Annotated in this window: 48 protein-coding genes, 1 tRNA gene and 1 riboswitch (1 of these 50 running past the window's edge); of the genes, 34 read left to right on the forward strand and 15 right to left on the reverse strand. The window is 72.1% G+C overall.

Annotation, left to right across the window (positions count from 1 at the left end; translation table 11 throughout):
* The first annotated feature begins 154 nt into the window (after positions 1-154).
* Complete coding sequence (locus tag AB0Q96_RS02755) at positions 155-1,570, forward strand: NAD-dependent malic enzyme (protein WP_365321225.1); 1,416 nt, start codon at positions 155-157, stop codon at positions 1,568-1,570.
* A 312-nt stretch (positions 1,571-1,882) separates the two neighbouring features.
* A complete protein-coding gene (locus tag AB0Q96_RS02760; RefSeq protein WP_017237029.1) occupies positions 1,883-2,164 on the forward strand; it encodes an HU family DNA-binding protein in 282 nt (93 codons plus the stop codon).
* A 144-nt stretch (positions 2,165-2,308) separates the two neighbouring features.
* Here the strand turns inward: AB0Q96_RS02760 and murA are convergent, their stop codons facing one another.
* Entirely contained in the window at positions 2,309-3,655 is a 1,347-nt protein-coding gene (murA, locus tag AB0Q96_RS02765; RefSeq protein WP_046911450.1) for a UDP-N-acetylglucosamine 1-carboxyvinyltransferase, read from the reverse strand.
* A gap of 274 nt (positions 3,656-3,929) precedes the next feature.
* On the opposite strand from murA, the gene AB0Q96_RS02770 reads away from it, so the two are divergent.
* From AB0Q96_RS02770 to AB0Q96_RS02840, 15 genes are all read left to right on the forward strand, one after another.
* Positions 3,930-4,490 carry a YqgE/AlgH family protein gene (locus AB0Q96_RS02770; protein WP_365321226.1) on the forward strand — a complete coding sequence of 187 codons (561 nt, stop codon included), beginning with the start codon at positions 3,930-3,932 and terminating at the stop codon, positions 4,488-4,490.
* Between the two features lie 40 nt (positions 4,491-4,530).
* Positions 4,531-4,821: a DUF3039 domain-containing protein gene (locus tag AB0Q96_RS02775; protein ID WP_361179587.1), complete on the forward strand. Its 291-nt coding sequence runs from the start codon at positions 4,531-4,533 to the stop codon at positions 4,819-4,821.
* Between the two features lie 209 nt (positions 4,822-5,030).
* The gene (locus AB0Q96_RS02780; RefSeq protein ID WP_365321227.1) at positions 5,031-6,329 is read left to right on the forward strand and encodes an extracellular solute-binding protein; all 1,299 of its coding nucleotides are present in this window, start codon (positions 5,031-5,033) and stop codon (positions 6,327-6,329) included.
* A 16-nt stretch (positions 6,330-6,345) separates the two neighbouring features.
* Positions 6,346-7,326: a sugar ABC transporter permease gene (locus AB0Q96_RS02785; protein WP_365321228.1), complete on the forward strand. Its 981-nt coding sequence runs from the start codon at positions 6,346-6,348 to the stop codon at positions 7,324-7,326.
* Positions 7,323-8,207, forward strand: coding sequence for a carbohydrate ABC transporter permease (locus AB0Q96_RS02790; protein WP_365321229.1), 885 nt, complete (start codon positions 7,323-7,325; stop codon positions 8,205-8,207). Before AB0Q96_RS02785 ends, AB0Q96_RS02790 begins: the two co-directional genes overlap by 4 nt.
* A 10-nt stretch (positions 8,208-8,217) precedes the next feature.
* The gene (locus tag AB0Q96_RS02795; RefSeq protein ID WP_365321230.1) at positions 8,218-10,161 is read left to right on the forward strand and encodes a beta-N-acetylhexosaminidase; all 1,944 of its coding nucleotides are present in this window, start codon (positions 8,218-8,220) and stop codon (positions 10,159-10,161) included.
* 232 nt (positions 10,162-10,393) lie between these two features.
* A complete protein-coding gene (locus tag AB0Q96_RS02800; protein ID WP_365321231.1) occupies positions 10,394-11,281 on the forward strand; it encodes an FAD binding domain-containing protein in 888 nt (295 codons plus the stop codon).
* On the forward strand, positions 11,278-12,888 hold the full coding sequence (locus AB0Q96_RS02805; protein WP_365321232.1) for a 2Fe-2S iron-sulfur cluster-binding protein: 1,611 nt from the start codon (positions 11,278-11,280) through the stop codon (positions 12,886-12,888). The genes AB0Q96_RS02800 and AB0Q96_RS02805 overlap by 4 nt, the downstream gene beginning before the upstream one ends.
* Positions 12,885-15,179 (forward strand): molybdopterin cofactor-binding domain-containing protein, encoded by a 2,295-nt coding sequence (locus AB0Q96_RS02810; RefSeq protein ID WP_365321233.1) that lies wholly within the window; start codon positions 12,885-12,887, stop codon positions 15,177-15,179. Before AB0Q96_RS02805 ends, AB0Q96_RS02810 begins: the two co-directional genes overlap by 4 nt.
* A gap of 94 nt (positions 15,180-15,273) precedes the next feature.
* On the forward strand, positions 15,274-15,807 hold the full coding sequence (locus AB0Q96_RS02815) for a hypothetical protein (protein ID WP_365321234.1): 534 nt from the start codon (positions 15,274-15,276) through the stop codon (positions 15,805-15,807).
* An 81-nt stretch (positions 15,808-15,888) separates the two neighbouring features.
* The gene (locus AB0Q96_RS02820; RefSeq protein WP_365321235.1) at positions 15,889-17,397 is read left to right on the forward strand and encodes a hypothetical protein; all 1,509 of its coding nucleotides are present in this window, start codon (positions 15,889-15,891) and stop codon (positions 17,395-17,397) included.
* 30 nt (positions 17,398-17,427) lie between these two features.
* The gene (gene mycP, locus AB0Q96_RS02825) at positions 17,428-18,801 is read left to right on the forward strand and encodes a type VII secretion-associated serine protease mycosin (protein ID WP_365321236.1); all 1,374 of its coding nucleotides are present in this window, start codon (positions 17,428-17,430) and stop codon (positions 18,799-18,801) included.
* 399 nt (positions 18,802-19,200) lie between these two features.
* Positions 19,201-19,617, forward strand: coding sequence for a hypothetical protein (locus tag AB0Q96_RS02830; protein WP_365321238.1), 417 nt, complete (start codon positions 19,201-19,203; stop codon positions 19,615-19,617).
* A gap of 14 nt (positions 19,618-19,631) precedes the next feature.
* On the forward strand, positions 19,632-21,953 hold the full coding sequence (locus AB0Q96_RS02835) for a DUF6571 family protein (RefSeq protein ID WP_365321239.1): 2,322 nt from the start codon (positions 19,632-19,634) through the stop codon (positions 21,951-21,953).
* Complete coding sequence (locus AB0Q96_RS02840) at positions 21,950-22,618, forward strand: hypothetical protein (protein WP_365321241.1); 669 nt, start codon at positions 21,950-21,952, stop codon at positions 22,616-22,618. Before AB0Q96_RS02835 ends, AB0Q96_RS02840 begins: the two co-directional genes overlap by 4 nt.
* A gap of 125 nt (positions 22,619-22,743) precedes the next feature.
* Here the strand turns inward: AB0Q96_RS02840 and AB0Q96_RS02845 are convergent, their stop codons facing one another.
* From AB0Q96_RS02845 to AB0Q96_RS02860, 4 genes are all read right to left on the reverse strand, one after another.
* A complete protein-coding gene (locus tag AB0Q96_RS02845) occupies positions 22,744-24,819 on the reverse strand; it encodes a serine/threonine-protein kinase (protein WP_365321242.1) in 2,076 nt (691 codons plus the stop codon).
* 100 nt (positions 24,820-24,919) lie between these two features.
* Positions 24,920-27,124, reverse strand: a complete 2,205-nt coding sequence (locus AB0Q96_RS02850) for a PQQ-binding-like beta-propeller repeat protein (RefSeq protein WP_365321243.1) — start codon at positions 27,122-27,124, stop codon at positions 24,920-24,922.
* Positions 27,125-27,126: 2 nt separating this feature from the next.
* Positions 27,127-28,131: a serine/threonine protein kinase gene (locus AB0Q96_RS02855; RefSeq protein ID WP_365321244.1), complete on the reverse strand. Its 1,005-nt coding sequence runs from the start codon at positions 28,129-28,131 to the stop codon at positions 27,127-27,129.
* A 110-nt stretch (positions 28,132-28,241) separates the two neighbouring features.
* Positions 28,242-28,313, reverse strand: a tRNA-Cys gene (locus AB0Q96_RS02860).
* 179 nt (positions 28,314-28,492) lie between these two features.
* Between AB0Q96_RS02860 and AB0Q96_RS02865 the strand changes: the two genes are divergently transcribed.
* The 4 genes from AB0Q96_RS02865 (at position 28,493) to AB0Q96_RS02880 (ending at position 34,055) form a co-directional block, all read left to right on the forward strand.
* A complete protein-coding gene (locus AB0Q96_RS02865) occupies positions 28,493-29,974 on the forward strand; it encodes an MFS transporter (RefSeq protein ID WP_365321245.1) in 1,482 nt (493 codons plus the stop codon).
* A 293-nt stretch (positions 29,975-30,267) separates the two neighbouring features.
* On the forward strand, positions 30,268-32,058 hold the full coding sequence (locus AB0Q96_RS02870) for a DEAD/DEAH box helicase (protein WP_365321246.1): 1,791 nt from the start codon (positions 30,268-30,270) through the stop codon (positions 32,056-32,058).
* Positions 32,059-32,528: 470 nt separating this feature from the next.
* Complete coding sequence (locus tag AB0Q96_RS02875; RefSeq protein WP_365321247.1) at positions 32,529-33,170, forward strand: helix-turn-helix domain-containing protein; 642 nt, start codon at positions 32,529-32,531, stop codon at positions 33,168-33,170.
* A 90-nt stretch (positions 33,171-33,260) separates the two neighbouring features.
* Positions 33,261-34,055, forward strand: coding sequence for a S16 family serine protease (locus AB0Q96_RS02880; RefSeq protein WP_365321248.1), 795 nt, complete (start codon positions 33,261-33,263; stop codon positions 34,053-34,055).
* Here the strand turns inward: AB0Q96_RS02880 and AB0Q96_RS02885 are convergent.
* From AB0Q96_RS02885 to AB0Q96_RS02900, 4 genes are all read right to left on the reverse strand, one after another.
* Positions 33,988-35,292, reverse strand: a complete 1,305-nt coding sequence (locus tag AB0Q96_RS02885; protein WP_365321249.1) for an MFS transporter — start codon at positions 35,290-35,292, stop codon at positions 33,988-33,990. The genes AB0Q96_RS02880 and AB0Q96_RS02885 overlap by 68 nt on opposite strands.
* A 42-nt stretch (positions 35,293-35,334) precedes the next feature.
* A complete protein-coding gene (locus AB0Q96_RS02890) occupies positions 35,335-35,526 on the reverse strand; it encodes a hypothetical protein (protein ID WP_365321250.1) in 192 nt (63 codons plus the stop codon).
* A 38-nt stretch (positions 35,527-35,564) separates the two neighbouring features.
* On the reverse strand, positions 35,565-36,191 hold the full coding sequence (locus AB0Q96_RS02895) for a winged helix-turn-helix domain-containing protein (RefSeq protein WP_365321251.1): 627 nt from the start codon (positions 36,189-36,191) through the stop codon (positions 35,565-35,567).
* 140 nt (positions 36,192-36,331) lie between these two features.
* The gene (locus tag AB0Q96_RS02900; RefSeq protein WP_365321252.1) at positions 36,332-36,811 is read right to left on the reverse strand and encodes an Lrp/AsnC family transcriptional regulator; all 480 of its coding nucleotides are present in this window, start codon (positions 36,809-36,811) and stop codon (positions 36,332-36,334) included.
* 121 nt (positions 36,812-36,932) lie between these two features.
* Here AB0Q96_RS02900 and hppD point away from each other — a divergent pair, with 121 nt between their 5' ends.
* Positions 36,933-38,078 (forward strand): 4-hydroxyphenylpyruvate dioxygenase, encoded by a 1,146-nt coding sequence (gene hppD / locus AB0Q96_RS02905; RefSeq protein WP_365321253.1) that lies wholly within the window; start codon positions 36,933-36,935, stop codon positions 38,076-38,078.
* Between the two features lie 158 nt (positions 38,079-38,236).
* Here hppD and AB0Q96_RS02910 read toward each other — a convergent pair whose 3' ends face one another.
* Positions 38,237-39,637: a tetratricopeptide repeat protein gene (locus AB0Q96_RS02910; protein WP_365321254.1), complete on the reverse strand. Its 1,401-nt coding sequence runs from the start codon at positions 39,635-39,637 to the stop codon at positions 38,237-38,239.
* A 97-nt stretch (positions 39,638-39,734) separates the two neighbouring features.
* Between AB0Q96_RS02910 and AB0Q96_RS02915 the strand changes: the two genes are divergently transcribed.
* On the forward strand, positions 39,735-41,129 hold the full coding sequence (locus AB0Q96_RS02915) for an FAD-linked oxidase C-terminal domain-containing protein (RefSeq protein WP_365321255.1): 1,395 nt from the start codon (positions 39,735-39,737) through the stop codon (positions 41,127-41,129).
* Positions 41,130-41,146: 17 nt separating this feature from the next.
* Here the strand turns inward: AB0Q96_RS02915 and AB0Q96_RS02920 are convergent, their stop codons facing one another.
* Complete coding sequence (locus AB0Q96_RS02920) at positions 41,147-41,641, reverse strand: SsgA family sporulation/cell division regulator (RefSeq protein WP_365321256.1); 495 nt, start codon at positions 41,639-41,641, stop codon at positions 41,147-41,149.
* A gap of 332 nt (positions 41,642-41,973) precedes the next feature.
* Here AB0Q96_RS02920 and AB0Q96_RS02925 point away from each other — a divergent pair, with 332 nt between their 5' ends.
* A complete protein-coding gene (locus tag AB0Q96_RS02925) occupies positions 41,974-43,590 on the forward strand; it encodes an RDD family protein (RefSeq protein ID WP_365321257.1) in 1,617 nt (538 codons plus the stop codon).
* Between the two features lie 46 nt (positions 43,591-43,636).
* On the opposite strand, the gene AB0Q96_RS02930 is transcribed toward AB0Q96_RS02925, so the two are convergent.
* On the reverse strand, positions 43,637-44,632 hold the full coding sequence (locus AB0Q96_RS02930; RefSeq protein ID WP_365321258.1) for a S1C family serine protease: 996 nt from the start codon (positions 44,630-44,632) through the stop codon (positions 43,637-43,639).
* Positions 44,633-44,904: 272 nt separating this feature from the next.
* On the opposite strand from AB0Q96_RS02930, the gene AB0Q96_RS02935 reads away from it, so the two are divergent.
* Entirely contained in the window at positions 44,905-45,654 is a 750-nt protein-coding gene (locus AB0Q96_RS02935; protein ID WP_365321259.1) for an RDD family protein, read from the forward strand.
* Positions 45,655-45,675: 21 nt separating this feature from the next.
* On the opposite strand, the gene AB0Q96_RS02940 is transcribed toward AB0Q96_RS02935, so the two are convergent.
* The gene (locus AB0Q96_RS02940) at positions 45,676-45,954 is read right to left on the reverse strand and encodes a hypothetical protein (protein WP_365321260.1); all 279 of its coding nucleotides are present in this window, start codon (positions 45,952-45,954) and stop codon (positions 45,676-45,678) included.
* 337 nt (positions 45,955-46,291) lie between these two features.
* Here AB0Q96_RS02940 and AB0Q96_RS02945 point away from each other — a divergent pair, with 337 nt between their 5' ends.
* Positions 46,292-48,709 (forward strand): immune inhibitor A domain-containing protein, encoded by a 2,418-nt coding sequence (locus AB0Q96_RS02945; protein ID WP_365321261.1) that lies wholly within the window; start codon positions 46,292-46,294, stop codon positions 48,707-48,709.
* Positions 48,710-48,853: 144 nt separating this feature from the next.
* Entirely contained in the window at positions 48,854-49,150 is a 297-nt protein-coding gene (locus AB0Q96_RS02950) for a hypothetical protein (RefSeq protein ID WP_046912208.1), read from the forward strand.
* 26 nt (positions 49,151-49,176) lie between these two features.
* On the opposite strand, the gene AB0Q96_RS02955 is transcribed toward AB0Q96_RS02950, so the two are convergent.
* Both AB0Q96_RS02955 and AB0Q96_RS02960 read right to left on the reverse strand, forming a co-directional pair.
* Complete coding sequence (locus tag AB0Q96_RS02955; RefSeq protein ID WP_365321262.1) at positions 49,177-49,767, reverse strand: isochorismatase family protein; 591 nt, start codon at positions 49,765-49,767, stop codon at positions 49,177-49,179.
* Between the two features lie 127 nt (positions 49,768-49,894).
* On the reverse strand, positions 49,895-51,223 hold the full coding sequence (locus AB0Q96_RS02960) for a nicotinate phosphoribosyltransferase (RefSeq protein ID WP_365321263.1): 1,329 nt from the start codon (positions 51,221-51,223) through the stop codon (positions 49,895-49,897).
* Between the two features lie 100 nt (positions 51,224-51,323).
* Here AB0Q96_RS02960 and clpS point away from each other — a divergent pair, with 100 nt between their 5' ends.
* The 7 genes from clpS to AB0Q96_RS02995 all read left to right on the forward strand — a co-directional run.
* Positions 51,324-51,629, forward strand: a complete 306-nt coding sequence (gene clpS, locus AB0Q96_RS02965; RefSeq protein WP_030222252.1) for an ATP-dependent Clp protease adapter ClpS — start codon at positions 51,324-51,326, stop codon at positions 51,627-51,629.
* Entirely contained in the window at positions 51,629-52,213 is a 585-nt protein-coding gene (locus AB0Q96_RS02970; protein WP_365321264.1) for a DUF2017 domain-containing protein, read from the forward strand. The genes clpS and AB0Q96_RS02970 overlap by 1 nt, the downstream gene beginning before the upstream one ends.
* 321 nt (positions 52,214-52,534) lie before the next feature.
* A complete protein-coding gene (locus AB0Q96_RS02975; protein ID WP_365321265.1) occupies positions 52,535-53,992 on the forward strand; it encodes an amino acid permease in 1,458 nt (485 codons plus the stop codon).
* 76 nt (positions 53,993-54,068) lie between these two features.
* Positions 54,069-54,494: a M67 family metallopeptidase gene (locus tag AB0Q96_RS02980; protein WP_365321266.1), complete on the forward strand. Its 426-nt coding sequence runs from the start codon at positions 54,069-54,071 to the stop codon at positions 54,492-54,494.
* Between the two features lie 88 nt (positions 54,495-54,582).
* A riboswitch (cobalamin riboswitch) is annotated at positions 54,583-54,657 on the forward strand.
* 58 nt (positions 54,658-54,715) lie between these two features.
* Positions 54,716-55,687: an ABC transporter substrate-binding protein gene (locus tag AB0Q96_RS02985; protein ID WP_365321267.1), complete on the forward strand. Its 972-nt coding sequence runs from the start codon at positions 54,716-54,718 to the stop codon at positions 55,685-55,687.
* Positions 55,684-56,712, forward strand: a complete 1,029-nt coding sequence (locus tag AB0Q96_RS02990; RefSeq protein WP_365321268.1) for an iron ABC transporter permease — start codon at positions 55,684-55,686, stop codon at positions 56,710-56,712. Before AB0Q96_RS02985 ends, AB0Q96_RS02990 begins: the two co-directional genes overlap by 4 nt.
* Before the next feature lie 74 nt (positions 56,713-56,786).
* Positions 56,787-56,986, forward strand: the start of a protein-coding gene (locus tag AB0Q96_RS02995; RefSeq protein ID WP_365321656.1) for an ABC transporter ATP-binding protein. It continues 544 nt past the right edge of the window; the window shows 200 of its 744 coding nt (coding positions 1-200); the start codon lies at positions 56,787-56,789; the stop codon falls past the right edge of the window.

A 56,986-nucleotide genomic window follows, 5' to 3' on the forward strand; every position in this document is an offset into this window, starting at 1 on the left:
GGCGCGTCTCTCGTATGGTGGAAACTACTTTCCGAAAACGAAACGACCGTATTACCTGCTACCCGCAGGTAGGTGCGACGATCGGAGGGCGTCGCCGGGCGAACCAGCCGGTGCGGCGTAGCAACGAAGTCAGTGAAAGCAGAGGAAAACGGACATGGCAACGGCGCCCAGCGTCTCGTACTCGATGACGGTCCGGCTCGAGGTGCCCGCGAGCGGCACCGCGGTCTCCCAGCTCACCACCGCCGTCGAGACCCACGGCGGTTCGGTCACCGGCCTCGACGTGACCGCCTCCGGCCACGAGAAGCTGCGGATCGACGTCACCATCGCCGCCACCTCCACCGCGCACGCCGACGAGATCGTCCAGCAGCTGCGCGGCATCGAGGGCGTCGTGCTCGGCAAGGTCTCCGACCGTACGTTCCTGATGCACCTCGGCGGCAAGATCGAGATGGCGTCCAAGCACCCCATCCGCAACCGTGACGACCTCTCGATGATCTACACCCCGGGCGTCGCCCGCGTGTGCATGGCGATCGCCGAGAACCCCGAGGACGCCCGCCGCCTCACCATCAAGCGCAACTCCGTCGCAGTCGTGACGGACGGCTCCGCGGTCCTCGGCCTCGGCAACATCGGCCCCATGGCCGCCCTGCCCGTGATGGAGGGCAAGGCGGCCCTCTTCAAGCGCTTCGCCGGCATCGACGCGTGGCCGATCTGCCTGGACACCCAGGACCCGGACGCGATCGTGGAGGTCGTCAAGGCCATCGCCCCCGGCTTCGCGGGCATCAACCTGGAGGACATCTCGGCGCCGCGCTGCTTCGAGATCGAGGCCCGGCTGCGCGAGGCCCTGGACATCCCGGTCTTCCACGACGACCAGCACGGCACCGCGATCGTCGTGCTCGCCTCGCTGACCAACGCCCTGCGCGTGGTCGGCAAGGGCATCGGCGACGTACGGGTCGTCATGTCCGGTGCGGGCGCGGCCGGTACGGCCATCCTGAAGCTGCTCATCGCCGCCGGCGTGAAGCACGCGGTCGTCGCCGACATCCACGGCGTCGTGCACGCGGGCCGCGAGGACCTGGTGGACGCCGAGCCGGACTCGCCGCTGCGCTGGATCGCCGACAACACCAACCCGGAGGGCGTCACCGGCACCCTCAAGGAGGCCGTGGTCGGCGCGGACGTCTTCATCGGCGTCTCGGCCCCCAACGTCCTCGGCGCGGCCGACGTGGCCGCCATGGCGGAGGGCGCGATCGTGTTCGCGCTCGCGAACCCGGACCCCGAGGTGGACCCGGCGATCGCCCGTCAGACGGCCGCCGTCGTGGCCACCGGCCGCTCGGACTTCCCCAACCAGATCAACAACGTGCTGGTCTTCCCCGGCGTCTTCCGCGGCCTCCTGGACGCCCAGTCCCGGACGGTCAACACGGAGATGATGCTGGCCGCCGCCAGCGCCCTCGCGGACGTCGTCACCGAGGACGAGCTGAACCCGAACTACATCATCCCGTCGGTCTTCAACGACAAGGTCGCCGGCGCGGTGGCCGGAGCGGTGCGCAACGCGGCGAAGGCGGCCGGTGCGGGCGCCTGAGCCCCTCCGGAGCGGCGGCTGCGTGTCGCGGTCGCCGCTTCCCAAACCCGCCTTTAGGGTGGTAGTTCGGCTCCGCACGGTCCGCGCGGAGTCGACGCTACGTCACCACCAGGGAACTCCGGCGTTTTTCGTGTGACCCATGAGGGTGCCGGAGGGGTGCCGGATTGGCGTTCCCGCCGCTGGTGGGGGCAGGATGCGTGTTTGGGCGCGAGGGTCTGTCAGCAGACCCGGGTCCGGGGACTGTCCGAGGGCCCTGGCAGCATCGGCTTCGATCTCACGCCTCACAGGCAAGAAAGACACGGGAGTAACAACATGAACCGCAGTGAGCTGGTGGCCGCCCTGGCCGACCGTGCCGAGGTGACCCGCAAGGACGCCGACGCCGTTCTGGCCGCGCTCGCCGAGACCGTCGGCGAGGTCGTCGCCAAGGGTGACGAGAAGGTCACCATCCCCGGCTTCCTGACCTTCGAGCGCACCCACCGTGCCGCTCGCACCGCTCGTAACCCGCAGACCGGCGACCCGATCAACATCCCGGCCGGCTACAGCGTGAAGGTCTCCGCGGGCTCGAAGCTCAAGGAAGCCGCCAAGGGCAAGTAAGGCAAGCGGCCTCCGGGCAGCTTGGTCCCAGGCCGCTGAAGCGGCCTGAGGCAGCGAAAAGGGCGGCCACCCTGTCAGGGGGTGGCCGCCCTCTCGTTTGCCCTTCAGAAGGCGTTGCAGGCGCTTACGGGCGCCCGCGACGGTCTAGACGAGCGCGCTGCCCGGGAGCTCGACCTTGGCGCCGAGCTCGACCAGCTTCTCCATGAAGTTCTCGTAGCCGCGGTTGATCAGCTCGATGCCGTGCACCCGCGAGGTGCCCTGGGCGGCGAGCGCCGCGATCAGGTACGAGAAGCCGCCGCGCAGGTCGGGGATGACCAGGTCGGCGCCCTGGAGCTTGGTGGGGCCGCTGACGACCGCCGAGTGCAGGAAGTTGCGCTGGCCGAAGCGGCAGTCCGAGCCGCCCAGGCACTCGCGGTACAGCTGGATGTGCGCGCCCATCTGGTTCAGCGCCGAGGTGAAGCCGAGCCGCGACTCGTACACCGTCTCGTGCACGATGGACAGGCCCGAGGCCTGCGTCAGGGCGACGACCAGCGGCTGCTGCCAGTCGGTCTGGAAGCCGGGGTGGACGTCGGTCTCCAGGGCGATCGCGTTGAGCGAGCCGCCCGGGTGCCAGAAGCGGATGCCCTCGTCGTCGATCTCGAAGGCGCCGCCGACCTTCCGGTACGTGTTGAGGAAGGTCATCATCGAGCGCTGCTGCGCGCCGCGCACGTAGATGTCGCCCTCGGTGGCCAGCGCCGCCGACGCCCAGGAAGCCGCCTCCAGGCGGTCCGAGAGGGCGTGGTGGTTGTAGCCGCCCAGCTTGTCCACACCGGTGATCCGGATGGTCCGGTCGGTGTCCATGGCGATGATCGCGCCCATCTTCTGCAGTACGCAGATGAGGTCCTCGATCTCCGGCTCCACGGCCGCGTTGGACAGCTCGGTGACGCCCTCCGCGAGGACCGCGGTCAGCAGCACCTGCTCGGTCGCGCCGACCGAGGGGTAGGGCAGGGCGATCTTGGTGCCGCGCAGCCGCTGCGGGGCCTCCAGGTACTGGCCGTCCGCCCGCTTCTCGATGGTCGCGCCGAACTTGCGGAGCACGTCGAAGTGGAAGTCGATCGGCCGGCCGCCGATGTCGCAGCCGCCCAGGCCCGGGATGAAGGCGTGGCCGAGGCGGTGCAGCAGCGGGCCGCAGAAGAGGATCGGGATCCGCGAGGAGCCGGCGTGCGCGTCGATGTCGGCCACGTTGGCCGACTCCACGTGCGTCGGGTCCATGATCAGCTCACCCGGCTCCTCGCCGGGGCGGACCGTCACACCGTGCAGCTGGAGCAGTCCGCGGACCACGCGGACGTCTCGGATGTCGGGCACGTTGCGCAGTCGGCTCGGCTCACTGCCGAGCAGGGCGGCGACCATCGCCTTGGGCACGAGGTTCTTCGCGCCGCGGACGCGGATCTCGCCCTCCAGCGGGGTGCCACCATGGACAAGCAGTACGTCATGGCTGTCTGTGCCGGTCATGAATCTCGCGTTCCGGGTCGTCGGTCGGGTGGCCAGAGAAAAGGGTAAGGGGCCATGGGACCCCAGGTGTGTGGCTGAGGGGGCCCCACGAACGTAATGAATTCGGCACAACACCCTCCGTCCCCGTGATCTTGCGGAGCGTCACCGTCCGCTTGGCCCGGCGCCGGACCGGCCGGGCCTCCCACGCGCCCCGCTGACCTGCGGTGCCGCCCGCCTGCCCCGGATCCCCCCGGACAACCCCCCGGAACGCCGAAGATGCGAGATCATGTGTCGCATGACCGAGGTGTCCTCGCTCACAGGACGGCTGCTCGTGGCCACCCCCGCGCTGGCGGATCCCAACTTCGACCGCGCGGTCGTCCTGTTGCTCGACCACGACGACGAGGGTTCCCTCGGCGTGGTTCTCAACCGGCCGACCCCGATAACGGTCGGCGACATCCTCGCGCCCTGGGCCGAACTGGCCGGTGAGCCGGGCGTCGTCTTCCAGGGCGGCCCGGTCTCCCTCGACGCGGCCCTCGGCATCGCGGTCATCCCCGGCGACGAGGGCCCGCTCGGCTGGCGGCGGGTGTTCGGGGCGATCGGCCTGGTCGACCTGGAGACCCCGCCCGAGCTGCTCGGCCCGGCCATCGGCGCCCTGCGGATCTTCGCCGGTTACGCGGGCTGGGGCCCCGGCCAGCTGGAGTCCGAGCTCGGCGACGGCGCCTGGTACGTGGTGGAGTCCGAACCCGGCGACGTCTCCTCGCCGCACCCCGAGAGCCTCTGGCGGCAGGTCCTGCGCCGCCAGCGCGGCGAGCTCGCGATGGTGGCCACGTATCCGGACGATCCGTCGCTGAACTGAGGGACGATCCGCCGCCGGACTTTCAGTACCCTTGGGTCCCATGAGCACTCTCGAGCCCGAGCGCGGGGCAGGTACGGGAACCCTCGTGGAGCCGACGCCGCAGGTGTCCCACGGTGACGGCGACCACGAGCGCTACGCGCACTACGTCCAGAAGGACAAGATCATGGCGAGTGCCCTCGACGGCACTCCCGTGGTGGCACTGTGCGGCAAGGTCTGGGTACCGGGGCGCGACCCCAAGAAGTACCCGGTCTGCCCGATGTGCAAGGAGATCTACGAGTCCATGGGCTCCGGCGGGGACAAGGACAAGGACAAGGGCGGCAAGGACAAGTAGTCCGGACCGCCGGCAGTCGGGAACGGCCCCCGGCGCGCGCACTTCGGTGCGCGCGCCGGGGGCCGTTCGCGTTGCACAGGGTGCTTCGGCCGGTCACAGAGTGGTGGAGACCTCTTGTCGCGGCGTTGGTCCGCCCATAACCTCACGGCTGTTGTGCAGTGCGAAACGCCCGTTGCATATAGTGCAACGACTGTGTGGAGGGGACCGCCGTGAAGACTCCTGCCCGAATCGCCGTACCCATCGCTCTCCTGGCCCTGGCCGCCTGTGCCCCGCAGACCTCGGGCGGCGCGGCAGGCACCGACGACAAGAGCGGCACCCTGCGCGTCTGGCTCTTCCAGGAAGTCGCCAACAAGCCCAAGGAACAGGTCGTCGACCAGGCCGTCGCCGCCTTCGAGAAGCGCCACAAGGGCGCCAGGGTCGAGGTCGAGTACATCCCCGTCGAGAGCCGCGCCCAGCGCGTCAAGGCCGCCTTCAACGACCCGAAGTCCGCACCCGACCTCATCGAGTACGGCAACACCGACACCGCCGGCTACGTCAAGGACGGCGGACTCGCCGACATCACCGCCGAGTTCGGCGCCTGGGACGAGGCCAAGGACACCGACCCCACCGCCCGGTCCTCCGTCACCGTCGGCGGCAAGGTCTACGGCGCCCCGCTCTTCGTCGGCGTCCGCGCGCTCTACTACCGGACCGACGTCCTCGCCGGACTCGGCCTGAGCGCCCCCAAGACCCAGGCCGAACTCATCAGCACCGCCAAGAAGATCCGCAAGGCCAGGCCCGAGCTCTACGGCATGGCCGTCGGCGGCGCCTACACCTACGGCGCCATGCCCTTCATCTGGGCCAACGGCGGCGAACTCGCCACCGGCACCGGCACCTCGGGCGACCCGTACAAGGCCGCCGTCAACAGCGAGGCCGCCCGCAAGGGCATCGCCTCCTACGCCTCGCTCTTCGGCGACGACAACTGCCCCGCCGCCAAGTGCGCCCAGATGGGCGGCAACGCCACCGTCACCGCCTTCGCCTCCGGCAAGGCCGCCATGGCCATCGGCGGCGACTTCAGCCACGCCGCCGTCGAGGCCGGCACCGTCAAGGGCAAGTACGCCGTCGTGCCGCTGCCCGGCACCACCCCCGGCTCCCTCGCCCCCGCCTTCGCCGGCGGCAACAACATCGGCGTCCTCAAGAGCACCTCCCACCGCACCCTCGCCGTCGACCTCATGAAGTCGCTCACCGGCAAGGAGACCCAGGGCCGCCTCTTCGACGCCATGGGCTTCCTCCCCACCTACACCGACGTCCGGCAGCAGGCCGCGGCCCGCGAACCCTTCGTGAAGCCCTTCATCGACGCCCTCGGCGCCGGCGCCAAGTTCGTCCCCGCCTCGGCCGGCTGGGGCCAGATCGACGCCTCGCTCGTCCTCCCCACGATGTTCCAGGAGGTCGTCAGCGGCCGGAAGGACGTCCCCGCGGCCTCTGACGACGCCGCGAAGAAGATGGACGCGGCCTTCGCGGCGGCGGGCTGAGGCCGGGACCCGAACCATGACCACGGCACCCCGCACCGAGAAAGCCGCGCCCGCACCCGCCGGCGCGCGGCTTCCCGGACCCCGCGCCCCCCGCCCGCCCCGGCGGACCCCCCGCCGCCACGGCGGCTCCGCCTGGACCCCCTGGCTCTACCTGCTCCCCGCCCTCGTCGTCCTCGGCGGCCTGCTGCTCTACCCGATCTACCAGCTCGGCCTGATCTCCTTCCTGGAGTACACCCAGGCCCAGGTCAGCGGGGGACAGCCGACCACCTTCCAGGGCCTCGGCAACTACGCCACGCTCTTCTCCGACCCCCAGTTCCGGCAGGTCCTCCTCGCCACCGTCCTCTTCGCCGCCGCCTGCGTCGTCGCCACCCTCGCCGTCGGCTGCGCCCTCGCCGTCCTGCTCACCCGGATCCGCGCCCTGCCCCGGCTCGCCCTGATGCTGGCCGCGCTCGGCGCCTGGGCCACCCCCGCCGTCACCGGCTCCACCGTCTGGGTCTTCCTCTTCGACCCGGACTACGGGCCGGTCAACCGGGTCCTCGGGCTCGGCGACCTCTCCTGGACCTACGGCCGGTACAGCGCCTTCGCCCTGGTCCTCTTCGAGGTCGTCTGGTGCTCGTTCCCCTTCGTGATGGTCACCGTCTACGCCGGCATCAAGGCCATCCCGTCCGAGGTCCTGGAGGCCGCCGCCCTCGACGGCGCCTCGCAGTGGCGCATCTGGCGCTCCGTCACGGCACCCATGCTGCGGCCCATCCTGGTCGTCGTCACGATCCAGTCGATCATCTGGGACTTCAAGGTCTTCACCCAGATCTACGTGATGACGGGCGGCGGCGGCATCGCCGGACAGAACCTCGTCCTCAACGTGTACGCCTACCAGAAGGCCTTCGCGTCCTCCCAGTACAGCCTGGGCTCCGCCATCGGCGTGGTCATGCTGCTCATCCTGCTGACCGTGACGCTGGTCTACCTGCGCCTGCTGCGCCGACAGGGGGAAGAACTGTGAGCTCCGCCGGACTCCGCACCTCCGGGTTCCGTATCCGTTTCCGTGCCGGTCTCCGCGTCCGCCGCCCCGGGCGGCTCGCCGCCGAGGCCGCGGCCCTGCTGGTCGCCGCCGCCGTGGCCTTCCCGCTGTACTGGATGGTCCTGTCGGCCTTCAAGCCGGCCGGCGAGGTCCAGTCCACCGCACCCCGGCCGTGGACGCTCTCCCCGTCCCTGGACTCCTTCCGGCGCGTCTTCGAACAGCAGGAGTTCGGGCGCTACTTCCTCAACTCGCTGATCGTCGCGGGCACGGTCGTGCTCGCCTCCGCCGTCATCGCCTTCCTCGCGGCCACCGCCGTCACCCGGTTCCGGTTCCGCTTCCGCACCACCCTGCTGATCATGTTCCTGGTCGCGCAGATGGTCCCGATCGAGGCGCTGACGATCCCGCTGTTCTTCCTCATGCGGGACTTCGGGCAGCTCAACACCCTGGGCTCGCTGATCCTGCCGCACATCGCCTTCTCGCTGCCGTTCGCGATCTGGATGCTCCGCGGCTTCGTCAAGGCGGTGCCGGAGGCGCTGGAGGAGCAGGCGATGATCGACGGCGCGAGCCGCACCCGCTTCCTGTGGCAGATCCTCTTCCCGCTGGTCTTCCCCGGGCTCGTCGCCACCAGCGTCTTCTCGTTCATCTCGACCTGGAACGACTTCCTCTTCGCCAAGTCCTTCCTGATCAGCGACACCTCGCAGTCGACCCTCCCGATGGCGCTGCTCGTCTTCTTCAAGCCCGACGAGAACGACTGGGGAGGGATCATGGCCGGGTCGACCGTGATGACCCTCCCGGTGCTCGTCTTCTTCGTACTCGTACAGCGCCGCCTGGTCTCGGGACTGGGCGGGGCGGTGAAGGACTAGGGACCACCAGATGACCGACGAGAACCCGGCGGAAGAGAACATGACCGACGAGAACCTGACGGACGAGGGGCTGACGGACGGGGGGCCGACGGACGGGGGCGTGGTGGACGAGGGCCTGGTGCGCGAGGGCCTGACGGGCGGGGGCCTGGTGCACGAAGGGCTCGGGCACGGTCGCGGACCCGTCCACGCGCGCGGCCACGAGCTCGTTCCCGCGCCGGTGACGGTGCTGGGCCTCACGGGCGCCGGTGCCGACGGCGGCTTCGTCCTGGGCCCGGCGACCGTCGTCGACGCCGGACCCGGCACCGAGGGCGCCGCCCGGTGGCTGCGCGCCACGGTCGGCGCGGCGACCGGCCTGGACCTCGCGCCGGGCACGCCGGGCACGCCGGGCACGCCGGGCACGCCGGCGGCGCCCCCCGCGCCGGGCGCACCCCCCGCGCCGGGCGCACCCCCCGCGCCGGGCGCACCCTCCGCGCCGGGCGCGCCCGGCGACGGCGGGGTCGTCCGCCTCCGGATCGACCCCGACGCCGTCGGCGACCTGGGCCCCGAGGGCTACCGCCTGTCGGTGGACGCGGACGGCGTCTCCGTGCGCGGCGGGTCGGCCGCCGGGGTCTTCTGGGGGCTCCAGACGCTCCGCCAGCTCCTCGGCCCCGACGCGCACCGCCGGGCGCCCCTGGACCGCGCCCGCCGCTGGACGGTGCCCGGCACCGACATCGCCGACGGCCCGCGCTTCGCCTGGCGCGGCCTGATGCTCGACGTCGCCCGCCACTTCATGCCCAAGGACGACGTGCTGCGGCAGCTCGACCTGATGGCCGCCCACAAGCTGAACGTCCTCCACCTCCACCTCACCGACGACCAGGGCTGGCGCATCGAGATCAAGCGGCACCCGCGCCTCACCGAGACCGGCTCCTGGCGGGCGCGCAGCAAGTGGGGGCACCGGGCGTCACCGCTGTGGAACGACACCCCGCACGGCGGCTTCTACACCCAGGACGACCTCCGCGAGATCGTCGCCTACGCCGCCGCCCGGCATATCTCGGTCGTCCCCGAGATCGACGTCCCCGGCCACTCGCAGGCCGCCATCGCCGCGTACCCGGAACTGGGCAACACCGACGTCATCGACACCACCACCCTCTCCGTCTGGGACACCTGGGGGGTCACTCCGAACGTACTCGCCCCCACTGACAAGGTCCTGCGCTTCTACGAGGGCGTCTTCGAGGAGGTGCTCGACCTCTTCCCGGCCGAGGTCTCCCCGTTCGTGCACATCGGCGGCGACGAGTGCCCCAAGGACCAGTGGAAGGCATCGGCCACCGCGCAGGCCCGCATCGAGGAGCTCGGCGTCGGCGACGAGGACGGCCTCCAGTCCTGGTTCGTCCGCCACTTCGACCGCTGGCTCGCGGACCGCGGCCGCCGCCTCATCGGCTGGGACGAGATCCTGGAGGGCGGCCTCGCGCCCGGCGCGGCCGTCTCGTCCTGGCGCGGCTACGCGGGCGGGATCACCGCCGCCGAGGCCGGCCACGACGTGGTGATGTGCCCCGAGCAGCAGGTGTACCTGGACCACCGTCAGGCGCCAGGCGAGGAGGAGCCGATGCCCATCGGATACGTACGGACCCTGGCGGACGTCTACCGCTTCGAGCCCGTCCCGCCGGGTCTCGCGCCCGAGGCCGCCGCCCACATCCTGGGAACCCAGGCCAACGTGTGGACCGAGGTGATGGAGAACCGGGCCCGCGTCGACTACCAGACCTACCCCCGGCTCGCCGCCTTCGCCGAGGTCGCCTGGTCCCGCCTGCCCGCCCCCGAGGCACGCGATCACGCCGACTTCGAGCGCCGGATGGACGTCCACTACCGGCGCCTCGACGCCCTCGGCGTGGACTACCGCCCGCCCGCCGGACCGCACCCCTGGCAGCGCCGCCCCGGCATCCAGGGCCGCCCCATCGAGGGGGCACCCCCGAACGTGTGAGGCACCTATCGCCCCGACGTCACCCAAGAGCGGCAAAAGGGAAGTTACCGTCGCTCGGGAAGATCCCCGCACGTCCTGGACGGAACCGTCCTTCGCGGACCCTCGCGACGTACGGCTCGGAAGATGTGCCAGAGTTGCCACGTCCAGGCTGTGAGCACGTACGGTACGGCCACACAGGCGTGACAGCCGGGGACGGTCGGGGATCACCGGGACACCGGGAAGGGGCAGCGGGTTGACCACGCACGCACCACAGACGGCATCACGGGCGGCGCGGTCCGTGACGCTGCCCGTCTCGCTGGACGAGGCCGTGGCGGCGCTCACCGCCATGCCGGCCGCCGTCCCCGTGGCCGGCGGCACCGATCTGATGGCCGCCGTCAACCGCGGCCAGCTGCGCCCCGCCGGCCTGGTCGGCCTCAGCCGGATCAACGAGATCCGCGGCTGGCAGTACCAGGACGGCCACGCGCTGCTGGGCGCCGGTCTCACCCACGCCCGGATGGGCCGCCCCGACTTCGCGGCCCTCATCCCCGCCCTGGCCGCCGCCTCGCGCGTCGCGGGCCCGCCCCAGATCCGCAACGCCGGCACGCTCGGCGGCAACATCGTGACCGCGGCGCCCACCGGCGACTCGCTGCCGGTGCTGGCCGCCCTGGAGGCCGAGCTGGTCGTCGTCGGCCCGCTCGGCAGCCGCGAGCTGCCCGTCAGCCACCTGCTGGCCGGCCGGGACCTGCTGGCCCCCGGCGAGCTGGTCGCCTTCGTGCGCGTACCGCTGCTGCACGCCCCCCAGGTCTTCCTGAAGGCCACCGGCCGCACCGGCCCGGCCCGCGCCAACGCCTCCGTCGCCGTCGTCCTCGACCCGGCGCGCCGCGGGGTGCGCTGCGCGGTCGGCGCCGTCGCGCCGATGCCGCTGCGCCCGCTGGAGGCGGAGCAGTGGATCGCCTCGCTGGTGGACTGGGACGGGGAGCGGGGCCTGGCCCCGGAGGCGCTGGCGGCGTTCGGCGACTACGTGGCCGCCGCCTGCATCCCGGACCCGCAGGGCGACGAACAGTTGCCCCCGGCCGTACTGCATCTGCGGCGCACGGTCGCCGCGCTGGCCCGACGGGCACTGGGGAGGGCGCTGTCATGAGCGACGAGACACCGGAGAACCGCGGTACGGGCGGCTGGCAGCCGATCCCGCAGAGCGAGGGGTACGACGGCGACGCCACGGCCTTCGTGCAACTGCCGCCCGAGTTCATGCTGGAGGGCGTCCCGCTGGAGGCGCCGGGCCACGGCTACGTACCGCCGATGATCACCCCGCTGGTACCCCTGGCGGCGACGGACCCGACGGCCACGGGGACGTGGCCGGCGCAGGGGCAGGTGCAGACGCAGGGGCACGCGCAGGCTCAGACGCAGGGGCAGGTGCAGGCGGAGCGCGCACCGGAGGAGCATCCGTTCCCGCAGGCCCCGCACTTCCCCCACGGCTCGCAGGGCGGTCACGCCCCGCAGGTGCCGCCGGGTGCGCAGGGTGTGCAGGGTGCTCAGGACTTCCGGGAGTTCGGGGAGTTCCAGGAGCACCGGGAGTACCAGGAGCGCCTGGAGCATCGGGAGTCTCAGGAGCACCGGGAGTACCAGGAGCGCCTGGAGCATCGGGAGTCTCAGGAGCACCAAGGCTTCCAGGAGCTCCAGGGCTTCCAGGACTTCCCGCAGGAGCAGACGGCGTCGTGGACGATCCCGACGATCGAGGACGGCTCGGACGTCCTGGACGACTCGGGCGAGTACACGGCGGCACGGCTCGCCCCGTACGCGGCCGGCGCACCGGCCACGCTGCCCGGGGGCGCGCCCGCGCCGTGGGCGGTGCAGGAGCAGGCCGCCGAGCTGCCGGTCGAGCCGGAGCCCGTACCGGAGCCGGCAGGTGAGCGGGCGCCGGATGGGGCCGCGGACCACGCTCCGGATCAGCCCCTGACGCGGATCCCGGACCAGGCCGCGGACGAGGTCCGGGACCAAGCCCCGGACGAGGCACCGGAACCGGCCCAGGAGCAGCTCCCGGACCAGACCCCGGAAGCGGCCCGGACACAGGCCGAGGCCGACGCGCAGGCACAGGCACAGGCACAGGCCGAGGCCCAGACCCCCGACGCTCCCGCCCTTCCTCCCACCCTCCCCGCCGACCCGCTGCCGCCCGTCGACATGTCGACCGACAGCGACGAGCACCCCACCACCTCGTACGCGCTGCGCGTCAACGGCGCCGACCGCCCGGTCACGGACTCGTGGATCGGCGAGTCGCTGCTGTACGTGCTGCGCGAGCGCCTCGGCCTCGCCGGGGCGAAGGACGGCTGCTCGCAGGGCGAGTGCGGCGCGTGCAACGTGCAGGTGGACGGGCGTCTGGTCGCGTCCTGCCTGGTGCCGGCGGCGACGGCGGCCGGGTGCGAGGTGCGGACGGTCGAGGGCCTGGCCGTGGACGGGGAGCCGTCCGACGTGCAGCGGGCGCTCGCGAAGTGCGGGGTGCAGTGCGGTTTCTGCATCCCGGGCATGGCGATGACCGTGCACGACCTCCTCGAAGGCAACCACGCGCCCAACGAGCTGGAGACCCGGCAGGCGCTCTGCGGCAACCTGTGCCGCTGCTCCGGCTACCGCGGCGTGCTCGAAGCCGTACAGGAGGTCGTCAGCGGCCGAGAGGCGGCGGCGGAGGCGGAGACGGGCGAGGAGGCCCGCATCCCGCACCAGATTCCCCACCCGTTCGACGGAGGCACGGCGTGAGCAGCGAAACGACCACGGAGCCGCCGGCGGGCCTCGGGCTCGGCATCGGCATCGGCGTCTCGCTCCCGCAGGCCGACGCGCGGGCGAAGACCGAGGGCACCTTCCCGTACGCCTCCGACCTGTGGGCCGAGGGTCTGCTGTGGGCGGCGATCCTGCGCTCGCCGCACCCGCACGCGCGGATCGTGTCGATCGACACGACGGCCGCTGCCGAGATGCCGGGAGTACGGGCGGTGGTGACCCACGCCGACGTGCCGGGCGCGGTCACGTACGGCCGCACGGTGGCCGACCGGCCGGTGTTCGCCGCCGAACTCGTACGGCACCACGGCGAGGCGATCGCCGCGGTGGCCGCCGACCACCCGGACACGGCACGGCTCGCGGCCGCGGCCATCGCGGTCGAGTACGAGGTCCTGGAGCCGGTCACGGACCCGGAGAAGGCGTTCGCGGCGCCGCCGCTGCACCCGGACGGCAACCTGATCCGGCACATCCCGCTCGGCTTCGGCGACCAGGAGGCGACCGGCGACATCGTCGTCGAGGGCCTGTACCGGATCGGGCGGCAGGACACCGCGCCCATCGGGGCCGAGGCGGCGCTGGCCGTGCCGCGTCCCGACGGGGGCGTGGAGCTGTACACGGCGTCGACCGACCCGCACACCGACCGTGACCTGGCGGCGGCCTGCTTCGGGCTGCCGCCGGACCAGGTCAAGCTGGTCGTGACGGGCGTCCCGGGCGCGACGGGCGACCGCGAGGACCCCGGCTTCCAGATCCCGCTGGGGCTGCTCGCGCTGCGCACCGGCTGCCCGGTGAAGCTGACGGCGACCCGCGAGGAGTCGTTCCTCGGCCACGCGCACCGCCACCCGACCCTGCTGCGCTACCGCCACCACGCGGACGCGGAGGGCCGCCTGGTGAAGGTGGAGGCGCAGATCCTGCTGGACGCGGGCGCGTACGCGGACTCGTCGTCGGAGTCGCTGGCGGCGGCCGTGTCGTTCGCCTGCGGGCCGTACGTGGTGCCGCACGCCTTCGTCGAGGGCTGGGCGGTGCGCACGAACAACCCGCCGTCGGGGCATGTGCGGGGCGAGGGCGCGATGCAGGTGTGCGCGGCGTACGAGGCGCAGATGGACAAGCTGGCGGCGCGCGTCGGCGTCGACGGCGCGGAGATCCGGATGCGCAACGTGCTGGCCACGGGCGACATCCTGCCCACCGGCCAGACGGTGACGTGCCCGGCCCCGGTGGCCGAACTCCTCTCGGCCGTACGCGACTTCCCGCTCCCCGCGCTCCCCGTGGACTCCCCGGAGGAGGACTGGCTGCTGCCCGGCGGCCCGGACGGCGCGGGGGAGCCCGGCGCGGTACGGCGGGGCGTCGGCTACGCGCTCGGCATGGTGCACATGCTGGGCGCGGAGGGCACGGACGAGGTCTCGACGGCCACGGTCCGGGTGCACGGCGGGGTGGCCACGGTCATCTGCGCGGCCGTGGACACGGGCTCCGGCTTCACGACCCTGGCCCGCCAGATCGTCCAGGAGACCCTGGGCATCGACGAGGTCCACGTAGCCCCGGTGGACACCGACCAGCCCCCGGCGGGCCCGGCGACCCACGGCCGCCACACCTGGGTGTCGGGCGGCGCGGTGGAGCGCGCGGCGAAGATGGTCCGGACCCAGCTCCTGCAGCCGCTGGCGCACAAGTTCGGCATGTCGACGGAGCTGCTCCAGATCACCGACGGCAAGATCACCTCGTACGACGGGGTGCTGTCCACCACGGTCACCGAGGCCCTGGACGGCAAGGAGCTCTGGGCCACCGCCCAGTGCCGCCCCCACCCCACCGAACCCCTCGACGAGTCGGGCCAGGGGGACGCCTTCGTCGGCCTCGCCTTCTGCGCGATCCGCGCGGTGGTGGACGTCGACGTGGAGATCGGCACGATCCGGGTGGTCGAGATGGCCGTCGCCCAGGACGTCGGCCGCATCCTCAACCCGGCGCAGCTGGCCACCCGCATCGAGGCCGGCATCACCCAGGGCGTCGGCGCGGCCCTCACCGAGAACCTCCGCACCTCCCGCGGTCTGGTCCGCCACCCCGACCTGACCGGCTACGCCCTCCCGACCTCGCTCGACGCCCCCGACATTCGCATCGTGAAACTCGTCGAGGAACGCGACGTCCTGGCCCCCTTCGGCGCCAAACCCGCCAGCGCCGTCCCGGTCGTGACCTCCCCGGCCGCAGTGGCCTCAGCGGTCCGCGCAGCCACCGGACGCCCCGTCAACCGCCTGCCGATCAGGCCGCAGGCGGCGGTCGTCGTGCCCAATTCGTAACCATGTGAGCTGCGTTGCGTGTGCAACCCGGAGGTGCGCGCTGTCCGTCGTCTTGACTACCATGAACTCCTGACTTGTCGAACGGGGAGGCGCTATGGCGGAGGCGACGGACAGCGGGGGAGTCGTGAACACGGCACTCTCCCTGATGCCCCTGATGGGCGGCGTCGGCGCGGTGGCCGGGGCGGCCGCCAGCTTGGCCGTCGAGGTGAACGAGCTGGCGCACCTGAAGGACCGCGTGGACGCGCTGCTCACGGGCTTCGAGGGCTCGAACGCCGGCCCGGGCAAGATCGGCGAGGACTGGCTCGAAGAGGCCGCGCTGGCGGGCCCGGGGTTCCACGAGGCGGGCTTCCTCTTCTCCAGCTTCGACGTCGTCCGGGCCGAACTGCTCAAGTTCTCCAAGGTGCTGGGGCTCCAGATGGAGAGCATGAAGATCGCGATCGACCTGTCCAAGAGCGGGTACGAGAACATCGACGACGACATCCGCCGGCGGATGCGGGCGCTCAACACGCAGATCACGGACCTGCAGGACACCGGCGAGAAGAAGAACGCCCAGCACACCGTGAGCGGTGCCGCTCCGCGGACCGACGCGCCCGCGGCCGGCGGAGACGCGCAGGGCGACTATCAGTGAACCACTGGACGGAAACGGGGGAAGAGTCGCATGGGTAAGGGGCCGAAAACACCTGAAGCGAAGTCGACGCCGCTGGAAGGCATGTCGAACGAGCAGCTGCTGGCGATGCTGACTCCCATCCAGCACGCCCGCGCCGAGGCCCTCTCGGGCAAGCTCAAGGGCGCCGCGGAGGAGATCACCAAGATCGCCGAGTACCTGCGCGCCCGCGCCAACGGCGGCCTCAGCTGGAAGGGCATGGCGGCGGAGTCCTTCGTCGAGTGGACCGCGGCCACGGCGAGCGCCACGTTCTACCTCGCCAAGTACACCCAGCTGGCGGGCGAGTGCCTGGCCGAGTCGGCCCAGGCCATGGCCCAGGCCAAGAGCGGAGTCGACCAGCTCGCCAAGACGAGCGAGTCGGCGAAGACGGACTACACGACCGCCCAGCGCGTCCTGAACGCGGCCCGCCACGACCCGGGCGCCGGCAAGACCGAGGTCAAGACGGCCACCGACGACATGAACGCGGCGTCGAGCGCACGGGAGAAGGCCCGCATCGAGGCAGTGATGAAGCTGCGCTCGCTGGGCCAGACGTACACGTTCACCGGGCAGCGGGTGAACGCCGCGACGCGCCCGGAGTTCCCGCCGCCGGCGGGGTATCTGGGCGACAAGTGGCGGGCACCGGAGAGCTACATCCAGGTGCCGGGCCGCTCGTCCCGCACCAGCACCTCCTCCACGACCGGGACCACGCGGAACCGGGAGGTCAGCGGGCGTACGGACGGTTCCACCGAGCGTGGTGTCGTGCACACCACGGACGGCGGGACGACCGAGACCGGTGGGACCGTCCGCCCCACGCCCCCGCCCACGCACGTGGTGCCCGAGGTGCCCGTCGACCTGGGGATCGACTCCGTGGTGACTCCCCCCGACACCCGGCCCGGCCCCAACACGCCGCCTGGCCCCGGCACCGTGAAGCCGGAGATGCCGACGTACCCCGGTGGCACCCAGACGACCCCGCCTCCGTTCATCACCGGCCCCGGTGGCGGGCCCGGGCAGCTGCCGACCGGCGGCGGCACGGTGAAGGGCGGCGGTTCCGGTTTCCGGCCGGGCCCGTTCGGCCCCGGCGGGACGGCCTCGGCGCGTCCGCCGCGTGAGACCGGCATCGTCGGCGGGAAGCCGGTGACACCGACGAACGGTGGCCGGTCCGCGACGGGCATCCCGCGCAGCACGGTGATCGGCAACGAGCAGGCGTACGGTCGCGGAGGCGCGGGTGGCGCCATGAGCCCGCACGCCGGCGGTGGTGGCGGTGCCGGTGGTACCGCGGCCGGTCGGCGACTGGCCATGGAGCAGGGCGGGGTGGTCGGCGGCCGGGCCCAGAAGACCGGCCAGGCAGGCTCCCGCCCGTTCACCCCCGGCGGCACCGGGCTCGTACGCGGTGGCCAGGCCGGCTCCGGGGCCGGACCGGTCGGGGGACGCGGCGCCGGGATGCACGGTGCCGGCGCACGTTCGGGCGACGACCGTCGCGAGGAGCGCGGCGGCGAGCGTCCCGACTACCTCGTCGAGGACGAGGAGACCTGGCAGCAGGGCAAGCGCCCGATCGTCCCCCCGGTCGTCGACTGATCCCGTAGGCAGAAAGGCACGGAGAAACAGATGCGAACCAGCAGTGGACGGGCCATGCGCTCCGGCTCCCTGACGGCGGCCGTGACGGCCCTGACACTGCTGGGCATCGGTGCGACGCCGGCCCACGCCGAGTCCGTACGAGACCAGCAGTGGCACCTGAACGCCATGGGCGCGGACAAGATCTGGAAGGTCAGCGAGGGCGCGGGCGTCGTCGTAGCCGTCATCGACTCCGGTGTCGACGACTCCATCGCCGACCTCCGCGGACAGGTCCTTCCCGGGAAGGACTACTCCCGCCTCTCGGGCGACGAGAACAACGACGTCGACAACCACGGCACCGGCATGGCGAGCCTGATCGCCGCGACCGGAGCACGCGGCAGCGTCGAAGGGTCCTTCGGCCTCGCGCCCAAGGCCAAGATCCTTCCGATCAGGCTGGTCTACAACCAGGAGCGGTTGTACGAGAAGGACCGCGTGGACTCGTTCTCGGCGGGGATGGCGAAGGCCATCCGGTTCGCCGCCGACTCCGAGGCCAAGGTCATCAACATCTCCGTCGGCTCCAGCACGGACCGCATCGGCCCCGAACTGGAACAGGCCGTCCGGTACGCGCTCTCCAAGAACAAGCTGATCTTCGCGGCCGTCGGCAACAGCGCCGGTGGGGGCAACAAAGCCGAGTACCCCGCGGCGACGCCCGGCGTGGTCGGTGTCGGCGGTCTCGACAAGAAGGCCGCCTGGTGGACCGAGTCCCAGACGGGACCCCAGGTCGATCTCGCCGCCCCGGCCGAGAACCTGGTGAACGCCTGCACCAAGGGCACCCAGCTCTGCTCCGGCAGCGGAACCAGCGGTGCCACCGCCCTCGCCTCCGCCTCCGCCGCCCTGATCTGGTCCAAGCACCCCGACTGGACCAACAACCAGGTCCTGCGCGTCATGCTCAACACCGCCGGCAAGCCGAAGAGCGGCAAGGACCGCACCGACTACCTCGGATACGGCACGATCCGCCCCCTCCGCGCCCTGACCACCCCCGGCGACCCGGGCCCCGCCGACGTCTACCCGCTCCCCGACCTCGCCGCCGCGAACACCACCAAGGAGCCCTCGGCCTCCGCGACCGCGTCCGCCGCTCCCGCCCCGTCGCAGGCCGACAGCACCCCGCCGCCCACCGCCGCCGCCTCCGAGGACGGCGGCAGCACCGGCCTGTGGATCGCGCTCGGCGTCGGTGCGGCGGTCCTGGTCGGCGGGGCGGTGACGGCCGCCGCCCTCCGCTCCCGCCGTCGCGCCGCCGTGCCGCCCATGCCACCGACCGCTCCCGCCGCGCCGCCGTACGCGCCGTACGGGGCCCCGCAGGGCGACGCGTACCCGCAGGCGCAGGCGCAGGCGCAACATCAGCAGCATCAGCCGCCGTTCGAGCGCTGACAGGCTGTGAATTGCAGTCGTGTAGGGGCGATGGGGGATCGGTAGCGTAGCCGTGCCTGTGGGCGTGGGTGTGTGGGCATCGGCAGTCGGGGGTGCCGTGGTCAACACGAAGCGGCCGCGAGTCCATCGGGTGAGGGGCGAATTCGCGCCTTTGTCGCGGGGCGTTCGGAGCCGGGGTGGGGTGTGGGTCGTGGTGGACGGGGGCGTGTCGGGGCGCCGTGAGGGGTGTGGCTGTGGCTCACGGCGAGTGCGGTGGGTGGCGGAGATCGGTTTCGGCTGCCGATCCGGTGCGGTGGGGTGTGCCTACTGTCTGAGCCTCGTGTTCGGCGGTGGGCGGGCGGTTCATTCGGGGCGCGCGCAGACGTCGGCATCCAGAAGCTCTTCGGCACGGGGGAGACCATGTCGTTCGATCAGGAATGGGCCCTGGCCCGGAGTAGCGCCGGGCTTCCGGTGAGCATGAGGCTCGACCGGGCGCCCGCCGGGCAGGGCGGCGGCGTCGATCTGGGCGTGGACCAGGACAGGCTGGGTGCCATCGGCAGTGCCGCGTACGCCCTGCACGGCCGGCTGGTCAAGGACGGCAACCATGCCCGTACGCAGACCACGGAGGCCGCGACCGGTCTGAAGACGAACGGCTTCCGGACCGGCTCCGCCATGGCGGAGGTGCACGCGACCTGGTCCTCGCAGCTCGGCACCCTCCTCGACGCCTGCGCGAACATCTCGAACCACCTCGACTACAGCGCGGCCTCGCACGCCAAGGAAGAGGAGGACATCAGGGCGGCCCTCGCCGCGTCCAGGATCAGCGAGTACCTGACGTAGGCGGGGAGCAAGCCGTGCTGACCTATGACAACGTCCTCCACGCGCCGCTGGACAGGCTGAAGGCGGCGGCGGACGGCTGGTCCGAGATGAAGGGCAAGCTGGACGAGCTGGCCGAGGACGCCCGTACGACGATGTCCGCCAAGGCCAAGGACGAGTACTGGCGCGGTGTGAACGCCGAGGTCACGAAGCCGTTCGTGGACAAGACGGCCAAGGAGTTCGACGACGCGGCGAAGGCGGCGGACGGGATCCGCAGGATCCTTCTGGACGGGTACGGGGCCTTCAAGAAGGCCAAGGACGACCTTGTGAAGATCGTCGAGACGGAGGCGCCGGCCAAGGGCTTCAGGGTCACCTCGGGCGGCAAGGTCGAGGCGAGGGAACCGCTGGCGTCGACCAAGGACCCGGGCGTCCGGCACGACCCCGACTTCCAGGAACTCGTCCGCAAGGAACACGCCGCCATCGACGCCTGGCAGCGGCGTATCGACGCGATCCTGGAAACCTGCGACGACGCCGACATCTCCTGCGCGAACGCGCTCCGGGCCGACATCACCGCCGACAAGCACGACTTCAGCGCGCCGAAGTACGGCAGCCTGGATGCGGAGGAGGCGCAGCGCGCGGTGGACCTGGCCAGGAAGGGCCGGGGTATCTCGCACGCGGAGCTGGAGCAGCTGAACGAGCTGCTGGGCGACAACAGCAGGTCCAGGGAATTCTCCAGGAGCTTCTACGACGGGCTGGGGCCCAAAGGCGCGCTCGAGTTCTTCGGCCAGCTCTCCACCGACACCTACGACTACTCCAAGGTGGACAAACAGCGTCTCGAAGACGTCCAGAACCTGCAGAAGAACCTGGGCCTCAACCTCGCGACGGCGACGCAGGGCGGCGACCGGTGGACCGAGCAGTGGTCCGCCGAGATGCGGAAGCTGGGAACCGAGCGGATTCCGCTGGCCAAGTACGACAACAACCCGGCGTTCGGCTACCAGTTGCTCGGCGGCATCATGCGTTACGGAAACTACGACCCGAAATTCCTGGTCCCGATCGCCGAACACGTCACCCAGCTGCACGCCAAGGATCCCTACACGTTCGCGGGAAACCGGAACATCGGAGGGTGGCTGAAGGATCCGTTCAATCCCTCAGGGGTGAACGGATCGGGCTACGACCCCATGGTGTCCATGCTGGAGGCACTCGGGCACAGCCCGGACGCCGCGAAGCAGTTCTTCACGGCCGACCCCACCTCCTACAACACGGACGGAACGATCGGAGGGAAGGTCGACCTGGACCCGAAGAAGGACGGAGAACAGTTCACCGGCTATCTGGACTTCTTCCAGAGCGCGGACTACGAGTTCTTCCCCGATTTCGACGGCCACGACCCCGACGAGGCGCAGAAGACGGCCGCGAACATGCCGGACGCACTCGGTCACGCCCTTGAGGCCGCGACAACGGGTCACGCCTGGGACGACCCCAACCCGGTACTGCGCAGGGACGCGGACTCGGCCAAGGTCATGCAGGAAGTGATCAACGACTACGGGACGGACTCGGAGCTGAGGAAGCGTCATGAATCCTTGATGGACAGCCTCGGCAACATGGGGGCCGCCTACATCGATGACCTCAACTACTCCACCTACGGATTCGGTGGCAGCGGCGAGCACACGGACCGCGACAAGCTGTTCCGGTTCAGCAGCGACGGCAAGGAGCACACGGACTTCGGTCAGGTCGAGAGCCTGCGCTTCATGACCGCGGTAGCCGGGGACGAAGGCGCCTACAAGAGCATGTCCGCAGCGCAGCAGGTCTTCGAAGCCAGTGGGCTGAAGGCAATGGGCGGGGACAGGGCCGAAGGCCTCGCGTTCGCCCACAACGCCACGAAGATGCACGGGATCCTCGACGAATCGCGCATCAACCAGATCGCTCAGGACTTCAAGGACGACGAGGACCAGCGCAACCTGGAGCTGGAGCAGCAGGCGGAATGGCGCAAGACGGGTGTCAGCTCTGGAGTGGCGGCTGTCGTCGGCGTCGGTTCGGCGGTTGTCCTGGGGCCGGCCGCAGGTCTGGTCGTCGTCACCGCGGTGCCTCTGGTGATGGAGGCCGTAGGCACGTCGATCGACACCGCCTATGCCACGGACACCCTGCAGTACCTCAAGGACAACGAGTACAACAACGACGACCAGGCGCTGACGGACATCGAGGGGACTCGGCAGGCCGGGAAGAGAAGCGCCGTGGTCCCGCTGCTCAACTATGCGGAGTCCGTCGGAATGAGCATGGAAGAGAAGCGCGACATGTTCAGGGAAGCCGAATACTCCTACAACGCCGGTGTCACCGCGGCCGGAGGAAGGCCGAAGGTCGCATGAGGAAGATGACGGGCCCGCCCTGGGGCCGAAGCGGCATTCTCGCGATCTGTGCCCTCGTCCTCGTGACGGCCTGCACAGGCGAGGACGCGAACGCGGGGCGGGAGACGTCGCCGGAGCTCAAGGTCTGCCGACAGGCGTTCGGCGACGTCAATGTGGACGCCGTGGAATCGATCCTGACCGAGGGCGGTGCCCAGGCGGAGAGCGGAGCGCCCGCTCGGCTGAAGGACCGTATGACCGAACAGGCCCGCGCCTGGACGGCCGAGAGCGACGACCTCCGCCGTGACAGCTCCGAACTGTGCACGCTGGGTGTCACGGGGGCCGATTCCCGAGGCTGGATGACCGGACGTGTCATGTGGTCGACGCTCACCATGGACTCCGTCACCGTCGGGAGTTCCGCGAAGGGCTGGCGCAAGGCTGTGGACGGTGTGTACGCACAGCCGCTGAAGCAGCAGAGCGGCCTGGCCGTCGTGGCCCCCTGCCGATTGGCGGGGACCGCGACCGGGCAGGAGCGGCAGCTCCCCTTGGAGGTCTCTGTGGCGGAGGAGGGCCTGGGGAGTCGGAATCCCGACCTGACAGGACGCGTTGCCTCCGCGCTGCTCCGGTACACCCGCACGCTCCTCGGTTGCCAGAACCCGTTGACAGTGCCGGACTCGTTGACCTCGTGACGGACCGAGGGAGACGACGGAGATGCGGGAGACGAGGGGGACGATGGCGACGAGGGCGATGCGGGAACGAGAGAGGTGAAGGGCTTGGTGCGGCCCGGTAGCGTGGCGTCAGGTTGGCCGCCGCTTCAGAACGTAGGCAAAGCCGACACCCTGCCCTTGCTGATCAGGAAGACGCGGTTGGACTTCGCCGTCATCGCCCAGGGGCCCGTGTTGTCGCGTTCGTAGGTCCAGACGCGCTTGCCTTCCGGGATGGAGATGCCCGAGACGCCGGAGTCGCCGTTGGCGCTTTCGACGGTCCAGGCGCAGTCGCCCTGGATCACGGGGGGCTGCGGGTCGGGGAAGTCGCCGTTCAGGTCGGCGTACCAGAAGTCGGGGGTGGAGCCGTCCTTGGCGTAGCGGCGGACGGCTCGGCCCTGGGTGGCCGTGACACCGTTGGCGTCGACTGCTGGTGCGCCCCAGGTGCGCCGGGGGCTCGGGTCGACGGACCAGAGGGGCGTGCCGGTGGCGAGGGTGACGGCGGTCAGGGTGCGGCCGCCCAGGTAGACCGTGCCGGCGTCGACGGCGGGCCGCAGGGACTCCGAGGACTGGCCGCGGATCTGCCAGACGCGACGACCGGTCGCCCGCGCGTAGGCCGAGACGGTGCCGTCCGTGCCGGAGACGACCAGGTGGTCGGTGTCGGCGGCGGCCCAGGGGCCCTTGGTGTCCGTGGCGCGTTCGGTGGACGCGATCGTCCAGCGGATCCGGCGGCCGACGACGTCCACGGCCCGCAGCGCGCCCTTGGTGGTCAGCACGTAGACCGTGTCGGGGGTGGCGGCCAGCAGGATCGCCGCTTCCGCCGACGGGAGCGACCAGAGGCGCCTGCTCGTGGACGCGTTGTGGGCCACCAGGTGGCCCGAGCTGTTCGCCGCCACGAAATCGGTCAGCGTCAGGGGGAGCTGGCGGGCCGTCTTCGAGATGTCCGGCAGCGTCCACTTCGTCGAGCCGTCCACCACCTTCAGGGCCGTCAGGCCGCCGTTCCGGTCCGGGAAGACCAGTACGTCGCGCAGCGCCACCGGCGGTGCCAGCGGGCCCGTCGCCGCCACGTCGACCGGACCCCACAGGGGTGTCGGGCGGACACCCGCGTTCGCCTGGTCCAGGAGCGGGGCCTCCGGCGCGTCGCCCTCGGGCGGCAGGGCGTCCTCCCCGCGACCGCCCAGCCACCACGCCGTACCTCCGCCGCCGGCCAGCAGGACCGCGCCGCCCCCGCCCCAGGCCGCGAGCACCCGGCGCCGGCTCGGCACGGGCGCGCCGCCCGCCACGACGGTCGAGGCCGCCGCCTTGGACTGGCGCCGCACCTCGGTCTCCCGGCGCCTCACCTCCTCGTGCAGCGCACCCTTCCGCCACACGTCACGGACCTTGCGCCGGTCCGGTACGAAGGCCTGCGCCACCTGTTCCGGCGTCGGCCGCAGCTCGGGTTCGCGGGCCAGACACGGGGCGATCAACCGGTGCAGCTCGGGCGGCAGGGCGCCCAGGTCCGGCTGCTCGTGCACCACCGCGTACTGCACGGCCGCCACGTGCGCCCCGTCGTACGCCCGGCGCCCCGTCGCCGCGTACACGAGCACCGCGCCCAGCGAGAAGACGTCCGCCGCCCCGGTCACCCGCCGCCCGAGGACCTGCTCGGGTGCCCCGTAGCCGGGCGTGACCGGGATCTGGCCGGTCGTCGTCAGCGTGAGGCCGTGCTCGGGGCGGGCGATGCCGAAGTCGATGACCCGGGGGCCGTCGGACGTGAGCACGATGTTCGGCGGCTTGATGTCGCGGTGGATCAGCCCGGCGGCGTGGATGTCCCGCAGTGTCTCGCCCAGCGCCGCCGCCAGCGCCCGTACCGTCGGTTCGTCGAACGGGCCGTACCGCGCCACCGCCTCGTCCAGCGTCGGCCCGGCCAGGAACTCCGTCGCGATCCACGGCCGCCCGCCGTCCATCTGCGCGTCGAGCACCCGCGCCACCCCGCCGCTCCTGACCGCCCGCGCCGTGTGCGCCTCGCGGACGAAGCGCTGGGCCAGGTGCTGGTCGTGGGCGAGCTCGGGGCGCAGCACCTTCACCGCGGCGGGGCGCCCGTCGGCGCCCGCCGCCAGGTACACCTTGCCCATGCCGCCCTCGCCCAGCACACCGAGCAGCCGGTACGGGCCGAGCCGCAGCGGGTCGCCGAAGCCTAGGGGGTTCATCGGGGCGTCACGTCCTGTCCTGGGAGGGGTAGGGAGGGAGGGGAGGGAGGGGGCGGATGGTGGTGGTGGTGTTCTGTGGTGGGTGTGGTGAGCTGCGGGGCTACTTCAGCGGCAGGGCGATCACGAAGCGGTCTCCCACCGCGTACATCCGGCCCTCTTTCCGTCGCGCCACCACGTGGTCCGCGTCCGTCCCGTACACCCACGCCCTGCGTCGCGTCCTCAGGTCCACCGCCGCCAGCCCCCGCTCGGACCGGTAGTAGAGGTACCGGTCGCCCACCGCGAGGGACTGGTCCTTGTCGGGCAGGGCCGGGTCGTCGGTGGCCGCCCGCTCCTGCCACAGCTTCGTGCCCGTGGCCGTGTCGACGGCGTACGCCCCGCCCTCCACCACCGCGTAGACCGCGCCGTCCCCCAGGACGGGCGCGGAGAACGGGTCCTTCGCCGAGACCCGCTCCTGCCAGGTCGTGCCGCCGTCGGACAGCCGGAACGCCGAGAGGTTCGTACCGCCCGTGTAGAGGTGGGTTCCGTCCAGGCAGGGCTGGTTGAGGGAGGCCGTGTCCCGTGGCACGTCGATGTCCTTGCGCCAGCGCACGGCGCCCGTACGGGTGTCACGGGCGACGACCCGGGTCGTGTCGTCGAACTCGTTGTAGCTCTCGAACGTGATGAGGCGGTCTCCGGCGACCGCCGACGCCATCACGTAGCGACGGTCCGTGCTGTCGAGACGTGAGGAGGAGCCGGAGCCCGTGGCGGTGTCGCCGAGGGGCGTGCGCCATATCTCCTTCCCCGTACGGGTGTTCACGGCCACCAGGTGGTGCGCGCGCAGCGCGTCCGGGACGCCCGTCGCTCCCGCGAGGTACAGGACTCCGCCCGCCGCGCACAGCAACTGGGTCGCGTCCATGTTGGCGTTGAGGCCCTGGACCGTGATGCCGGACGGGCGCAGCGCGTACCTCTTCGTGTCGACCGTCCGCACCACCAGGTCGAAGTGCTGTGTGTCCGGCTTCCGTTGTACGGCGTGGACGACGCCCGCCTCGTCCGCGACGGCCGTCCACGGTGTGGTGTCGGCGCTGCACACCCCGGCGGTCTTTCCGGTCGCCGCGTCGGTGAACACCACGCCCATCCCCGCGACCAGGGCGACCTGCCCGCCCACGACCATCGGGAACGTGCGCTCGTCCTTCTCCGGCGTCGCCATCTCCGTGCTCCACAGCGACAGCGGGGCCGCGCCGGTGCCGCCGGCCGGCGGCGTCCTCGGCCCCGCCTCCGGCCGGGCCTCCCTTCCGCGCCACGCCCACAGGCCCGCCCCCGCGCCCGCCGCGGCGAGGGCCGTGCCGCCGCCCAGGGCGAGGAGCCCGCGGCGGGAGAGGCGGCGCGGCGGGGTCGGGGCCGCCGTCGCGTACGGGTCCTCCGCCGGTGCCAGGAGGCGGGGCGGGTGCGGATGCCAGACGTCCGTCGCGCGGCGGGCGATCGCGGCGAGCAGCGGAGGCGGCAGATGGTCCGCGAACTCGCCCCGGCCGTCGTGGAGTTCGGCGATCAGGGTGGCCGGCACCGGCCGCGCGGACGGGTCCTTCGCCAGGCAGGCGGCCAGGAGGGGGCGCAGGGACGGCGGTACGGCGGACAGGTCCGGGTCGGCGTAGCGCACGCGGTAGAGGAGGTCGGCCGGGGCGCCCGAGCCGAACGGCGGCAGGCCCGTCGCCGCGAAGACCAGCACGCCCGCGAGCGCGAACACGTCTCCCGCCGGGGTGTGTTCCTCGCCCGCGGCCTGTTCCGGCGACATGTACGCCGGGGTGCCGGCCGCCGCCCCCGTGGACGTGAGCCGGGCGTCGCCGGCCGCGCGGGCGATGCCGAAGTCGATCACCTTCGGGCCGTGCGCGGTGACCAGGATGTTCGACGGCTTCAGATCGCGGTGCACCACGTCCGACGAGTGCAGCTGCCGCAGCGCCCCCGCGAGGGCGGCGCCCACGGCGCGTACGGTCGGCTCCGGCAGCGGGCCCGCCAGGGCGACCGCGTCGTCCAGCGGCGGGCCCAGGACGTACTCCGTGGCCAGCCACGGCGTCTCGGCGAGCGGGTCCGCGTCGACGACGGCCGCGCCGTGGCGGTCCCCGATGATGCGGGCCGCGTCGGCCTCCAGCCGGAAACGGGTGCGGAACGCCGGGTCGGCCGCCAGGCGCGCGTGCACCGTCTTCAGGGCGACCGTACGGCCGCCCGGCGAACGCGCCAGGTACACCGTGCCCATGCCGCCGGAGCCCAGGCGGGCCAGCAGGCGGTACGCGGCGATGGCGGGCGGGTCGTCGTGGGTCAGGGGGGAGAGCATGGTCAGTTTCCGATCCCGTTTCCGTGCCCGTGACCGGAGCCGGGCCCGTGCCCGTTTCCGTGCCCGTTTCCGTGCCCGTGCCCGTGCCCGTGCCCGTGACCGGAGCCGGTCCCGGTCCCGGGCCCGGTCCCGACCCCGGCACCTTGCCCCGGCGCCTCCGCGCCCCCCGCCACCTCCGCCGCCAGCAGCGCCGCCGACTGGTGGGCCAGCGCCGCCACCACGCGGGGCGGGAGCCAGCCCGGGGTGAGCAGGGTCGTGGCCGAGCCGAGGACCGTCCCGTGCGGGGTGGGCGGGGACAGGGCGGGCAGCAGGGCCGGGGCGGGCGGGCGGTTCGCCGGGTCCCGGGTGAGGCAGGCGGTGATCGTCGCGGCCAGGGCCGGCGGGAGTTCCGAGCGCTCGGGGACGGTGTGGCCGGTGGCGGCGTACGCCAGGACGGCGCCGAGCCCGTACACGTCGCCCGGCGGGCGGGGCAGTCCGCCCGTCGCCTGCTCCGGGGACTGCGCCGCCCGGTCCACGCGGTCCGTGGCGCGGGCCGCGCCGAAGCAGGTGAGCCGCGGGCCGTCCGCCGTCAGGAGCACCGCCGCCGGGGCCACGCCCGCGTGCGCCACGCCCTGCGCGTGCAGCGCGGCCAGCGTCTCCGCGAGGGCCGCGCCGATCACCCGTACCGTTTCCTCGGGCAACGGGCCGCCGTGCACGGCCAGCGCCACGGGGAGCGGGAGCGCGGGGACGTACGGGGTCGCGAACCAGGCGTCCGCGCCGGGTGCGGCTCCGTCGATCTCCGTCACCGGGAACGTCCACGGCGGTGCGAGGCGCTGTGCCGCCTGCGCCTCGGCCCGGAAAAGGGCCGGGTCGGCGCCGGGGAGCGGGGCCGTCAGGAGCACCGTACGGTCGGAGGTCGCGGCGCGGGCGATGAAGCGGCGGCACGGGACCGGGGGCGGGGACGGGTGCGGGCCGGGGCGGTCCTGGGGTGGGTCCAGACGCGTGATGAGGCGGTACGGCCGTTCCACTTGCGAATCCCCCCTGAATTCCCCCTGAGCGAGGGAGAGCCTACTCGGGGGAGCCGGACGGGCCGGAACGGGGAGAAGGGGCGCCCCTTCGCGGGGCGCCCCTTCCTCGGAGACCGTGATCGGAATCGAACCGACGTAACTCGCTTTGCAGGCGAGCCCCTCAACCACTCGGGCACACGGTCGTGGTGGCGACGAGTAAGACGTTAGGGGCGGGGCGGGGCGGGCTCAACGGTTCCGGTGGTGGTGCAACACGACTGCCATACGCGCGCCACAGGGCGTTCACGGTCCTAGGCCGAAGGGACCACTCCGTAACCGACTCACGACAGGGGTCACATGTGCCGATGGCCCTTACTCTGGGGGGATGAGCGTCCTCGAACCCAGCGACACCGTCGCGCCCAGCGACAGCGTCGCGCCTCCCGCCGCCGCCCCTCCCACCGGCGGCGGAAGCGTGCTCGACCGAGAGCACCGGGCGCTCAGCGTCGGCATCGTGTCCGTGGTCCTGCTCATCGCCTTCGAGGCCACCGCCGTCGGCACCGCGATGCCGGTCGCCGCGCGCGAACTCGGCGGGGTCTCGCTGTACGCCTTCGCCTTCTCCGCATACTTCACCACCAGCCTCTTCGCCATGGTCCTGTCCGGGCAGTGGTCCGACCGCAGCGGGCCGCTGGCGCCGCTCACCGCCGGCATGACCGCCTTCGCCGCGGGACTGCTGCTCTCCGGCACGGCCGGCACGATGTGGCTGTTCATCCTCGGGCGGGCCGTCCAGGGGCTCGGCGGCGGTCTCGTGATCGTCGCCCTGTACGTGGTGATCAGCCGCGCCTACGCCGAACACCTCCGGCCCGCGATCATGGCCGCCTTCGCCGCCGGCTGGGTCGTGCCCTCCGTCGTCGGGCCGCTCGCCTCCGGGACGATCACCGAGCACCTGGGATGGCGGTGGGTGTTCGTGGGGATACCCGCCCTCGTCGTCTTCCCGCTCGCCCTCGCGCTGCCCGCGATACGCCGGACGGCTTCCGGGCCCGCCGACCCGCAGGCCCCGCTCCCGCCGTACGACCGGCGACGCATCCGGCTCGCCCTCGGGATCTCCTTCGGCGCGGCGCTGCTCCAGTACGCCGGGCAGGAGCTGCGCTGGCTCTCCCTGGTCCCGGCCGTCGTCGGCGCCGCGCTGCTCGTGCCCGCCGTGCGCGGGCTGCTGCCGCCCGGGACGTACCGGGCGGCCCGCGGGCTGCCCTCGGTGGTGCTGCTGCGCGGGATCGCCGCGGGCGCGTTCATCGCGGCCGAGTCCTTTGTGCCGCTGATGCTGGTCACCGAGCGCGGGCTGAGCCCGACGCTCGCCGGGCTCTCGCTCGCCGTCGGCGGGCTGACCTGGGCGCTCGGCTCCTACGTCCAGTCGCGGCCGTGGACGGAGCCGTACCGCGAGCGGCTCATGGTCGGCGGCATGGTGCTGGTCGCGCTCGCCATCGCCGCGGCGCCGAGCGTCCTGATCGAGGCCGTCCCGGCGTGGGTGGTCGCCGTCGCCTGGGCCTTCGGGTGCTTCGGCATGGGCATCGTGATCGCCCTCACCAGCGTGCTGCTGCTCAAGCTGTCCGCCCCGGAGGAGGCGGGCGCGAACTCCGCCGCCCTCCAGATCTCCGACGGGCTCTCGAACGTGCTGCTGCTCGCGGCCGGCGGGGCGGCGTTCGCCGCGCTCGGCGGCGGGGCGGTGGGGCACGCGGCCTCCGGCGGGGGCGGCGGGTCCCATCCCGTGGCCTTCGTCGTGGTCTTCCTGCCGATGGCCGTCGTGGCGGCGGCGGGCGCGTGGGTCGCCACGCGGCTCGGGGTGCGGGGGGCTTCCGTCGCGCGGGCGTAGGCCCGTGGACTCGTGGGCGGGCGGGCGTGGGTCCGTAGGCCCGTGGGCTCATGGGCGGGCGGGCGTGGGTCCGCAGGCCCGTGGGCTCGTGGGCGGGCGGGTGCGCGTATGCCCTGGTCATCGGCTTCCGGGGCGGTCGCGTGGGCCATGTGGAGGTGATCGCCGAGCAGTTGCGGGGGCTGTGAGGACTGTCTCAAGGGGGGCCGCCACAGGGCTGATCGGGGTGGGTCGCGGGGGTCGCACCGGTAAGGTGGCCCGGTTGTCATATCTGGACGAGCGTCGAACCGGAGACCGTGACTACTACCGCCTCCTCCTCCCATCACCTTTCTCCCGCCTTCCCCGGCCGTGCCCCGTGGGGTACCGCCGGCAAGCTGCGAGCCTGGCAGCAGGGCGCGATGGAGAAGTACCTCCAGGATCAGCCCCGTGACTTCCTCGCGGTCGCCACGCCGGGCGCCGGCAAGACCACCTTCGCCCTGACCCTCGCGTCCTGGCTGCTGCACCACCACGTGGTGCAGCAGATCACCGTGGTCGCGCCCACCGAGCACCTGAAGAAGCAGTGGGCCGCCGCCGCCGCGCGGATAGGGATCAAGCTGGACCCGGACTACAGCGCCGGGCCGCTCAGCAAGGAGTACGACGGGGTCGCCATCACCTATGCCGGTGTCGGGGTGCGCCCCATGCTGCACCGCAACCGCTGCGAACAGCGCAAGACCCTCGTCATCCTCGACGAGATCCACCACGCCGGAGACTCCAAGTCCTGGGGCGAGGCCTGCCTGGAGGCCTTCGAGCCCGCCAGCCGGCGGCTCGCCCTGACCGGTACGCCCTTCCGGTCCGACACGAACCCGATCCCCTTCGTCACGTACGAGGAGGGGAACGACGGGATCCGGCGGTCCTCGGCCGACTACACGTACGGCTACGGGAACGCCCTCGGCGACGGGGTCGTGCGGCCGGTCATCTTCCTCAGCTACAGCGGCAACATGCGCTGGCGCACCAAGGCCGGTGACGAGGTCGCCGCGCGGCTCGGCGAGCCGATGACCAAGGACGCCGTCTCGCAGGCCTGGCGCACCGCCCTCGACCCGCGCGGCGACTGGATGCCCAACGTGCTGCGCGCCGCCGACCAGCGGCTCACCGAGGTCCGGAAGTCCATTCCGGACGCCGGCGGGCTGGTCATCGCGAGCGACCAGGACTCGGCGCGTTCCTACGCCAAGCTGATCCGGGAGATCACCGGGACCAAGGCGACCGTCGTGCTCTCGGACGACGCCGGCGCCTCCGGCCGGATCGACGAGTTCAGCGAGAACACCTCCCGCTGGATGGTCGCCGTCCGGATGGTGTCCGAGGGCGTCGACGTGCCGCGGCTCGCCGTCGGCGTGTACGCGACGACCATCTCGACCCCGCTGTTCTTCGCGCAGGCCGTCGGGCGCTTCGTGCGATCCCGCAGGCGCGGGGAGACGGCGTCCGTGTTCCTTCCCACCATCCCCAGCCTCCTCGGCTTCGCCACCGAGATGGAGGTCGAGCGCGACCACGTCCTCGACCGGCCGAAGAAGGAGGGCGAGGAGGACCCGTACGCCGAGTCCGAGAAGGAGCTCGCCGAGGCCGAGAAGCAGCAGGACGAGGACACCGGCGAGCAGGACATGCTGCCCTTCGAGGCGCTGGAGTCCGACGCCGTCTTCGACCGGGTGCTCTACAACGCGGCCGAGTTCGGCATGCAGGCCCACCCGGGCAGCGAGGAGGAGCAGGACTACCTCGGCATCCCCGGGCTGCTGGAGCCGGACCAGGTGCAGCTGCTGCTCCAGAAGCGGCAGGCCCGGCAGATCGCGCACAGCCGCAAGAAGCCGGACACCGAGGCCGACCTGCTGGAGCTGCCCGCCGAGCGGCGGCCCGTGGTTTCCCACAAGGAGCTCCTTGAGCTGAGGAAACAGCTCAACACGATGGTCGGTGCGTACGTTCACCAGAGCGGCAAGCCGCACGGTGTCATCCACACCGAGCTGCGCCGGGTGTGCGGCGGGCCGCCGAGCGCCGAGGCCACCGCCGGGCAGCTGCGCGAGCGGATCAAGAAGGTGCAGGAGTGGGCCACCCGGATGCGGTGACGCACATGGGGCCGCACTCCGAGGCTTGAGGGTTTCAAGGCTTCGAGGGTTCATTGGGGCAGGGCTTCCAAGGCCGAGAGGCCCGTACACAGGCTGTGTACGGGCCTCTCGGGCGTCCCGGGGGAACGGGACGGTGCGGCGAGGACCGGCCCCCACGGTCGGGCCTCGCGCTCTTCCACGCTACGGGCGGCACCTGGGCGTCCTTGTCCCCCAAAGTCCCCAGTTCGGCCGACTTAGGTCCCGAACCGCCCGTATCCGGTCGCACGCGCCCGGATTCTGGACGAGGTCTTCCGCTGAGCGGAGCAGGTCGCTACTGTCCCGGCTCAAGCAAACGCCCCGTGGCAGCGCCGCCGCGGAGCGCAGCCGGTGTGCCCCCGTCCTGCCGGCGGCCTCTGACGTGCGTCGCCGTGGGACCGGTGCCGCAGCTCCCGTACGAGTCCGCTGTCACTCACTCCGAAGGAGAGGGCGTCGTGACCGCGGAGACCTCCCAGACGCTCGACCGGGGACTCAGAGTCCTCAAACTGCTCGCCGACACCGACCACGGCCTGACCGTCACCGAGTTGTCCAACCGACTCGGTGTCAACCGGACCGTCGTCTACCGTCTGCTCGCCACGCTCGAACAGCACGCCCTGGTCCGCCGTGATCTGGGTGGCCGCGCCCGGGTCGGGCTCGGCGTGCTGCGGCTCGGCCGCCAGGTCCATCCGCTGGTGCGGGAGGCCGCGCTGCCCGCGCTGCGCTCGCTCGCGGAGGACATAGGCGCGACGGCCCACCTGACGCTCGTCGACGGGGCCGAAGCGCTCGCCGTCGCCGTCGTCGAACCGACCTGGACCGACTACCACGTCGCCTACCGGGCCGGCTTCCGTCATCCGCTGGACCGTGGGGCGGCCGGGCGCGCCATACTCGCCGCGCGGCTGGGCGAGCTGATCGAGCCGGGCTACACCCTGACCCACGGCGAGCTGGAGGCCGGGGCCAGCGGGGCCGCCGCGCCGCTCGTCGGGGTCACCGGGATCGAAGGCAGCGTCGGCGTCGTCATGCTGTCGGACGCCGTGCCGGAGCGGGTCGGACCGCGGGTCGTGGACGCGGCCCGGGAGGTCGCCGACGCGCTGCGCTAGGGCCCGTCGCGGGGGCGCGCGAGCGCGGTGGTGACGGGCCGCGGGCGCGGGTCCGCGCCCGCCCGTGACCGGGCCCAGTAGATTGGGGGCGTGTTCTCCAGCCTCTCGCGTCGCCGCGCGCTCGCGCTCTGTGCCGTTCCCGTCGTCGCGCTCCTCGCCGTCGCCGGGCTCGCGCCGCTGCCGTTCTCCATCGCGCAGCCCGGGACGACCACCGACGTCCTCGGCAAGGACCAGGGGCGCGAGGTGATCACCGTCAGCGGCGTCCCGGTCCGGGAGACCGAGGGGCAGCTGCGGATGACGACGATCCTGGCGACCGGTCCCTCCGAGGACATCGACCTCGGCGAGGTGGCCGACGCCTGGTTCCGTACGGACCGGGCGGTGCTGCCCCGCGAGTCGGTCTACCCGTCGGGCAAGTCCGACAAGGAGATCGAGCAGCGCAACCTCGGGCAGATGAAGGAGTCGCAGGACGCGGCCTCCCTCGCCGCCCTCGGCTATCTGAAGCTGGACCCGAAGAAGGTGAAGGTCGACCTGCACCTCGCCGATGTCGGCGGGCCCAGCGCCGGTCTGCTGTTCTCCCTCGGCATCGTCGACAAGATCGACGGGAACGGCGACGGCGGCGACCTCACCGGCGGCCGGACCGTCGCCGGTACGGGCACGATCACGCCCGACGGCATGGTCGGCGCGGTCGGCGGGGTCTCGCTGAAGACGCAGGCCGCCGCGCGGGACGGGGCCACCGTCTTCCTCGTGCCGAAGGACGAGTGCTCCCAGGCGAAGGCCGAGCTCCCGAAGGGCCTGCGCCTGGTGCCGGTGACCGCGCTCAGCGACGCGGTGTCGTCCCTGCGGGCCCTGGAGCAGGGGCAGGAGTCGAAGGTTCCGGGCTGCTGACCTCCGGTCGGCCGGGCGGGCGGTCCATCGCCCGCCAGCAGGGGAAGACCAGCGGCGAGAGCGTGGCCAGGAAGTACAGCGTGCCGAAGGTCAGCAGGGCCGTGGTGATGCCGGTCCGCTCGATCAGGTAGCCGGCCGCGAGGCCGCCGAGCGGGGTGGTGAGCAGCACGCCGGCCGTGCTCGCGCCGCCGACGCGGGAGCGCAGCTCCTCGGGGACGGTCTCGTAGAAGACCGTGGACAGGATCGGGTTGAGCACCCCGGCGCCGAGTCCGCCGAGCGCCATCGTCACCAGCAGCGGCGGGGTGGTGTCGGTGAGGGCCGCGACCAGGTACGAGGGGGCTCCGGCGAGCAGGAAGCCGACGGCGAGCACCGGACGGCGCGGGAAGCGGTGGCCCACCGCCCCGTACAGCAGCGCGCCGAGCAGGGCGCAGCCGCCGAAGACGGCGACGAGCAGGCCGATGGCGGCGGCGCCGCCGAGCTCCTCGCGGGCGTGCACGGGGAGCAGGACGGCGTTCCAGCTCTGGCCCAGGCCGTTGGTGACCATCACCATCAGGTTGATGCCGAGCAGCAGCGGGGTGCGCAGCAGGAACGAGTAGCCGGCGCGCAGGTCGGAGCGGTAGGCGGCGAGGGAGAGCGGGGGTGCCTCGCGGAGCGGTTCGGCGGAGGGTATGCCGCGGAGCCCGGCGACGACGAGCAGGGCCGAGAGTCCGAAGGTGGCGGCGTCCACGTACAGGACGGTGTCCGCGCCGATGAGGGCCACGAGCAGGCCGGCGAGGGCGGCGCCGGTCATGCGGGCGCCGCGGGAGACGGCCTCGTAGAGGCTGGCCGCCCGGGTCAGCGGGGTGCCGGCGTGGCGGGCGAGGTCGGGGATGAGGACGTGGCGGGCGGTCTCGCCGGGTGCGTGGAAGAGGCCGGTGACGCCCATCAGGGCGCACAGCATCCAGAACTCCAGGACTCCGGCCCGGTTGAGCAGCGGGATCGCGGCGAGCGCGAGGGCGCAGACGAGGTCCGAGGCGATGGACACCCGGCGGCGTCCGATCCGGTCGATGACGGGGCCGCCGCAGATCGCGGAGAGGACGACCGGCACGGCGGCGAAGAACGCGACGACGCCGGCCTTGCCGGGGCTGCCCGTGGTCTCCAGGGCGAACCAGGGGACGCCGATGAGGGTGAGTGAATTGCCGCTGATGGAGATGGCGTTGGCCGCCAGGACGGTGGCCAGTGGTGTGCGCGATCGCACGGTGGTTCCCCCCGGATGGTGGATGGTGGCCGCGTAGGGCCGTCAGGCGGCGGCGCAGGTGGTGCGCGGGTGCGGGACGGCCAGCCGCAGGCCGAACTCGACCAGCTTCCAGCCGAGTTGTTCGCGTACGGAGGTGGCGGTGGCGGCCGGGGCGGCCGGGGCGCCGTCGGTGGCGGCCTCGTGGAGCTCGGCGGCGTTCAGGGTGTGCAGGACGAGGTGGATGTCGGAGTGCATGGCGTGGCCTTTCCGGTGGTCCGTGAGCGGGGTGGGTGTCAGTTCTCGCCGTGCTGGGGGAAGGCGTGGAGGTGCATCCGGATGCGCTGACTGCCGGGGGCCCGGCGGTCCTCGGTGTCCCGGTACTCGTTGATGAGCGCGTGCAGCCGCTCGTCGAGCTCGCGCAGCCGCTCGGGGGAGAGGTGGAGCGTGAAGTCGCTCATGTCGGAGGCGCCGGACCACTCCTCGGCCCACTGGTGCCGGGTGCCCAGGTAGGCGCCGAGCTCCTGGGTGTGGATGGTCGCTATCTCGTGGAGGTAGATCTCGACGGCGCCCTGGACCTCCGGGTCCGGGTTCTCGTACAGCGCCTCGTCGAAGGTGGTGCCCTGCACGGCCGCCTTCCACCAGCGCTCGCGGCCCTTGCCGCGCTCCGGGTCGTCCTCGACGAAGCCGTGGGCGGCGAGCTGGCGCAGGTGGTAGCTGGTGGCGCCGCTGGACTCGCCGAGCCGCTCGGCGAGCTGGGAGGCGGTGGCGGGGCCGTGGTGGCGCAGGGCGCGCAGCAGCTGGATGCGCAGCGGGTGGGCGAGTCCGCGCAGGGAGCGCGGGTCGAGCACCCGGCTGCCGGGCTTCTCTTCGGGGGCGGGCGTCGCGGAGGGGGCGTGCTCCGGCTCGGGCTTCTCGGGCATGACTCCACAGTAGAGTTGCAAAGAAGTCTCTGCAACGGTTTTTTGCAGAGACTTCTTTGCAAGTCGAAGAGAGGTCTGCCGAGATCCTCTGAGGCCCGCCGAGTTCCGCCCGGCCCGCCCGCCCTACCGCCCTGCCCGCCCTACCGCCCGGTGTCGTCCCGCGCCGCCTGCTCCACCAGCGGGATGATGCGCAGCGGGACCGGGTTCTCCATGACGATCGCCGTGGACGCGCGCATGATGCCGTCGAAGCCGACGACCCGGTCGATCACCCGCTGGAGGTCCGCGTTGGAGCGGGCCACCAGCCGGCACAGCATGTCCCCGTGGCCGGTGGTCGTGTGCAGTTCCAGGACCTCCGGGACGGTCGCCAGGTGCTCCCGTACGTCCGCGCCCTGGCCCTGCTTGATCTCCAGGGTCGCGAAGGCCGTGACCGGGTAGCCGAGGGCCGCCGGGTCGACCTGCGGGCCGAAGCCGCGGACCACCCCGTTCGACTGGAGCCGGTCGAGCCGTGCCTGGACCGTGCCGCGGGCCACGCCGAGCCGCCGCGAGGCCTCCAGGACCCCGATCCGGGGCTCCTCCGCGAGGAGCACGATCAGACGCCCGTCCAGATGATCGATCGCCATGGCGGCCTCCTGATGGTCATGATGTACAAGTCGCACGCCGATGGTGGCCCATCGCTGGGCAGATTGACCAGGGGAACAAGAAACTATTGCGCAGCTTGCGGGACGGCGGGACGCTGCTGTCATGACTGAGACCCTCGATCACACCCCGACCACCGCGCGTGAGGCCGACCCCTTCCCGGTGAAGGGAATGGACGCGGTCGTCTTCGCCGTCGGCAACGCCAAGCAGGCCGCGCACTACTACTCGACGGCCTTCGGCATGAAGCTGGTCGCCTACTCCGGACCGGAGAACGGCAGCCGCGAGACCGCCAGTTACGTCCTCACCAACGGCTCCGCCCGTTTCGTGTTCACCTCCGTCATCAAGCCCACCAGCGACTGGGGCCGCTTCCTCGACTCGCACGTCACCGCGCACGGCGACGGCGTGATCGACCTGGCGATCGAGGTGCCGGACGCGCGCGCCGCCTACGCCCACGCCGTCGAGCAGGGCGCCACCGGGCTCGTCGAGCCGTACGAGCTCAAGGACGAGCACGGCACCGTCGTCCTCGCCGCCATCGCCACCTACGGCAAGACCCGCCACACCCTCGTCGAGCGCTCCGGCTACGACGGCCCCTACCTGCCCGGCTACACCGCCGCGCAGCCGATCGTCGAGCCGCCGGCCAAGCGCACCTTCCAGGCCATCGACCACTGCGTGGGCAACGTCGAGCTCGGCAGGATGAACGAGTGGGTGGCCTTCTACAACAAGGTCATGGGCTTCACGAACATGAAGGAGTTCGTGGGCGACGACATCGCGACCGAGTACTCGGCGCTGATGTCGAAGGTCGTCGCGGACGGCACCAAGAAGGTGAAGTTCCCGATCAACGAGCCGGCGATCGCGAAGAAGAAGTCGCAGATCGACGAGTACCTGGAGTTCTACGGCGGCCCCGGCGTCCAGCACATCGCGCTCGCCACCAACGACATCGTCGCCACCGTGCGCGCGATGCGGGCCGCGGGCGTCGAGTTCCTGTCCGTCCCGGACACGTACTACGACACCCTCGGCGAGTGGGTCGGCGACACCCGTGTCCCGATCGACGAGCTGCGCGAGCTGAAGATCCTCGCCGACCGCGACGAGGACGGCTACCTGCTGCAGATCTTCACCAAGCCGGTCCAGGACCGCCCGACCGTCTTCTTCGAGATGATCGAGCGGCACGGCTCGATGGGCTTCGGCAAGGGCAACTTCAAGGCCCTGTTCGAGGCGATCGAGCGCGAGCAGGACAAGCGCGGCAACCTCTAGCGGCTGCCGCCCCCACGCGAGGGGCCCGTCCCGGGTGAAGACCCGGGGCCGGGCCCTTCCCCGCGTCCCGGGCGGTACGGGGGGCCGCCCGGGACGCGGGCCCACTTCCTCGGGCTCAGGGCGGCCCGGGCTCCCCACGGCCTCCTGCGCCGGCCGCCCTACGCCCTCTTGGCCCCCGTCGCCTTCTTCGGCTCCTCCGGCCGTACGTCCTTGGGGAGTTCGTCCGGGAGCTCGCCCAGGGCCTTCACGGCCTCCTTCGCGCGCGGGGCGAGCAGCGGGGAGAAGTACGGGTTGATCCGCAGCGCCTCCGCCAGGTGCCGGCGGGCCGGACCGCCCTCCTCAAGGGCGCGCTCGATCTCGCCCCGGTGGTACGCGAACAGCGCGCTGCGCAGCCCCTCGTCGGTGGCCCGCTTCGCGTACTCCAGGGCCTCCTTGGGCTCGCCCGACCGGTACAGCGCCCAGCCGAGCGCGTCCGCCACCCCCACCGAGCGGTGGCCCCGCGCCCACTCCGCGCGCAGCAGCCGTACGGCCTCCGCGGGGTCGCCGTGGTCCGCCGCGAGCAGACCGAGCGCCACCTCGGCGCCCGGCAGGCGCTGGGTCCGCAGCCGCCCGTACAGGGTCTGCGCGTCCCCGTCCCGGCCCAGCGACTCCGACAGCTCGCCCGCCTCCAGGAGGAGGCCGGGGAGCGGCTGCCGGGCCAGGGCGGCCTGCCAGGTCTGCACGGCCTGGTCGGTGCGGCCGAGCGCCGCGAGGCTCCGCGCGCGGCCCGCCAGCGACGGGGCGTCGTCCGGCACGAGGCCCAGCGCCGTGTCGTACGAGCCCAGGGCCTCCGCCGGCTCACCCCGCTCCCACGCCAGGTCGCCCAGCCGGGCCAGGGCCGCCGCCTTGTCCGCGCCCGTCTCCGCGAGCGCCACCGAGTCCAGGGCCGCCGCGCCCGCGTCCTCGCGCCAGCCGCGGTTGCGGAACAGGCGCGCCGAACGGGCGCTGACCGCCGGGCCCGAGTGCAGTTCGGCCAGGGTCTCCGTCGCCTTCTGCGCCGCCTTGTAGTCGCCGAGGCCCTCGTACGCGTCGATCAGCACCGGATAAGCCGACCAGCGCTTCGGGCTCGCCTTGCGCACCTGCTCGCCCCAGCGCCGCGCCGTGCCGAAGTCACCGCGCGCGTTCGCCAGCGCCGCCATGCCCAGCTCCGCGTCCAGGTTCCCGCGCCCGGCCGGCAGCACGGCCAGGGAGCGCTTCAGGGCCTCCTGCGCACGGGGGAAGTCCGCCGGGTCCGCGCGCCGCAGCCCGCGCTCCACATAGGCCGTGCCGAGCACCGCCCATGACGCCTCGTCACCGGGATGGGTCCTCAGCCACCGCTCCCGGTCGCCGATCAGCGCGACCAGATCGGGCAGCGCCGCCCGCGCTCCGGCGTGCGCCGCGCTCACCGCCCGCTCGGCCGGCCCCGGCGGGGGCGCCGGCGTGCCGCCGATCAGCTCCGGTACGTACAGCAGCGCCGTCGCGGCGAGCACCGCGCCCACCCCGCAGGCCAGCACCGTCCTCGACACGTTCTCGCTCTTCATGGCGCTCACTGTGCGCCCGCCGGCCGCTGTACGAAGAGCACACGAGCGGCTGCCCCGGCGGGTTCACACCGATGGCCCCGGGTGCCACGCTGGACCTATGGACGATCTTCAGCAGGACGATCCTCAGGCGCGGCTCCACCGCGAGCTGCGCGCCGGACTCCCCGTCGAGGCGCTGCTCACCGACCCGGACGTCACCGCCTCGTACGCCCACGACATGGCCGGCTTCTGCGAGGCCGGCACCCCCGCGGTGGTCGTGCTGCCCCGCACCGTCGAACAGGTCCAGCACGTCATGCGCACGGCGACCGCGCTGCGCGTCCCGGTGGTCCCGCAGGGTGCCCGTACCGGCCTGTCCGGCGGCGCCAACGCCTCGGACGGCTGCATCGTGCTCTCCCTGGTCAAGATGGACCGCATCCTGGAGATCGACCCGGTCGACCGGATCGCCGTCGTCGAACCGGGCGTGATCAACGCGGTGCTCTCCCGGGCCGTCGCCGAACAGGGCCTGTACTACCCGCCGGACCCCTCCAGCTGGGAGACGTGCACCATCGGCGGGAACATCGGCACCGCCTCCGGCGGCCTGTGCTGCGTGAAGTACGGGGTCACCGCCGAGTACGTGCTCGGGCTGGACGTCGTGCTCGCCGACGGGCGGCTGCTGCGCACCGGGCGGCGCACGGCCAAGGGCGTCGCCGGATACGACCTGACCCGGCTCTTCGTCGGCTCCGAGGGCAGCCTGGGCGTCGTCGTCGGGGCGGTGCTGGCGCTCCGGCCGAAGCCGCCCGCGCAGCTCGCGCTCGCCGCCGAGTTCCCCTCCGCGGCCGCCGCCTGCGAAGCCGTCTGCGCGATCATGGAGCGCGGCCACACCCCGTCGCTGCTGGAACTCATGGACGGCACCACCGTCCGGGCCGTCAACGAGCTGGCCCACATGGGGCTGCCCGACACCACCGAGGCGCTGCTGCTGTGCGCCTTCGACACGCCCGATCCCGGGGCCGATCTGGCCGCCGTCGGGGAGCTCTGCCGGGCGGCCGGGGCCACCGAGGTCGTGCCGGCCGAGGACGCAGCCGAGTCCGAACTGCTGCTCCAGGCGCGCAGGCTGTCGCTCACCGCGCTGGAGACGATCAAGAGCGCGACCATGATCGACGACGTGTGCGTGCCGCGCACGAAGCTGGCCGCGATGCTGGCCGGGACGGCCGCGATCGCGGAGAAGTACGGGCTGACCATCGGGGTCTGCGCGCACGCGGGCGACGGCAACACCCATCCCGTCGTCTGCTTCGACCACGCCGACGAGGACGAGTCGCGGCGGGCGCGGGAGTCCTTCGACGAGATCATGGCGCTCGGGCTCGCCCTGGGCGGCACGATCACCGGCGAACACGGGGTCGGCGTGCTGAAGAAGGAGTGGCTGGCGAGGGAGCTGGGGCCGGTGGGAGTGGAGATGCAGCGCGGCATCAAGCGGACCTTCGACCCGCTGGGCCTGCTGAACCCCGGCAAGCTCTTCTGACCGACGCTCGGCGGGGCTCACAGGTCGCCGTCCGTGGACTCGTCCGACGGCCACGGGTCGCGCAGCCACAGGTCGTCGGCGAGCACGGTGGTGGCGAGCAGCTCGGCGAGGCCGTCGTCGATGCCGAGCTGCTCGGTCTCGGTGCCCGGCGGCACCGCGCGCAGCGTCCGCTCCAGCCAGGCCGACACCTGCGCGGAGGGGGCCTCCAGGAGGGCGTCGCCGTCGGGGGAGGAGAGCGCCATCAGGACGACGTTGCGCCCGTCGACCTTGGTCGGCCAGATGCGCACGTCGCCGTGGCCGCAGGCCCGGAAGACGCCCTCGACCAGGAGCTCGCGGGCGAAGGTCCAGTTGACCGGGTGCTCGGAGCCGATGTGGAAGGTGATGTGCACGGCGTACGGGTCGTCGACGCGGTAGGCGAGGCGGGCCGGGACGGGGAGGGAACGCTCGGGGGACAGGACCAGCTTCAGCTCGAGTTCCCGCTCGACGACGTTGTTCTTCTCGGTGTTCTGCATGGCGTGCTTCCTCTCTCCGTGGGGCCCGTGGGTGGGCCTTCACAGGGAGAGAGGGGGGTCCGGCCGATCCATTACGCGACTTCGGGGAAGTTTCCGAAGAACTTTTTTCCGGACCTCCGCCGGGGCCGCGCGGGGCCGCCCGGGGCCGGTCCGGCGCGGGCCCGAGAATCACACTGAGTGACGGAATCGGGGTTGCGTCCCCCGAAGGCGGCCTTTCTGGCGGGCTCCTTGTCCTCTCGGGGGCGTTCTTCGTTACTGTCCTCCTTGGGCGCGGCGCGGTCGGGGCGCTGCCGCGCGGACCAAAGACGTTGTGACTGAACGGAGTCGGGGCAGTGGCTACTCCTCCTGGAGGCGGCGGAGAGGTACCGCAGGCGGGCTACTACCCGGATCCGTCGATCCCCGGGTACATCCGGTTCTGGAACGGCGGTTCCTGGGTGCCCGGCACGAGCCGCCCGGCACCCCGGGAGGGCGAGGCCCTCCCGGCGCCGCCGGTCTCGGTCGTGCCCCAGCTGGCCCCGAGCCCGGCCCCCGCGCCCTCGCTCCCGTCCGTCCCGGCGGTCGAGGAGACCGGCCCGGTCTTCCTCGACGCCGACCCCGAGCCGTCCGCCGCCGCCCAGGAATCCGCCGCGGCGTGGCACGCGACGACCTCCGTCCAGACGGGCTTCGGCGGCGAACGCGACCAGCGGGTCTCCTGGGGCCGGAGCGACGCCGCCGCCCCGGCCCAGCAGCCCCCGGCCGACCCGCGCGCCGCCGCCGCCCCCGCGTGGCCCCAGGCGGGCACCACGCCGTCCGACCCGCGCCAGGCGGATCCGCGCAGGGCGGAGTCGCCTCAGGCCGAGCAGCGTTGGGACGAGCCGCGCCCGGAGGAGTCGCCTCGGGCCGAGCCGCGCCGCGCCGAGCCCTGGCAGGCGGCCCCCGCGCCCGAAGCGCCTGAGACGTCCGGCCGGACCGACCGCTCCGGCGGACCCGAGGCGGGCGGTTCCGCCGGTACGGGGCCGGGCGCGGGCGCCGCTCCCGTCTGGCCCGCCGCCGGTGGCCAGGCGGCCGAACCGGCGCCCGCGCGGGGCCGGTCCACTCCGGGGGCCGGGGCTCCCGCGGCCCCCGCGCACGGGCCCGCCGGCGGCGCCGCTCCGGACGCCCTGGCCGCCCCCGCGCGACTCGGCGGGATGCCCGTGACGCCCTCCTGGGCCCAGCAGTCCCAGCAGTCCCAGCAGGCTTCCCAGGCCCAGCAGGCCCCGCTCCAGGCGGCCCAGCAGGCCCAGCAGGCCCCGCAGCCGCCGCAGGCCGTACAGGCCCCGCAGGCGCAGGCCCAGCCCTTCCCCGCCCAGGCGTCTCCCCAGCCTCAGCCCCAGCCTCAGCCGCCCCTCCCGTCCCAGCCTCAACCCCAGCCCCAGGACCCCCAGTCCGTCGCCCCGTGGAAGCCCGTCGTCGAGGACGTCTTCACGGCGGCCGCGCGGGCGCAGTCCTCCGCTCGGCCGGCGGGGCTGGGGAGGCGGTTGGCGGCGCGGCTCATCGACACCGTGGTGCTCGGAGCGGCGGTCGGAGCCGTGTCGTACCCGTTCGTCACCGGTGCCGTCGACCACATCAACGAGAAGATCGAGGCGGCGAAGCAGTCCGGCGTCACCGTCCAGGTGTGGCTGATCGACTCGACGACCTCCGTCCAGTTCGGCATCGTCCTCGCCGCGCTCCTGGTGCTCGGCGCGCTCTACGAGGCGCTGCCCACGTCCCGGTGGGGGCGGACGCTCGGGAAGAAGCTGTGCGGGATCGAGGTGCGGGACATCGAGGCGCACGAGCCGCCCGCGTTCGGTGCCGCGCTGCGCCGCTGGCTGGTCTACAGCGTGCTCGGGCTGCTGGTGCTCGGGGTGCTGAACGTCCTGTGGTGCCTGTTCGACCGGCCGTGGCGGCAGTGCTGGCACGACAAGGCGGCCCGCACCTTCGTCGCCGGATAGGGCACGCGGCCAGGCCGGGCGGTAGGGAGCCGCGCTATCCACTCCCTCACTGCCCGCCGCTGTTCTTGCTGAGCACGAGGTTGGTGTTCCACCCGTCGCCGAACTTGATGTTCTGGTTCGGGTCGTCGTAGGTGTAGACGCCTTCGAGGGGGACGGTCTCCCCGGGGCCGGCGGACTGGAGGACGTCGCAGACGTCGGCGACGGACGCCACGGGGCTGTCCTTCATGGTGGTCATCACGTCCAGGGGCTCCAGCTTGGCCTTGGCCGCGGGCGAGTTGGTGGTCACGCCGACGACGAACACACCGGAGACCTGGTCGGCGCTCAGCTTCTTCTGGATCGCCTCGACCTGGGGCTGGTCCTCGGCCACGAAGTCGTCCGGCACCGTCGGGTCGTCCACGGCCTTGAGGCTCCAGCCGGGGTCGTTCTTGACCTGACCGGCCGCCAGGGAGTCGAGGATCGGCCGGGCGTGGTCCGAGCTGATCGAGTAGAACTGCCCCTGGGTGTCGCCGGTCACGCTCAGCACGTTGATCCCGACCACCTTGTCGTCGGAGTCGAGCAGCGGGCCGCCGGAGTTGCCCGGATTGATGGTGGCGGAGTGCTGGATCGTGTCGGGGTAGCGGGGGAGCGAGTCGGAGGGCTCCGCGTCGTGGACGTCCGGGTTCTGCACGGTGCCGCTGGTGAAGGCGGGCTTCTGGGTGTCGCCCGCGCTGCCGAGGGAGGCCGGGTAGCCGAGCGCGACGACCGTGTCGGCGGCCTGGAGGTCCTTGCTGTCGCCGAACTCCATCGCCTTCAGGTCCGACTGCGGCGAGGTGAAGGCCAGTACGGCCAGGTCCTCGCAGGGGTCGATGCCGACCACCCGCACCGGCGCCGCCGGCCGGTCCCCGACGACGGCCTTCAGCGACGCCTCGCCCTGCACCACATGGGCGGCGGTGGCGATGAGTCCCTTGTCGGCGTCGTAGACGAACCCGGTGCCGGATCCGGTCTTCCCCAGCACGTGGACGGTGCTGGGCGCGGACCGGTCGTAGATCTCCTTGGGATCCATGTCGGTCCCGTACGCCGACGCCCGGCCGGCCGTCAGTCCGAGTACCAGTGCGGCAGCCGCGACCGCGGCGCTTCTGGCCCGTACCTTCATGAGCGCGCCGCCTTTCCCGCGACGGATGCCCCTCCTTCAGGCTAGGTCCGGCCCGGGAAGCGGTCTTGTGCAGCGATCAAGGTTTGAACGGGCAAGCATCCAAGAGGGGCGGTCACGGGGGCCGTCCCCCGAACGGGGGGCGATCGATTGCGGGGCTCCGGCCCCCGGGGTGCACTGCCCCCATGAGCAACGATCAGCCGCCGCCGCCCCCGGGCCAGCCGCCCGAGGACGATCCGTTCGCCAAACGCCCGCCGGACCCCACTCCGCCGAGCCCTCCACCGGGCGGGCCGCCGCCGGGCGGGCCGCAACCCGGGGGACCCCCGCCGGGCGGCCCGCCGCCGGGGAGCCCGTACGACGCCGCGCCGCCCCCGCCGGGGAACCCGTACGACGGGGCACCGCCGCCCCCGCCCTACGGCGGCTACGGCGGTGGGTACGGCGGCGCCGATCCGCTCTCCGGCATGCCGCCGTTGGCCGAGTCGGCGCGGCGCATCGCCGCGCGCATCATCGACTGGCTGATCATCGCCGTGCCGCTCGCGATCATCGGCATCCCGTTCAAGGTGTACCAGCGGGCCACCGACGACGGGAACGACTTCAGCGACACGGTCAACAGCCTCAACGGCGGCGGGCAGCTCGTCTTCCAGCTCATCACCATCGTCGCGTACGTCGGCTACGACACCCTGATGACCGCCAAGCTGGGACGGACCCTCGGCAAGAAGTGGCTGAAGCTGCGGGTCGCGATGCTCAACGACGGCTCCACCCCGTCGATGAACAGCTCCCTGATCCGCGCGATCGTGCTGTGGCTGCCCGCGCTGATCTGCTGCGCCTGCCTGTGGCCGCTGCTCCTGCTGATCCTGATCCTGGTCGACAAGCCCTACAAGCAGGGCCTGCACGACAAGGCGGCCAAGACCGTGGTGGTGCAGGCCGCCCCGTAACGGGACGGAAGGGGCGAGGAGTTACGAACGGATCCGGGTGTCGGCCCCCGCGCCCACGGGCGCGGCCGGTACCCGGATCTCCTCGTCCGCGGGGGTCCGCGTCGTGACGTCGGAGGGGTTGACGGGCCGCCTGCGCACCGGCATCGTCACCGCCACCAGCACCCCGAGGATCAGTCCCGCGGCGCAGATCGCCGCGATGCCGAGCGTCGTGGTCGTGCCGGAGATCAACAGCAGGGCGACGGTCGCGAGTACGACGGTGGCCGAACCGTAGGCGGACTGTGCGGCGGTCGGACGCTGCATGACGGATACCGTCCCTCGGGCGAGCGTGCGCGTGGCAATGGGCGACTCTACGACGGTGGATGCCCGAGGGGAACAGGAAGTAAGCGTGACCTAACCCACGGTGCGGATGCACAGGGGGCGCAGGGGCGCACGATTCGCCGCCGAGTCATCGCCCGGTGTTTGGCGTGCGTTCGATTATCGGAGGTCCGCTCCTGCATAGTGCACTTGGTATGTTCAAGTCAAGATCTGTCTTTTCTCCTCCAACTCCGGTCGAATGTCGTCACTTGTGACGCGCAAACCCGCCGGCGGATACCCCACACCGGTCCGCGGCGAGGGGCGCCGGGGAGGACAAATCCAAGTGACCAACAGACGACGGGCGATCCGAGCGTCCGCAGTCGTCGTGGCGCTCGCGGCCACCGCCGCCACCGCCTCGACCTTCACCACCGCGTGGGCCGACAACCACGGCAGCGTGCCGTCCGCGGCCGCGCCCGGGGCGCGCTCCGTGGACAAGACCACGGTCGACCACGACCTCGACGGTCCGTACAGCAAGCAGCAGGAGCAGCAGCGCAAGGCTGCCCTGGAGCAGGTGCTGAGCGGCGAGAGCAAGATCGAGAGCCGTGGCGGCTCGAAGGTCGTCAAGCTGGACAGCAAGAAGTACGTCGAGCTGGGCCGCGAGAAGACCGACAAGATCTTCACGATCCTCGTCGAGTTCGGTGACCAGGTCGACAACACCACCCTGGTCGACCGCAAGGACGACGACACCCCGGACCTGAAGCCGAAGTACGGCGGCACGCCCGGTCCGCTGCACAACCGCATAGCCAAGCCGGACCGTGCGAACGACAACTCCACGGCCTGGCAGGCGGACTACAACCAGAAGCACTTCCAGGACCTGTACTTCGGCACCGGCAAGGACGCCAAGGGCCAGCCGAAGGAGTCGCTGAAGACCTACTACGAGAAGACCTCGTCCGGCCGTTACTCGGTCGACGGCGCCGTCTCCGACTGGGTCAAGGTCCCGTACAACGAGGCCCGTTACGGCTCGAACTACTGCGGCCAGACCAACTGCGCCAACGTCTGGGACACCGTGCGCGACGGCCTCGTGGCCTGGAACGCCGACCAGAAGGCCAAGGGCAAGACCGACGCCGAGATCAAGGCGACGCTGGCGCAGTACGACCAGTGGGACCGCTACGACTTCGACGCCGACGGCAACTTCAACGAGCCCGACGGCTACATCGACCACTTCCAGATCGTCCACGCGGGCGAGGACGAGTCGGCCGGCGGCGGCGCCGAGGGCACCAACGCCCTGTGGGCCCACCGCTGGTACGCCTACGGCACGGACGCGGGCAAGACCGGCCCGGCGAACAACAAGTCCGGTGGCACGCAGATCGGCACCTCGGGCATCTGGGTCGGCGACTACACGATGCAGCCCGAGAACGGCGGCCTCGGCGTCTACGCGCACGAGTACGGCCACGACCTCGGTCTGCCGGACCACTACGACACCGCCGGCGGCGAGAACTCCACGGGCTTCTGGACCCTCATGTCCTCCGGCTCGTGGCTCGGCAAGGGCAAGGACTCCATCGGCGACCTCCCCGGCGACATGAACGCCTGGGACAAGCTGCAGCTCGGCTGGCTGAACTACGCCAAGGTCAACGACTGGCAGCGTGGCACCAAGACCACCCACAAGCTGGGCGTCTCGGAGTACAACACCAAGAACCCGCAGGCGCTCGTCGTCGAGCTGCCGAAGAAGACGGTCCCCACCGACGTCGTGGCCCCCGCCGAGGGTGCCTCGCAGTGGTGGAGCAACATGGGTGACGACCTCAAGAACACCCTGACCCGCCCCGTCGACCTGACCGGCAAGACGTCCGCCTCCCTGGAGCTCCAGGGCTGGTACGACATCGAGCAGGACTACGACTACCTGTACGCCGAGGTCTCCACCGACGGCGGTGCCAACTGGCACGCCCTCGACGGCACCGCCGACGGCAAGCCGCTCCAGAAGGACGCCTCCGGCGCCCCGGCACTGACCGGCGCCTCGGAGAAGCACCAGAAGCTGGTCTACGGCCTCGACGCCTACGCGGGCAAGAAGTTCGACCTGCGCTTCCGCTACCAGACGGACGGCGGCGCCGGCGGCAAGGGCTTCACGGCCGACGCCATCACGCTGACCGCCGACGGTGCCCCCGTCTTCTCGGACAACGCCGAGAACGGTGACAACGGCTGGGTCGCCAAGGGCTTCTCGCGCATCGGCAACGGCTTCACCAAGGACTACGAGCAGTACTACATCGCGGAGAACCGCCAGTACGTCTCGTACGACCAGACCCTCAAGGTCGGCCCGTACAACTTCGGCTTCACCGGGGACAAGGCCAGCTGGGTCGAGCACTACCCGTACCAGAACGGTCTGCTGATCTGGAAGTGGGACCTGTCCCAGAAGGACAACAACACCTCCCAGCACCCGGGTGTGGGCCGCATCCTCCCGATCGACGCCCACCCGAGCCCGCTGAAGTGGGGCGACGGCACCCTGATGCGCGGTCGCGTCCAGGCGTACGACTCGCCGTTCAGCATCTCCCGCACGGACGGCTTCGCGCTCCACAAGGCCGGCGTCGGCACCTGGGTCCCGTCCCAGGCCGGCAACCCGACCTTCGACGACCGCAAGGGCGTCTACTGGTTCAAGGAGACCGAGCGCTCCGGTGTCCAGGTAACTGACACCAACACCAAGATCCAGGTCGTCAAGGAGGCCAAGGACGGCTCCACGATCACGGTCCAGGTGGGTCCCTCGACCAAGTAACGGCGAGGTTTTCTGAATCGCCGCAGGTCACAGCATGATCGGCCGTCGCCCCCTAGCGGGCGGCGGCCGATCGTGTTTAGGTGCGTCTTACGGCTCCGGTCGTACGACCTTATTGACAGTCGATCCACGGGGGAGTGGTTCCGCATGCCCAATGGAGGGTTCTGCAGACTGCCGGGAGGCAGTGTCGTCGTCGCCATAGGACTGCCCAGCCCGGCCGGCGACGGAGCCACCGTCCGCTTCCTGGTGCACGCCGCGAACCGTGCCCGCGCCCTGACCCGGCTGCGGAACCTGGGACTGCGGGCGGTCTATCTCCGGGGCAACACGGAGCCGCCGACGCCGGACGAGATCACGGCCGTCCTGCACCACCCGGACGGGATGCTGTGGCGGATCACCGCCCAGGAGCTCTGGCACCCCATACGGTCGCTCCCGAAGGCCGCCTGAGCCGCCGCCGGGCCCGCCCGTGGCGCCTAGGCGACGACGGGCTTCCCGGTGAGCTCCACGCCCGCGGCCCGCAGCTCCGCCAGGGCGCGCTCGGTGGTCTCCCTGGCCACCCCGGCCGTCAGGTCGAGCAGCACCTGCGTGCGGAAGCCCTCCCGGGCCGCGTCCAGGGCCGTCGCCCGCACGCAGTGGTCGGTGGCGATGCCGACCACGTCGACCTCGGTGACCCGCCGCTCCCGGAGCCACTCCGCGAGGGTCTCGCCGTTCTCGTCCCGGCCCTCGAAACCGCTGTACGCGGCCTCGTAGGCGCCCTTGTCGAAGACGGCGTCGACCGCCCCGGAGGCGACCGCCGGCGCGAAGTTCGGGTGGAAGCCCACCCCCTCCGTGCCGGCGACGCAGTGTCTGGGCCACGAGTCGACGTAGTCCGGGTGCTCGGAGAAGTGGGCGCCGGGGTCGATGTGGTGGTCGCGGGTGGCGACCACGTGCCGGTAGGCGGCGCCCGCCGTCTGGCCGACCAGGTCGGTGACGGCGGCGGCGACGTCCGCGCCCCCCGCCACGGCGAGGCTGCCGCCCTCGCAGAAGTCGTTCTGAACGTCGACGACGATCAATGCGCGGTGCATGGCGGGTGTCCTTAGCGCGTCGGATGGGGTGGGTTGTGAGCCTAGAGACTTCCCCTTCCCAAGGGGAGGGGGCATCTCCCCGGCGTTCGCGCGCCCCCCGAGGGGCGCGCGCGGGGCCACCGGGCGCCTACACGTACTCCGTCGGCAGCACCGGCTCTCCGCGGGACAGCTGGATCGCGGACATCGGCAGCCCGGCCCGGGCCGCGATGTGCCGGGAGCGGGCCGCCTCCAGCGGCTCGCGGGCCACCACCGTGCCGCCCTTCACCAGCTGCGCCAGGAGCTGCCGGTCGACCAGCTCGGCCGGGACCGGCCCGGTGCCGACGACCTCGGCCTCGGCGATCCCGGCGGCGTCGGTCCTGCGGGCGGCCCACTTGCGCCCGCCGACGGACGCCTTGCCGCCGACGGACTTCTTGGCGACCGGGGTCAGCGGCGCCTTGGGGTCGGCCGAGGAGGCCCGGGCGACCAGCTTGTAGACCATCGAGCAGGTCGGGTGCCCGCTGCCGGTGACCAGCTGGGTGCCCACCCCGTACGCGTCGACCGGAGCCGCCGCGAGCGAGGCGATGGCGTACTCGTCGAGGTCCGAGGTGACCACGATCCGGGTGTCCCGCGCACCCAGCTCGTCGAGCTGCGCCCGCACCCGGTGGGCGACGAGCAGCAGGTCGCCAGAGTCGATCCGGACCGCCCCGAGCCCGGTGCCGGCCACCTCGACGGCGGTACGGACGGCCTCGGCCACGTCGTAGGTGTCGACCAGGAGGGTGGTTCCGCTGCCCAGCGAGTCGACCTGGGCCCGGAAGGCGTCGCGCTCGCTGTCGTGCAGCAGGGTGAAGGCGTGGGCGGAGGTCCCGACGGTCGGGATGCCGTAGCGGAAACCGGCCGCCAGGTCCGAGGTGGAGTCGAAGCCGCCCACGTAGGCGGCGCGCGAGGAGGCGACGGCGGCGAGCTCGTGGGTGCGCCGGGCGCCCATCTCGATGAGCCGCCGGCCGCCCGCGGCGGCCGACATGCGGGAGGCGGCGGCCGCGATGGCGGAGTCGTGGTTGAGGATCGAGAGGATCACGGTCTCCAGGAGCACGCACTCGGCGAAGGAGCCCTCGACCCGCAGCAGCGGCGAGCCGGGGAAGTACACCTCGCCCTCCGGGTAGCCCCAGATGTCGCCGGAGAAGCGGTACCCGGCGAGCCACTGGAGGGTCGGCTCGTCGACGATCCCGCGCTCGCGGAGGAAGCCGAGCACGTCCGCGTCGAAGCGGAAGTTCTCGACGGCGTCGAGCACCCGGCCGATGCCCGCCACCACGCCGTAGCGGCGTCCTTCGGGCAGGCGGCGGGTGAAGACCTCGAAGACGGACCGGCGGTCCGCGGTGCCGGCCCGCAGGGCCGCCTGGAGCATCGTCAACTCGTACTGATCGGTGAAGAGCGCGGTCGACGGCACGTCCACCGGCAGCCCAAGGTCCGCAGCGTTCATGGTGAGGATGCTACCGCAGTATTCGTCACTCTGACGAATAGGGGCCCGTCGGGGCGACCCGTTTGTGCGATGGGCCGGTCAGGGTGGCAGCATGGGGTAAGTGAGCGTTGCGCCTATCGAGATCGAACGGACCGAATCGGCCGAGGAGGTCTCCGCCGTCGTCGAACCCGACGTGCCCTGGGTGACCCTCGTGCACAACGACCCGGTCAATCTGATGAGCTATGTCACCTACGTCTTCCAGGCGTACTTCGGCTACTCCAAGGACAAGGCGCACAAGCTGATGCTCGACGTGCACCACAAGGGCCGCGCGGTGGTCTCCAGCGGCACCCGCGAGGAGATGGAACGGGACGTGCAGGCGATGCACGGCTACGGCCTGTGGGCGACCCTCACCCAGGACCGCGGCTGATGGCCGGCCGCTTCGAGACGCTCCCCGGCGGCGGCGCCGCCATCGCGCTCGACGAGGTCGAGCTCTCCATCCTGCGCTCGCTGGCCGTGCAGCTCATGGAGCTGATCGGGCCCGGCGACGAGCCGGTCGAGGGCGAGGACCCGCTGGCCGCGCTCTTCGCCGAGGGGCCGAGTGAGCCGCCGTCCGACCCGGCGCTGCGCCGGCTCCTCCCGGACGCGTACGGCGACGACAGCGAGGAGCTGCGGCAGGCCGCCGCCGACTTCCGCCGCTACACCGAGAACGACCTGCGCACCCGCAAGCGCGAGGACGCGCTCGCCATGGTCCGCAGCCTCGACTCGCTCGCCGCCGACGCGGCCGGCGAGAGCGGCGCGGTCCTCAAGCTGGGCCTCGACCAGTCCCGGGCCTGGCTCGGCACGCTCAACGACCTGCGGCTGACCATCGGCACCCGCCTGGAGGTCACCGACGACGACGAGAGCGAGCAGCTGTACCGGCTGCCCGACTCCGACCCGCGCAAGCCGATGGTGATGGCCTATCTGTGGCTCGGGGCGCTCCAGGAGTCGCTCGTCGAGACGCTGATGGGCTAGCGCGAGCCCGTTTCGAGGACTGTTCGCTCAGCGAACGCTCAAATCCGGATAACGAATACGTTATCCAAGCATCCATGTTTGCCCTATTGGGCCCTTTTTGTCCGTCTTTCTGTGTGGCGCGCGCCACAGGCGTCCCCGTCGATCACGGTCGAGCCCGTGATAAATCTTCACGACCACCCGGGGACGCCACCCCTGTTCCCGGGGGCGCTTTGGCCGGCTGACCGCCGGTAGCACTCCATCCATATCCGGGGGGATCAGGACCTGATCCGCAGCAGACGCACTCGCAGTCGCGCGGATCGGCATGGAGAAAGGCGCACCACCATGACCTCAGTGCAGGTCGACAAGCAGCACGACGGCAATGAGGCCGCGGACTCCGCCTCGGGCGAGGGTTATCACCGGGCACTCGGCGCCCGTCAGATCCAGATGATCGCGATCGGCGGTGCCATCGGCACCGGACTCTTCCTCGGCGCGGGCAAGGGCATCTCCATCGCGGGACCCAGCCTGATCCTCGCGTACGCCGTCGCGGGCCTCGTCATCTTCTTCATCATGCGGGCGCTCGGCGAGCTCCTCATGTACCGCCCGGTGTCGGGCTCCTTCTCGGAGTACGCCCGTGAGTTCATCGGACCCTTCGCGGGCTTCGTGACGGGCTGGACGTACTGGCTCTTCTGGGTGGTCACCGGCATCACCGAGGTCACCGCCGCGGCGACCTACATGACGTACTGGTGGGACATCCCGCAGTGGCTCTCCGCCCTGGTCTTCACCGTGATCCTCTACGGCGCCAACCTGATCTCCGTGAAGCTCTTCGGTGAGCTGGAGTTCTGGTTCTCCATGGTCAAGGTCACCGCGATCGTCGGCATGATCCTGATCTGCGCCGGCATCCTGACCCTCGGCTTCTCCGACGCCGGCGACACCGCCTCCGTCACCCACCTGTGGGACCTCGGCGGCTTCTTCGCCGGCAAGGACGGCATCTTCTCCACCCTGATGACCCTCCAGATGGTCATGTTCGCCTTCCTCGCCGTCGAGCTGGTCGGTGTGACCGCGGGCGAGTCGAAGGACCCGAAGACGGTCCTGCCGAAGGCGATCAACACCGTGCCGTGGCGCATCGCCGTCTTCTACGTCGGCGCGCTGATCATGATCCTGTCGGTCGTCCCGTGGACCGAGTTCAAGCCGGGCGTCAGCCCCTTCGTCGCCGCGTTCGAGAAGATGGGCCTCGGCATCGGCGCCGCGATCGTCAACTTCGTCGTCCTGACGGCGGCCCTGTCCTCCTGCAACTCGGGCATGTACTCCACCGGCCGCATGCTGCGCGACCTCGCGCTCAACGGCCAGGGCCCGAAGGTCTTCACCCGGCTCACGAAGTCCGGCACCCCGCTGGTCGGCACCACCATCTCGGCCGCGCTGATGATGGTCGGCGTCTGGGTCAACTACCAGTGGCCCGGCGAGGCGTTCAACTACGTCGTCTCCTTCGCCACCATCTCCGGCATGTGGGCCTGGATCGTCATCCTGATCTGCCAGATCCGCTACCGCCTCAAGGCCGACCGGGGCGAGCTCCCGCAGTCCTCGTTCAAGGCGCCGGGCGGCATCTGGTTCAGCGTCTTCTCGCTCGCCTTCATCGGCATGGTCGTGGTGACCATGGCCATGGACGCGGACAACCGGGTCGCCCTGTACGGCGCGCCGGTCTGGGGCCTCGTCCTCGCCGTCTCCTACCTGGTCCTCAAGGCCCGCAACCCCGGGGGCGCCGCCTTCGCCAAGCGGCCCGACCAGGAGTCCGTCCAGTCCTGACCAGGCACGTCTCAGCATGCGGGCCGTTCCGTACCATTCCCCGGTACGGAACGGCCCGTCTGCTTATCCTGTCGGCATGCTGACCATCACCCGGGCCCTGTACGACCAGATCGTGGAACACTCCCGCGCGGACCACCCCGACGAGGCCTGCGGCGTGGTCGCGGGTCCGGTCGGCAGCGGTCGCCCCGAGCGCTTCATCCCGATGCTGAACGCGGCCCGCTCGCCCACCTTCTACGAGTTCGACTCCGCCGACCTGCTCAAGCTGTACCGCGAGATGGACGACCGGGACGAGGAGCCCGTGATCGTCTACCACTCGCACACCGCGACCGAGGCGTACCCGTCCCGTACGGACATCTCCTACGCCAACGAGCCGCAGGCCCACTACGTCCTCGTCTCCACCGCCGACACCGACGGCGCCGGCCCCTTCCAGTTCCGCTCCTACACGATCGTCGAGGGCGTCGTGACCGAGGAAGAGATCAAGGTCGTCGAGACCTACGCGTAGGCCCGCGCCCTCGTGGCGCCGTCCGCACCTCCGCCCCGCCCGCCTGACGGCGGGTGAGAGACTGGCGGGAATCGAGGGCGGCAGGACCCAGGAAGCCGGTGCGAATCCGGCACGGTCCCGCCACTGTGACCGGCCCCTGACCAGGGCCGGAAGCCAGGAACTGACCTGCCGCCTGCCAGCACCGACCGGGGACGCGGAGATCCCCGTCTGGAGGCCTCCCCATGTCCTGGCGCCGCCCGCTGCTGCCCGCCGCCGTCCTCATACCCCTGCTCGCCGCCTGCGCGGCCCCCGCGAGCACCCCCGCCGGCGGCAAGGCCGCCCCCGGCTTCCCGTACACCGTCGTCAACTGCGGTGTCACGACCACCTATCAGGCCCCGCCGAAGCGCGCGGTGACCATGAACCAGCACGTCACCGAGGTCATGCTCGCCCTCGGCCTGCAGAAGTCCCTGGTCGGCACGGCCTACCTCGACGACGCCGTCCTCCCCGCCTACGCGAAGGCGTACGAGGGCGTCCCCGTCCTCGCCAAGGAGTACCCCTCCAAGGAGGCGCTGCTCGCCGCGAACCCCGACTTCGTGTACGGCGGTTACGCCTCCGCCTTCGACGCCAAGGCCGGCCGGAGCCGCGACGACCTGAAGCGCTCCGGCATCGCCTCCCGCCTCAACACCGAGTACTGCCCCTCCGGCGCCACCGGCCTCGACGACGTCTACCGCGAGGTCGGCGAGGTGGGCCGCACCTTCGGCGTCCCCGACCGGGCCGCCGCCTGGACCCGCGAGGCGCGCGCCGGGGTCACCGCCGCCGAGCGGCGCCTGAAGGGCACCGCCCCCGTCTCCGTCTTCGTCTACGACAGCGGCGACAAGACCGCGTTCACCGCCGGCGGCAAGGGCATCGGCAACGAGCTGATCACCCGCGCCGGCGGCCGCAACGTCTTCGCCGACCTCGACAAGACCTTCGGCGACGCCGCCTGGGAACAGGTCGTCGCCCGCAAGCCCGACGTGATCGTCATCTACGACTACGGCTCCACCACCGTCGAGCAGAAGAAGCGCCGCCTCCTCGACGACCCGGCGCTGCGCGAGGTCCCGGCCGTCAAGAACCGCCGCTTCGCCGTGCTGCCGCTCTCCGACGCGGTCCTCGGCGTCCGCGCGCCCGCCGCCGTCGGGAAGCTGGCCGCCCAGCTGCACCCCGCGGCCCGATGACCCGGCTCCGCCACGCCTCCGTCGTCGCCGGACTGCTCGTGGCGCTCGCCGCGGCCGTCGTCGCCGCGCTCGCCCTCGGCTCCGTCCGCATCCCGCCCGGCCAGGTGCTCGACGCCCTGACCGGGCGGGCCGGGCCCTCCCCGTACCGGACGATCGTGCTCGACGTGCGGCTGCCCCGGGTCCTGCTCGGGGCGGTCGTCGGCGCCGGACTCGCCGTCGTCGGCGCGGTGCTCCAGGCCCTGGTCCGCAACCGGCTCGCCGACCCCTTCCTCCTCGGCATCTCCTCCGGGGCCTCCGCCGGGGCCGTGTTCGTCCTGGTCCTGGGCGGCGGCGCCGGCCTCGTCGGGGGCGTCACCACCACCGTCGCCCTGCCCGCCGGGGCCTTCGCGGGCGCCCTGCTCGCCCTCGTCCTCGTCTACGCCCTGGCCCGCCGCGGCGGCACCATGACCGGCGCCCGGCTGGTCCTTGCCGGGGTGGCCGTCTCGTACATCCTGTCCGCCCTGACCACCCTGCTGCTGGTCCTCGCCGGGCGGCCCGAACAGTTCCAGGAAGCCCTCTTCTGGTCCCTCGGCGGACTCGGCAGCGCCCGCTGGGACAGCCTCGCGCTGCCCGCCGCCGTCCTCGCGCTCGGCATCGGCGCCCTGCTCACCCTCGCCCGCCCGCTCGACCTGCTGCTGGTCGGCGAGGAGGGCGCCACCGTCCTCGGCCTGGACACCGCCCGCTTCCGCGCGGCCGTCTTCGTCCTCGCCTCCCTGGTCACCGCCGTCATGGTCGCGGCCAGCGGAGCCGTCGGCTTCGTCGGCCTGATGGTCCCGCACGCCGCCCGGATGGCCGTCGGCGCCCCGCACCGGCGCCTGCTGCCGGTCGCCGCCCTCGGCGGGGCGCTCGCCCTGGTCCTCGCCGACCTGGCCGCCCGCACCGTCGCCGCGCCGCAGGACATCCCCGTCGGCGTCCTCACCGCCCTCACCGGCGGCCCCTTCTTCCTCTGGCTGATGCGCCGCCGCGCGGACGGAGCGCCCCTGTGAACCCCGGCCCGCCCGAGCCCCGAGACCGCCGCCCGGCCGAGCTCCGCGTCGAGGCCCTCTCGTACGAGGGGCGGCTGCGCGAGGCCGGTCTCGTCGCCCGCCCCGGCGAGACCGTCGGCCTCGTCGGCCCCAACGGCAGCGGCAAGACCACCCTGCTCCGCTGCGTCTACGGCACCCTCACCGCCACCTCCGGCCGCGCCCTCCTCGACGGCGAGGACCTCCACGCGCTCGGGCCCCGGGCACGGGCCCGCCGGGTGGCGACCGTGCCCCAGGA

Source organism: Streptomyces sp. NPDC093111 (genome assembly GCF_040683955.1).
Lineage (GTDB): Bacteria > Actinomycetota > Actinomycetes > Streptomycetales > Streptomycetaceae > Streptomyces.

Bases quoted from the DNA above. Each gene is read 5' to 3' on its own strand.
- AB0Q96_RS02755 (WP_365321225.1), top strand. From the start codon at position 155: ATGGCAACGGCGCCCAGCGTCTCGTACTCGATGACGGTCCGGCTCGAG.
- AB0Q96_RS02760 (WP_017237029.1), top strand. From the start codon at position 1,883: ATGAACCGCAGTGAGCTGGTGGCCGCCCTGGCCGACCGTGCCGAGGTG.
- murA (WP_046911450.1), bottom strand. From the start codon at position 3,655: ATGACCGGCACAGACAGCCATGACGTACTGCTTGTCCATGGTGGCACC.
- AB0Q96_RS02770 (WP_365321226.1), top strand. From the start codon at position 3,930: ATGACCGAGGTGTCCTCGCTCACAGGACGGCTGCTCGTGGCCACCCCC.
- AB0Q96_RS02775 (WP_361179587.1), top strand. From the start codon at position 4,531: ATGAGCACTCTCGAGCCCGAGCGCGGGGCAGGTACGGGAACCCTCGTG.
- AB0Q96_RS02785 (WP_365321228.1), top strand. From the start codon at position 6,346: ATGACCACGGCACCCCGCACCGAGAAAGCCGCGCCCGCACCCGCCGGC.
- AB0Q96_RS02795 (WP_365321230.1), top strand. From the start codon at position 8,218: ATGACCGACGAGAACCCGGCGGAAGAGAACATGACCGACGAGAACCTG.
- AB0Q96_RS02805 (WP_365321232.1), top strand. From the start codon at position 11,278: ATGAGCGACGAGACACCGGAGAACCGCGGTACGGGCGGCTGGCAGCCG.
- AB0Q96_RS02815 (WP_365321234.1), top strand. From the start codon at position 15,274: ATGGCGGAGGCGACGGACAGCGGGGGAGTCGTGAACACGGCACTCTCC.
- AB0Q96_RS02820 (WP_365321235.1), top strand. From the start codon at position 15,889: ATGTCGAACGAGCAGCTGCTGGCGATGCTGACTCCCATCCAGCACGCC.
- mycP (WP_365321236.1), top strand. From the start codon at position 17,428: ATGCGAACCAGCAGTGGACGGGCCATGCGCTCCGGCTCCCTGACGGCG.
- AB0Q96_RS02830 (WP_365321238.1), top strand. From the start codon at position 19,201: ATGTCGTTCGATCAGGAATGGGCCCTGGCCCGGAGTAGCGCCGGGCTT.
- AB0Q96_RS02840 (WP_365321241.1), top strand. From the start codon at position 21,950: ATGAGGAAGATGACGGGCCCGCCCTGGGGCCGAAGCGGCATTCTCGCG.
- AB0Q96_RS02845 (WP_365321242.1), bottom strand. From the start codon at position 24,819: ATGAACCCCCTAGGCTTCGGCGACCCGCTGCGGCTCGGCCCGTACCGG.
- AB0Q96_RS02850 (WP_365321243.1), bottom strand. From the start codon at position 27,124: ATGCTCTCCCCCCTGACCCACGACGACCCGCCCGCCATCGCCGCGTAC.
- AB0Q96_RS02865 (WP_365321245.1), top strand. From the start codon at position 28,493: ATGAGCGTCCTCGAACCCAGCGACACCGTCGCGCCCAGCGACAGCGTC.
- AB0Q96_RS02890 (WP_365321250.1), bottom strand. From the start codon at position 35,526: ATGCACTCCGACATCCACCTCGTCCTGCACACCCTGAACGCCGCCGAG.
- AB0Q96_RS02895 (WP_365321251.1), bottom strand. From the start codon at position 36,191: ATGCCCGAGAAGCCCGAGCCGGAGCACGCCCCCTCCGCGACGCCCGCC.
- AB0Q96_RS02900 (WP_365321252.1), bottom strand. From the start codon at position 36,811: ATGGCGATCGATCATCTGGACGGGCGTCTGATCGTGCTCCTCGCGGAG.
- hppD (WP_365321253.1), top strand. From the start codon at position 36,933: ATGACTGAGACCCTCGATCACACCCCGACCACCGCGCGTGAGGCCGAC.
- AB0Q96_RS02910 (WP_365321254.1), bottom strand. From the start codon at position 39,637: ATGAAGAGCGAGAACGTGTCGAGGACGGTGCTGGCCTGCGGGGTGGGC.
- AB0Q96_RS02915 (WP_365321255.1), top strand. From the start codon at position 39,735: ATGGACGATCTTCAGCAGGACGATCCTCAGGCGCGGCTCCACCGCGAG.
- AB0Q96_RS02920 (WP_365321256.1), bottom strand. From the start codon at position 41,641: ATGCAGAACACCGAGAAGAACAACGTCGTCGAGCGGGAACTCGAGCTG.
- AB0Q96_RS02930 (WP_365321258.1), bottom strand. From the start codon at position 44,632: ATGGATCCCAAGGAGATCTACGACCGGTCCGCGCCCAGCACCGTCCAC.
- AB0Q96_RS02935 (WP_365321259.1), top strand. From the start codon at position 44,905: ATGAGCAACGATCAGCCGCCGCCGCCCCCGGGCCAGCCGCCCGAGGAC.
- AB0Q96_RS02940 (WP_365321260.1), bottom strand. From the start codon at position 45,954: ATGCAGCGTCCGACCGCCGCACAGTCCGCCTACGGTTCGGCCACCGTC.
- AB0Q96_RS02950 (WP_046912208.1), top strand. From the start codon at position 48,854: ATGCCCAATGGAGGGTTCTGCAGACTGCCGGGAGGCAGTGTCGTCGTC.
- AB0Q96_RS02955 (WP_365321262.1), bottom strand. From the start codon at position 49,767: ATGCACCGCGCATTGATCGTCGTCGACGTTCAGAACGACTTCTGCGAG.
- AB0Q96_RS02960 (WP_365321263.1), bottom strand. From the start codon at position 51,223: ATGAACGCTGCGGACCTTGGGCTGCCGGTGGACGTGCCGTCGACCGCG.
- AB0Q96_RS02970 (WP_365321264.1), top strand. From the start codon at position 51,629: ATGGCCGGCCGCTTCGAGACGCTCCCCGGCGGCGGCGCCGCCATCGCG.
- AB0Q96_RS02975 (WP_365321265.1), top strand. From the start codon at position 52,535: ATGACCTCAGTGCAGGTCGACAAGCAGCACGACGGCAATGAGGCCGCG.
- AB0Q96_RS02980 (WP_365321266.1), top strand. From the start codon at position 54,069: ATGCTGACCATCACCCGGGCCCTGTACGACCAGATCGTGGAACACTCC.
- AB0Q96_RS02985 (WP_365321267.1), top strand. From the start codon at position 54,716: ATGTCCTGGCGCCGCCCGCTGCTGCCCGCCGCCGTCCTCATACCCCTG.
- AB0Q96_RS02990 (WP_365321268.1), top strand. From the start codon at position 55,684: ATGACCCGGCTCCGCCACGCCTCCGTCGTCGCCGGACTGCTCGTGGCG.